The organism is Clostridium sp. DFI.5.61, assembly GCF_024462915.1.
GTDB lineage: Bacteria > Bacillota > Clostridia > Oscillospirales > Oscillospiraceae > Lawsonibacter > Lawsonibacter asaccharolyticus.
Map to the genome: position 1 here is coordinate 1 of NZ_JANGBZ010000013.1, position 53725 is coordinate 53725.

Genomic DNA, 53725 nt, shown 5'->3' on the forward strand with positions numbered 1-53725 from the left:
ACCCTCACCCAGGGCGCGCCGCGGGGGGCCGGGCGGGTCTTGTCTCTATTGGGGGCGGTCAGGACTGGGCGTTTCCGGCCTCCACAGGTTCGGGCTGCTGCTTTTTGCGGCGGCCCTTTTTGGTGCCGTCCAGGTTCTCCCGCCGGATCAGCAGATAGAAGGCGGGCATCAGGAACATGGCCAGGAGGGTGGAGGCGATAAGGCCGCCCACCATGACGTAGGCCATGTCCTTCATCATGCTCATGCCGCTGTCATTGGAAAAAATCATAGGCACCATGGAGATGATGGTGGTCAGGGTGGTCATCAGGATCGGGCGCAGGCGGGTGGTGCCCGCCTCCACCAGTGCATCCCCTAGAGGCATGGTCTGCCGCAGCTGGTTGGTGCCGTCCACCAGATAGATGCCGTTGTTCACCGCGATGCCCACCAGCATCAGGAAGCCCATCAGGCCCACGATGCTCATGGGCCGCCCGTTGAGGAACACCAGGCCGATGGAGCCAATAAGGCTCAGCGGAATACACATCATCACCATGATGGACAGCCGGGGGGAGTCGAACTGGATGGCCATGACCAGGAACACCAGGAAGATGCCCGCGGCGATGGCGGTCGCCATGCTCTCCAGGCCCTCTGCAGTGCTCTCATCCATCATGCCCACGCCGAAGGACACCCCCTGGGGCAGGTCGAGCTGGGCCGTCCGGGCGTCGATCTCTTTTGGGGCGCTGTACTTGGCGGAATCGGTGGTGGTGGCCGTAAGGGTGACGCTGTACTGCCCCTCCTGCCGGGTGATGGTGGGCAGAGTAGTGATGTACTCTACGGTGGAGATGTCCCGCAGGGCCACCTGCTGGCCAGTCTGGGTGGTGATGGGGTAGTCCAGCAGGGCGGAGATATCGTCGTACTTGCCCTCGGGGTACTCCAGGACCACATCATACTCCGTGTCGCCGTAGTCCACCGATGTGGCATTCATGCCCTCCAGCAAATAGTAGATCTGCATGGCCACCGCTGACTCAGAGGTGCCCAGGGCCATGGCCTTCTGGGAATTGATGACGATGCGGCCCTTGGACTGGCTGGAGCGGAAGGGGTTCTCGATGCGGATAACGCCGGGGACCTGTGTCATGGCCTCCTCCACCTGCTCCGCTGCGGTCTGAAGGGTATCCAGGTCGCTGCCCAGCAGGACCACATCCTTGCTGTTGCTGCTCATCAGGGCGCTCATGTCCATGGCGCCGCTGGGGGAGACAGACACATCCATATCCGGCACGCTGCCGAAGCGGGCGGTGTACTCCTCCACCGCCGCCTCGCTGGAGCGGTCACAGTTATCTACGGAGTAGGCGGTGAAGGAGGCGGTATTCCCGGACAGGTCCAGGGTCACGCTCTCGAAGTTCTCGTCGGAGAGGAGGGCGTCCTCCAGGGTCTGAATGCGCTGGTTCATCACCTCCACCTTGGTGCCCGAGCGGAAAGCTACGTCCACAGTGATGCTGCCGTCATAGTTGCTGGCCATCATCACAAATTCCATCTGGGTCATCAGCAGGATGGCGGCCAGGAAGCAGGCGCCGCCCACCAGCACCACCCGCCCGGGGTGGCGCAGCAGCCGGGGCAGGGTCCGGCGGTAGAAGCCCTTGAACCGGCCCAGGATGCGGTTGGTAATAAGCTGATCCTTGGTCCGGGGCTTGAGCCAGAGGAAGGCCAGTGGGACCACCACCACAGCGCACAGGAAGGAGCACAGCAGGGTCAGCAGGATGGTCCAGCTCAGGGGGCCGGTCATCATGCCCACCAGGCCGTCGGCCATGGCCATGGGGATGTACACCACCACGGTGGTGAGGGTGCCCGCCAGGATGGACATGAGCATGGTGGCCGTGCCGGTGGCGGCAGCCTCCCGGAAATCCATTCCCTCTTCCTTGCAGCGCATGCAGCTCTCCAGCACCACAATGGAGTTATCCACGATCATGCCGATGGCGATGATGAGGGCCGAGCCGGTCATCAGGTCGATGTTGAAGCCGGCAAAGTTCAGCAGGATCACTGCCAGCAGGATGGACAGAGGCATGCTGATGCCCACGATCAGGCTGGCCCGCAGGTCGCCGAAGAAGACGAACAGCACGATCATGGTTAGGATGACGCCGGTGATGAGGGTATTGAGCACCTCGCCCAGGGTCTCCAGGATACTGTCGCCCTCGCTGTAAATGGTCTCAAAGCCCACACCGTCCACGCTGTACTGGTCCAGCACGTCCTGGACCGCATTGCACACCTCCATAGTGGCGGCGGAATCCTGCTTGGTGACAGTGAGCATGACGCTCTCCTGGCCGTTGTAGCGGCTGACGGTGTCCGCATCCTCCTTATACAGGTTGAAGAAGGTACAGATATCCTCCAGCATTACCGTGTGGCCGGAAGGGGTCTGGATGGGCAGATCCCGGAAGTTGGGGTTGACCTCCACGTTGCCGTACACGCCCAGGGCGATGTCCTGGGAGCCCAGGGACACGCTGCCCACCGGCATGTCGAAGTCGGCCGCCGCGATGGCAGAGCCCACGGTGGAAATGGACAGTCCATACTGCCGCATGGCCGCCTCGTCCAGCACGATGCGCAGGTACTCATCCCGGGCGCCGGACAGCTCTACCCGGGCCACGCCGCCGATATTCTCCAGGGCGGGGACCACCTCGTTGTCCAGATAGTCCGCCACGTCGATGCCCGCGGGGGCAGTGGCGGAGATCATCATGGTTCCCAGGGCGTCGGCGCTGATCTCCATGATGATGGGGTCGCCGCACTCGTCAGGGAGGGAGGGCATCAGGTTATCGATGGCGCTCTTCAGATCAGAGTAGGCGTCGTCCATGTCCGTGCCGTATTGATAGGTCAGCTGGAGCATGGTGTAGTTTTCCGAGGAGTAGGAGTTGATGGAGTCCAGATCGGACAGGGACTCACACTCGTCCTCCATTGGCTGGGTTAGCAGCCGGTCCACGCTGTCCGCATCTGCCCCCGGCCAGGTGATCATCACCAGCTCCATGGGCATCTCCATGTCCGGCATATACTCCAGGGGCATCCCGGTGAGGGAAGCGGAGCCGAACACCACCACGCCCAGGATGAGGGTGATGATAGACATGGGGCGCCGCAGGACTAATTGAATGAACTTCATGCCGCGTTATCCCTCCGCCTCTGGGCCGGATGCCGCCGGATCGGCCTGGGCGCTCTCGCTGTCCTCCGCCTGGGCGGCGGTCTGCACGGAGACCCCGTCCCGCAGGCTGGAGGACCAAGTGGTGATGACCTCGTCCCCCAGGGTCAAGCCGCTGGTTACGGCGATGGTGTCAGCGGTGTACAGGCCGATGGTCACGTCGGAGCGCACCGCTTTGCCGTCCTGGACCACATACACATAGGAGACGCCGCTTTCAAAAAACATAGCGTCGCTGGGGATGAGCACTGCCCCGGTGACCTGGTGGGCGGTGGTGGTCAGCTCCACCGCCAGCCCGTCGGGCAGGTCCTGGGCTCCGTCGATAATAGCCTTTACCCTGAACTGGCCCACTTGGGCGTCCACCACGCCGCCGATCTCGGTGACCGCCCCCTCATAGGACTGGCCGTTATAGGTGACGGTGACCGCCTGGCCAGGAGTAAGGGTCTGGCGCACAGAGTCGGTGACATAGAAGGTGACCGTTTTGTTGTTCCCATTGGAGATGACGAAGGCCACCTGACCGGAAGCGGCGAAGTTGTTCTGGGTGACGTTCACCGCCTCCACCACGCCGTTGATGGGGGCGGTGAGGTTGTAGAGGGAGAGCTGGTACTGGGCGGAATCCACCCCCACCTGGGCGGACTGGATGCCCGCCCGGGCAGAGTTCAGGGATGCCTGGGCCGCCTCCAGGCCAGCCTGGGCAGACAGGAGGGTCTGGTGGGCCTGGTCCACTTCCACCTGGGAGGCAGCGCCGATCTCCAGCAGGGCCAGAGTGTCGTCATAGTTGTCCTGGGCCAGGCGCAGCTGCTCCTGCAGCAGGGGCAGGTCCGTGCCGCCGTAGTTGGACACCGCGCTGTTATAGCTCTCCTGGGCACTGTTGGCCGCGGCCTGGGCATTTTGCAGGCTCAGGCGGGCGCTCTCGTCATCAAAGCGGCACAGCAGGTCCCCGGCAGAGACGGTGTCCCCTACGGCAACGGCCACTTGCTCCACATTGCCGGAGATCATGGATACCACGCTGGCAGTACCCTCTGCGGAGATGGTGCCGATGTATGTGCTCTGGGTGCTCAGGTCCCCGGCCCGGACGGCGGTGGTCTCCACCGTTACGGTGGGGTCCAGCAGGGGCTCCTCCACCGGCGCCTGGCAGCCAGCCAAGGCGAGGGTCAGGGCACCGCACAATAAAACGGAAAGTTTGCGATCCATGGAGTCGTGTTCCATCCTTTCTTCCCTTCAAACTGCGGGCAGCCGGCAGGGGCCGCCCTGAGTGTCTCTGTTTATGCTCCCTGGGCCGGGAGCAGGCCGTACTCCACCGCCCAGCGATAGCTGTTGCAGGCGGAGAACAGGTCCCTCCAGGCGCTGTCCAGGGCAGATTGGGCAGATGCCACTTCGTCCTGGGCATCCAGCACCGCGGAGCAGGTGGTCAGCCCCAGGTCATAGCGGGTCTGAACGGTGTCCAGCTGGGACTGCTGCCAAACCAGAGCGGACTGGGCACTGGCATACAGCTGCTCATAGTTGGCCAGGGAGTCATACAGGCTTTTGAAGCTGGTCTCGAAGTTCTGGACTGTGGACTGGTAGGTGAGCTGAGCGGCGTTCCAGGTATGCTCCGCCTGCTGGAGCAGGTACTGCTTGCGGGAGGAGCGGTAGTCGGAGCGGGCGTCCTTCCAATCCTCTTCCGCATCCTCCAGCGCCTTCTGGGCACTGCGCAGGGTCCAGCTGGCCGCCTTGGCGGCCTCCAGGCCGGCCTCATAGTCGGGGACCTCCCACACTGTCTCCGACCGGGTAGGCAGAGCGCCCAGTTCCAGCTCTCCGGTGGGGGCCTCACCGATGAGATTCTGGAGCTGGACCTTCAGCTCCCGGATGGTGGCGTCCAGGCTGTTCAGCTGGCTGACGGTCTCCACCCGGGTCTGCTCCAGCTGAGCCACCGTCTGCTGGGACACCTGGCCCAGCGTCTGCCGCAGGCGCAGCTCCTCCAAGCTCCGGTCCAGGGCGGCCAGGCCCCGCTGTCCGTCGGCGGCCTGCTGCTCCAGGCCCAGAAGGGTGATGTACAGCGTCTCGCCCCCGGAGACCACCTGGTTCACCGTGTCCTCCAGCTGCCACACCACATCGGCGTTGTCCGCCTGCAGCTCTCCGTCCTTGATCGCGTCAAAGGTCTCCCGCAGAGCGTCATAGGTCTGGTCCAGGGCGTCAGCACCCATGCTGTTGCCCATCAGGACCATCATCCACTGCAGATCGGCGATGTCGTTGATCTGTCGGCGCAAATCATCATACATCAGGTCATAGTCGATGCCCTCGATGCCGCCGATGTTCTCCGCCAGGATCAGGGCGCTCAGGCTCCCCTCCCGGATGCGGCTGTCCAGGTTGGCCCAGGTCACTGTCCCCTCCGGGTCGGGCCGGGGATCCTGGGTCTCCTCCGGGTCAGCAGGGACCTGCTGGACTCCCCCATTCTGGGCCCCGGTCTCCCGTGCGTTGTCCTCCCCCGGCTCTGCGGCCAGGGTGGGAAGGCTCAGCGTACCGGCTAGAATCAATACAGCCAGCAGCAGAGAAATTCTTTGTCTCATGGTTGTGCCTCCATCGTCGCTGCGCGTTCGTGCAGATTTTCTAACGGCGGTAGCATAGCACGCTCAGGTAAACTCATTGTAAACTGGGCCGCCCGGGCGGCAGGAAGAAAACGCCGGAAATCCCCCTCTCTGCCCCACATTTTTTAGAAAAACCCACAAAGAGCGACAGGAAGTTTACGTCTAGTTTACCCGAAGGGGCTATGCTGGTCTTCCAAAGGCGGGCTCTCCCTTTGACGGACAGCCCCTGGGACGATATAATGTCTGTGACACCCTATATCCCATGGATGAGATACTAGGCTGTTGTTCTTTCGTTGATTTTTGTTGTGGAACTATCAAAAATAACTCCGGCGCGGGAGAACTGCCCAGAGGGGTCTTCCCAAACCAAGGCCGGGGAAGGGAGACGGCAATGGCGACCATTCTGCTGGTGGAAGACGATACCTCTATGCGCCTGCTCACCACCGCCAAGCTGAAGCACCGGTATGCCATCATCAGCGTCCAGGATGGGGTGGAGGCCCTGGACGTGCTGGAACGGCAGCCAGTGGACTTAACCATTGCTGATGTGATGATGCCTCGAATGGACGGCTATACGCTGGTAAAGACCCTGCGGGAGCGGGGGGACCAGATCCCGGTCCTCCTGCTCACCGCCAAACAGTCTTTCGAGGACAAGCGTGAGGGATTTTCCTCCGGCGTGGACGATTATATGACCAAGCCGGTGAACTACGAGGAGCTGATCTGGCGGCTGGATGCGTTGCTGCGCCGGGCGCACATCGCCAGCGAGCATCGGATCGTGGTGGGGCGGACAGTGCTGGACTCAGGGACATACACCGTCACCCGGGAGGGGGCGGCTATGGAGCTGCCCAAAAAGGAGTTCGAGCTGCTCTATAAGCTTCTGTCTTATCCGGGACAGATCTTCACCCGAAACCAGCTGCTGGACGGGGTCTGGGGCTATGACTCGGAGAGTGGGGAGGATACCGTGAAGACCCACATCAGCCGCCTGCGCAACAAGCTGCGGGACATTCCCGAGTTTCGCATCGTCACTATCAAGGGCCTGGGATATAAGGCGGAGATCACAAAGGAGGAGCAGCCATGAAAAAGCGACGTCCGTGGCGGAACCGCACGCTGGCCTTCTGGCTGTCCATCGAGTCCGTTGTGGTCACACTGGTGACAGTGGCCCCCTTTGCGATGCTCCACATTCTGGACCGGTTCCACTGGCTCTGGGCATCCACGGTCTCGGTGCTCGGAATTCTCGCGGTGATGGGGCTGGTGGTGGGGATCACCGCCACGCTGTTCAGCCGCCAATTCAACCGAATGGTGTCCGGCCTGACCCGGGGCTTAAAGGCAGTGGCAGACGGGGATTTTTCCCAGTATCTGGAGCCAGAGGAGGGCGGCCCCCTCCAGCCTGCCTATGAGGATTTCAACAAGATGTCCAAAGAGCTGCAGAGCATCCAGACCCTGCGCTCCGACTTCATCAACCACTTCTCCCACGAATTCAAGACCCCTATCACCGCTATCAAAGGCTTTGCGGAGCTCCTGCGGGAGCCGGACACCACCCCGGAGGAGCGTGAACAGTATCTCCAGATCATTCTGGATGAGTCCTCCCACCTGGCCGACCTGGCCAACAGCACCCTGCTCCTCACCCGGCTGGAGTCCCAGCAGTTTATTGCTGAGAAGCGCCCCTACCCCCTGGACGAACAGATCAAGCGGTGCGCCATCCTCCTCTCCCCCTCCTGGGAGAAAAAGCAGATCTCCTTTACCGCCAGCCTGGAGCCGGCGGAGTTCGTAGGCAACGAGGAGCTGATGCGCCATGTGTGGATCAACCTGCTCGATAACGCCGTAAAATACACCCCGGAAGGGGGCGAGATCACTGTGACACTCCAGGTCCGCCCGGAGGAGCTGGAGATCTCGGTCGCTGATACGGGCATCGGCATGCCGGAGGAGGTCCGCTCCCATGTCTTTGATAAATACTACCAAGGCAGCCGCTCCAGCGGCAGCGGGAGAGGCCTGGGGCTGGGGCTGTCTATTGTTTACCGGATCTTGGAGCTGTGCGGCGGCCAGGTCCGGGTGGATAGCGTGGTGGATCAGGGCAGCACCTTCACCGTCCGCCTCCCCTGTCCCCCAGCACTATAAGATTCTAGATGCCGTCCTCTTTTTCTCAAAAAATAAAAGACCCACACAGTTAAACTGTGTGGGTCTTTCTCTTTGGTGGACTTTGACCCCTCAAATCCGAACCCCTTCTCGCTGGAAGGGTCTATGCGGAAAGTCTTACTCTTGCAAGAGGTCAAGTTGTATGCTGTCGTAATGCGGAAACCGTCAGGTTCGTCCCATACAGTAACGGAGTTCACCATAAGGTCAATGATAATGCGCCGGTATCTCTCGTCTTCTATACGGCCTCCCTTAAACTCGGTCAGCCAGTAGACAATCTGGCTCCGCTCAATTTTACAGACATATTTCTCTTCTTCGGCCAAAAGTCGGAGAAGATTTTTCTTTTCTTTCTCCAACTCTACAAGCCGGTTCATAAGAGCGTCAGAGGCGATACCTTTTTCAATGGCATTTGTAATATTGGTAATACCGCTCTCTGTTTCCTTCATCCGCTCTGTAAGTTCAGGAATACGGGTATTTTCTCGCAAGTCCTTTTCAGTTTGAGAGATCGCCATATCTGCCAGCTCTTGAATTGTATCATCGGTCAGTAACTCCATAGCGTCTTGCGCTACGATATACTCTATCCATTCTTTCTTCAAGGGCTTCTTTTCACAAGCGTGTTTCCGCTTCCTGGTATAACAGGTGTAGTAATTGTGGACAGCTCCGGTTCTGCTGGTTCCGCTTTCCCCATTCATAGAGCCTCCACAATGGCCGCAGAAGAGCTTTCCGGCCAAGAGGTAATCCACCTTGGCTTTGCCCCTTGCCGGGGCTTCTGCGTTCTTAGAGAGCCTACGGCTCACCGTTTCAAACAGTTCCTTGTCAATGATGGCCGGAACGCCTCCTTCCATCTCAATATCTTTGTAGGTATAGACCCCGATATATCGTTTATTACGGAACATGGACTTGAAACTATTCCGGTTAAACTCTACTCCCTTGGCTGTGCGATAGCCTTTTGCGTTAAACATACGGCAAATATCGGCCACGGTTTCCCCATTGGCATAAAGTTCAAAAGCCTCTTGGACGATATGAGCGGTAGCCGGATTGATAACCAACTTGTGATCTTCAATCTTATAGCCGAGGGGGATATGGCCTCCGATACTATGACACTTCAAGGCGGACTCCCTCATGCCTCTGGTGATCTTCTGCGAGAGGTCGGCGGAGTAAAATTCGGCCATACCCTCCAACACAGCTTCAAGGATAATGCCCTCCGGTTTCTCAGAAATGTTCTCAGTAGCAGAGATGACCTTTACGCCGTTCTTTCTGAGGCGGAATTTGAAAAGTGCGCTATCTGTTCGGTTCCGAGCAAAGCGGTCAAGTTTCCAAACAACCACATACTCCCATGGCTTTTTCTCGCTGTCCCGTATCATCTCTTGGAAGTGAACCCGTTTCTCCACATCTTTCCGGGCGGTGGTGGCCCGGTCTACATAGATAGCGGTAATACGGTAGCCATTAAGTTTGCAGAAGGTTCGGCAATCACGGAGCTGCCCTTCAATGGACTGTTCCCGTTGCCGCTCAGAGCTGAACCGAAGGTACAACGATACATCGGTGTCCCCTTCAAAAAGTGTGGACGGGTCTTGTCTGAATTGGTCTATTTCCTCTTCGGTTAGCATGGAGAGGTCAATAGGAAATTTCATGGTTTTCATAGCGTCTTTCTCCATTCAGACAGGTCGATGACTTTAGCCAATAACAGAGCCTTGCGGCGGATTTGTTTTTTCTCTTTGCGTCCTATCATGTTCATTCATGGCGCATTGAATAATACGCAATTTACCCTCTGCGTCACAAAAAGAAAAGTATCTGAGTAGCCGTTCTTCTAACTCTGACGCGCCGGAAATACTGACCTTTCCTAAAAGATGATCGACTGAAATATCAAGAAATTCTGCAATTTTAGTAAGCCGTTTCAGATAAGAATTACTTGATTTGTTTTTCCAGTTTGTGAACATCTGAGAACTAAAACCAAGATATTCACATAAATCCTTTTGTTCAATTTTCTTGTAATTTAGACAGGCAACAATGTTATCGAGAATAGCTTGCTCTTCGGGAGTACGATTTACCGTTTTCATTGTGCGGGCACCTCCTGAAAATAAATCAACAGAAATTGTTGATACCCTATTGACAACAACGATAATCGTTGATATACTCATATCAACAACGAAAGTTATAAAACAGGCAACAACAATCCGAGGGGTCAAATCCCTTTCTTTGAAAGAAATTCGGCTCCTGTGTCAATGTGAAATCTCTAATGCTTATTGTTCTGTGACAAGTCCAGTATAGCATAAGCGATTTTAGTTGACAAGGATTATTTATAACTTTAGTTGTAAATCGAAGAAAGGAGGTCGCATGATGGTGGGAAACCCTACACCCCGTCCGTATTGGACACCCGATGCACCTGTTGTCCGGCTGACGGAGCAGGAGCGTACGAGCTACCGTGAGCAGATCAGGGAGCTTGTGGCCGGTGCAAGTCTGACCTTTACTTGGCTTATCCGGCAGCTCTCCGATGAAGGACTGATGACTGACAAGTACGAAATGTCCGCAACGCTCTCTGGTGTTCGCACCGGGGACAAAGCAGACGAAATCCTTCGCCGCTCCCTTGATATTCTACATCGGTATCAGATGCAGATGGGGTCATGCGGGGAGCCGTGAGTGCCTTTGTACCGGAAGTTCAAGCCCAGGCTAAAGCCGCAAGCCTGTTGTTGCTTCAAATTGTGCGGGAATATTTCACTGACCCCGTACACAGGGCCGAGTTTGAGGACTGGTACAGAAAGAAGACCGGAGAAGAGTATGTGTGGAAGAAGGTTATAGATGAATGAAACGGATATTTGGAACCCTGGCATTTCTCTCCTTTTTCTGGCTCCTTGGAACGGTTGCCGCTGTTGAGCAAGACATGATGGCTCTTGGCACCGGAACGCTTCACATGGCCTTTGCCTTATTCCTCTTCTATGTCTTTTGTAAACTGGCCGGAGCGTTTTATCCTACGCAGAAAAGGAAAAGCCGCAGACGGGAGTGCAGTCCCATCCACGGCAAGCGTAAAAGCTCAATCTGATTATACCAGACATTTTGAAAATTGAAAAGGAGATTTTCACATGGATAAGAATGTATTTTCTCAGCTTGCGGCTGAGTTTGACCGCTTGGAGCGGACGATCACCTACCAAAAGGAAGTCATTTCCACCATGCAGAAGACCCCTACTTGCCCCTGTTGCAAGGTTCCCGCAGATGGCCGGATTTACACCCTTCCCGAACTCCCGAAGATGAAGCTGGACGATTGCTCTTGGGCTGAAATCGCTATGTATGCTCAGTCTGGCATGGCTGATAAGGTGTTTGCTCAGGGCGATACCAAAAAATTCACCCTGTCTAATGGCACAGTTATGACGGCCCGTATCATCGACTTCAATCACGATACGGATAAAGAGAACAATATCCTGCCTATCACCTTTGAAACGGTGGAAACCCTCAATAACGATTTTCAGATGAACCCTGAGTACACCAACAAGGGCGGCTGGCAAAATTCCCAGCTTCGCAAGGTTCTGAACAATTCCGTCATCGAAATGCTTCCTGCTGATCTTCGGAAGGTCATCAAGCCCTGTTTGAAGAAGACGAGTTTGGGCGGAAACAGCGAGAAGTACGGCCTGACTTCTGACCCTCTGTTTGTTCTGTCCGAGCAGGAAATTTTTGGCCGAAAGATTTATTCCCACGGTGACGAGGGGCATTGGTATGGCTGGTATCGCCAGGAGAACACCGAGTACGGAAAGTGCAAGCAGAACGGTGAACGGGATTGGCGGTGGGAGCGTTCGCCTCGTAGCGGCGGCACCGACGGTTTTTGCAATGTGAGCAGTTCGGGATACGCCGGCAATGACAACGCCCACTACTCTTATGGCGTGTCCTTCGGCTTCTGCGTTTAATCCAATATCTGCGAAATCCCGCCCCGTAAGGGGCGGAGAAAGGAGAGTCATGAACTATATTGTGAAAATTTCATGGTATAGCGGAGGCTGCGAGTTACTTGCCGATGAATTTTTCCCAACCACGATAGAGAAAACCAGAAAGCTCTTCAAACTCTTGGTTGCTGACCCTGGCTGGGATGACGGAAAAGTAAGAGAGCTTTTGGATTATTTCAAGGAGCGTAAAGTCCGGGAAGTCAAAAAGGCGGAAGAGGCCCGAAGCATGGCTCAGGGACTTATGCGGGAGGCAGAGGTCATTAAGGCAAGATGTTCTCGTAACTCCGAAGAATACCAGGAATATATGCGGCTCCGTGATAAGGCTTTAGACTTGGGCCGAAGTTCTACTACTCACTTGAACGCCGCTCGTTATTGCGTTAAGGCATACGCACTATTGAGAGATATGTGGGGAGGGAATGTGGTTTGACAAACATGAACCGTAAGACCGGAACCTCTTTTGAGCGGCAGCTTTGTACCAACCTCGCAGGGCATGGCTTTTGGGCGCACCAGATGGCGCAAAACAGCCAAGGACAGCCATTTGATGTGATTGCCGCTAAGAATGGCCGCACCTATCCCATTGACTGTAAGGTATGTGAGAAAGACATTTTCCGGCTGGAACGAGTGGAAGAAAATCAGTATTCCGCAATGATACTCTGGCGGCAGACGGGAAACGGTGAAGGTTGGTTCGCTCTCAGAATGACCAACGGAGAGGTATGGTTTATCTCTCTCGAAGCCATGGAGAGAGCTATGCTTACCCGGAGATCGTTGTACTGGTCAGAAATTAAGCAGTTCGGAATTACACTGGAAGAGTGGGTGTCGAAATGCGGATGACCGTTTCTAATCAGCTCAGGATTGAGAACCCCACCGCTGACCTGTTGGAGTGGTGCAAGAAAAATCTGGTGTTGGCAAATCCCGATTATACCAAAAAGGCCCGTATGAACCTGTGGCTTGGTAATACACCGCAGAAGTTGTACCTCATGCAATGGGATGGCGACACGCTGGTGCTTCCCTACGGTTGTTTCAATGATGTTCTTCGGCTGGCTCCATTCACCGATGTGTCCATGACCTTTGCTCCGCAGTCCAAGGTTGACTTCCAATGCAATATTCCCCTTTACGATTATCAGGAGAAAGCAAAAGACGCTCTGGTAGAAAGTGGTCGTGGGATTTTGCAGAGTGCGGCTGGCTCCGGCAAAACGCAGATTGGGATTGCGCTGGCTTGCGAGATTGGAGAAAAGACACTCTGGCTCACCCATACAAGGGACTTGCTTTTGCAGAGCAAGAGCCGAGCGGAGCAGTATATGAGTTCGGCCCTGACCGGAACAATCACAGAAGGAAGAGTCCAGATTGGTAAGGGTATCACCTTTGCAACGGTACAGACCATGTGCAATCTTGATCTAAACCGATACAGGGACACTTGGGGCTGTGTCATTGTGGACGAGTGCCACCGGGTAGCCGGTACACCTACCGCAGTCACACAATTTTCCAAGGTACTAAGCTCACTGGCCGCTCGGCATAAGTACGGCCTCTCTGCCACGGTTCATCGGGCAGACGGCATGATTGCTGCTACTTATGCTCTTTTGGGAAAAATCGCTTATCAGGTGCCAGACGAGGCGGTAGCCGATAAAATCATGACCGTCAGTGTCCTTCCCCGGCCTACTCAAATTGGTCTAAGTAAAGAGTTCCTTGATACGGACGGCACGATCATCTATGCCAAGTTGATAAATTATCTGGCTGAGGACTTCCGTAGAAACGGTCAGATTGTTGGTGATCTCATGCTGAACGCCGAGCATTACAACCTTGTTTTGTCTGACCGGTTGGCCCACCTGGAATATTTGATGGCCCATCTCCCGAAGCATTTGAGAGATCAAGCGGTAATGGTAGACGGGAAAATGACTTCCAAAAAGGGCAAGGCGAAACGGGAACAGGCCATAGAGGACATGAGAGCTGGGAAGAAGCACTATTTGTTCGCAACCTATGCCCTGGCAAAAGAGGGGTTGGATATTCCCAGGCTTGACCGGTTGTACCTCACCACTCCGCAAAAGGATTACGCCATTATTACACAGAGCGTAGGTCGTATTGCCAGAACCTTTGAGGGCAAGGGAGAACCGATTGCCTATGATTATGTGGATAACGGTATTCAATACCTTGTCCGCAGTTATAAAAAACGATGCACTTCGTACCGCAAATGCGGCTGCAAAATTTTAGAATGAGGGGGGGGGCAAATGAAAACCCGTGAGTGTGATGTGGGTGGAGCAGTCAGGCTCCCGAAACAGTTTTATGAACGGCCTCTCACACTTGAAGAAAGCCGGTTTGCTTCGGAACACATTAGTATTGTGTACCGCTATTTAAGACAACAGGGCTTAAACTCTGATGAATGGTTTGATGTGGTTATCTTCCGGTATCTGTTAAGTGTGAAGCGATATTTTGCACTTCCTGAGTTGCAGAAATTGAAGTTTATCACGGTAGCCTGTTCCGCAATGCGCTCTGCCGTAGGACATGAGAGGCGAAAACAAGCCTCTGAGCCAGTTACGGTCAGTCTGTTTGATGTTATACCGGGTACAGAAGACCTCTGTTATATCGACACGATAGCTGCCCCGGAAACCAATTAAGAAGAGGGTGAATAGATTGAAAATTACCTACAATGTTCAGGCTCCCGACAGAAGGGGATTTGCCAAGAGCGAAGAAGTCAAGGCCATTGAAGATTTTCTAACCAGCGGTAACGCAAAGAATATGTGCTTTGAGTATGACACCAAGGAAGAGGCGAAGAACAAACTGGCAACCATTTCGGGTCATAAGCGCAAGTACAATGAGCAGCACCCGAAGGGGTATGATGCTTACCGAGTTGATAAGTGTATCTATATCATCCGGGGAGCCAAGGTAAAATGAAAGTCCTTGTAGCCTGTGAAGAGAGTCAAGCGGTATGTATCGCCTTTCGGAAATTAGGGCATGAAGCCTATTCTTGCGATACACAAGAGTGTTCTGGTGGGCACCCGGAATGGCACATCAAAGGAGATGTTCTTCCTCTTATCAATGGCAATAAGCCGTTTATTACGATGGACGGTGATCTTCACGCCATTGTTGGAACATGGGATTTGCTGATTGCTTTTCCTCCATGCACCTACCTGACCAATGCAGGTTCTGTCCGATTGCGAATAAAAGGGGAAATCAATAAAGAACGAATGGCGAAAGCCGTTGAAGCCAAAGCGTTTTTCATGAAGTTTCTGGAAGCAGATTGCCAGAAAATTTGTGTTGAGAACCCCACACCCGGAAAAATTCACCAGTTGCCGCAATATACCCAAGCGATACAGCCGTGGTGGTTCGGACACCCTTACACGAAGCGGACTTGCCTGTGGCTTAAAAACCTCCCCCCCCCTTACCCCTACCGATATTATTCGGGAAGGAGTTACCCCGTATGTTAATGGAGGTTGTAAAGACGCTCATGGGAATTACCGGAGATTTCAGGGGAGAAATGAGCGTGACCCAAAAACTCGTTCAAAAACATTTCCGGGTGTTGCACAAGCAATGGCCCAACAGTGGGGAGGCGATATGAGTGGATAATCTTTTTATCTTTGACTGTGAGGTGTTTGCCTTTGATTGGCTTTTCGTGTTCAAACACAAGGCCACCGGAGAGTACACCGTAATTCACAACGACAACGAAGCAGTCAAACAATTCATGGAACAGGAGCCACTTTTGGCCGGGTTCAATAACAAGCACTATGACCAATTCATTCTGAAAGCTGTTTTGGCAGACTATACGCCGGAAGAGGTGAAAGTGGTCAATGATTTCATTATCGTCCAGGGCCATGAGGGATGGGAATACCCTGATCTTCGAGAGAGCCGGATATACTTTGACCAATACGACCTCATGGACGATTGCCAGATGGGATTGTCCCTGAAAGCAATAGAAGCTCACCTGGGTATGGATATTCGGGAAACCACTGTGTCTTTCAATCTTGATAGACCATTGACTCCCGAAGAGCTGGAAGAGGTCATCTTCTACTGCAAGCATGATGTAGACGCAACCGATAAGCTGGATGACCTTCGACAAGGCTACCTGTCCAGCAAATTGACCCTGGGCAAAGAGAAAGGTATTTACCCGGCAAAGGCCCTCTATATGACCAATGCCAAGCTGACTGCTGCCTACCTTGACGCAGAGCCTAAACCTCATTATGACGAGCGGGAATATCAGTACCCGGCTACTCTGTTACGCCAGTACATTCCGCAGGAGGTATTTGCATTTTTTGACCGGCTGAAAGACATGACCATCCCTAATGAGGTGGTGTTCAAAGAGAAGTTGGAAATCATGGTTGGTGACTGCCCTTGCACGATTGCCTACGGAGGTATTCATGGGGCCATTCCCTGTTACCAGGAGGAAGCTACGAAAACCCGTTCCATTCGCAATAAAGATGTCGCCAGCTACTACCCTCACCAGATGATCTTAAACGGCTATTGCAGTCGGAATATTCCCTCTCCCGATGTGTATGCAGCTACCATTGAGCGGCGGGTCAAAGCAAAAAAGGCCGGTGACAAGGCTACGGCCAATGCTCTAAAGCTGGTGCTGAACACCACCTATGGAGCCATGTTGAACAAGTATAACGACCTCTATGACCCCCTCATGGGCCGCTCGGTCTGTATCTCAGGACAGTTACAGCTTCTTGAAATGGCTATCCATCTCATTCAGGATTGCCCTACGCTGAAAATCATTCAGCTTAACACCGATGGCATCATGGTCAGCCTTGATGACTCCGATGTTCCCAAGTATCAAGAGATTACCGGAGAATGGGAGCAACGCACCGGCTTTGAGTTGGAAGAAGACCTGATAAAGATGATCTGCCAGAAAGATGTAAACAATTATGTGGAAGTCCCGTTTGAGGGCGACCCCAAAATCAAAGGCGGGGTTCTGGTTCGAGGGATTGCACCAGCAGGAGCGTTCAATGTCAATAACAACGCCTGTGTAGTTGCCAGAGCGGTCAAAGACTGTTTGGCCTACGGAGTTCCTGTGGAGCAGACTATCATGGAGTGTAACAAGCTGCTGGACTTCCAACTGATCGCCAAGGCTGGGAGTAAGTATGGTGACGCTCTTCATGAGGTGGATGGAGAATTACAAGTGGTACAGAAAGTCAACCGGGTATATGCCACGGACAATCACCGTATGGGAACGCTCTACAAAATGCACCTCTCGACTGGAAACCCCGTGAAGATTGCCGGATTACCGTCAAGGTGCGTGGTAGACAATGACAATCATCTCTCTATTGAGGTGATTGACCGTGACTGGTATATCCGGCTGGCAAAACGGTATGTCCGGGATTTCCTTGGTATCAAGCCTCCTAAGCGGAATACCCGGAGAGTAAATAAGGTCAAACGAGAGCTGACGGCTTTGTTGGAGGGATAGTCTTGGAAAGAGAACCGAACACAGAGTATGTCCTTTCACTCTCCTATGGTAAGGACAGTTTAGCTTGCTTGGGAGCCATTGAAGAGCTTGGTTGGCCGCTTGACCGTATCATTCATGCGGAAGTGTGGGCAACGGATGATATTCCGGCTGATCTGCCGCCAATGGTTTCCTTCAAGGTTCATGCAGATAAAATCATTCGAGAGCGGTATGGGGTTGAAGTAGAACATCAATGTGCAGTTCGGAATGGTGAGAAGTTGACTTATGAAAAACTGTTCTACCATGTTCCTATCAGAAAAGAAACAACGATAAATCGTTTCGGTGAGGGGGGGTATCTCCGATTGCCGGGTTCCCACCTCGCCTCGCTCCATGGTGCAACAGCCGACTCAAACTCCGAAATCTGCAACGGGTTCCCGTTTACAATCAGCGCATGGTGCAAAAAGCTCAAAGACGGGTCTTATCCTCGGCTTCCCTATCATCAAGGGGAATTGGTGTACGAGCGATCTCAAACGCCGGGTTTTCTACTGGCCCCATTGCACAAGGGGCAAAAACAAATATTGTGCAGTACCTCGGAATAGCTGCGGATGAACCGGAACGCATTGAGCGTCACACTAAACCCGGCTTCAAAATGCCCCTGGTGGAAGTCGGGTGGGATGAAGCCTACTGCCGGAAGTGGTGTGAAGAGCGGGACTTGCTCTCTCCGATTTACACAACCGCAACAAGGGGGGGTGTTGGTTCTGTCACAATCAAGGAATAGACCAGCTCCGATTATTGCGAAAAACCTACCCTGACCTCTGGAAATTGCTTTTGAAATGGGATAGGGATAGTCCGGTCACATTCAAGGCAGACGGCCATACGGTGCGTGACTATGATCTTCGGTTTCAAGCAGAAGACCTTGGGCTTGTGCCGACAGACCGCAAATTCCGATGGAAGATGTTGACCGGCGATAATCTTATCGCTGTCACGAAAAGAAATCTGTTGAAATTATTGGAGGGTTCAATATGAAGAAAAATCCTGGTAGAGCAGAGCGCAGACGGTTGTTTTTCAACCGCCGTAGGGCTGCGGGTAAGCAGAGAGCGAAGATCAATGAGTATATCAGTTCTCACAAGTTTTTGAAGAAGTTTCAGGAGGTATAAGAAAAATGGCTACCGAGAGTAAAAAGACCCCCGCACCCGCCGTTGATTACAGCGGCATGAATATCTGCCGGAAGTTGCAGATTGCCCGATTGAAGTTCCTGCAAGCCGGTGTGAAGAAAACCGGAAAAAACATTCACTTGGAGTTCATGTACTTCGAGCTGAATGACATTGTTCCTGTGGCCGAGTCCATCTTCACGGAAGTGGGTCTGCTGATGGCTCCCACCTTCGGCAAGGAGTACGCCATTGCCAAAGTTTTCAACTGTGATGATCGGGATGAAGAGCCTATTACCTTTGAGGCTCCCTTCACGCAGATCGCCCCTATCATCTCCAACAGCGGCAAGGTTGTGACGAACGAAATGCAAGCCCTGGGCAGTTCTATCACCTATATGCGCCGGTATTTGTGGCAGCTCGTTCTTGACATTATCGAGGCTGACAGCATCGACAATACCTCCGGTGCAGATGAAGATACTCAGACACCTCCCTCTCCCCCTAAGAGCGCAAAAAAGGCTCCTGTGACCGCTGAGAAGCGTCAGGAAATCAAGTCCGAGCTGACTTCCGCCCCGGAGGGTGCCGCCAGTGAAGAACAGGTTGCCACGCTGAAAGCGGAACTGAAAAAGCTCATGGAGCTGGACGCAGAGCAGGAAAGCTTTGTGCAGAATGTGGCCGTAAAGACTGAGGGCTTCACCAAGATCACCGCTGATGTGTGCGACCAGCTCATTACCGGTGTACGGGATATGCTCTCGGCGTATGACACTCAGGGGGTTAATCATGGAATGGCTTGACAACAAAATTCAGATTGTGCCGCCCAAGCGTCCTAAGAAGCTGACCGCTACCCGGTTCGCTACCATTCTCGGCCTCAATCCTTGGTCTACTCCCTTTGAGGTCTGGTGTGAGATCACCCGTACCTACCAGAAGCCCTTCGAGGACACGATTTATACCATTGCCGGTAAGACCATCGAGCCGAAACAGGCGGAATACATGAAGAACACCTACTTCATGAGCAATCTGGTCACTCCAACCGATATTTACGGCGAGAATTATTTCCAGAAGACCTTCGGTGATTTCTTCTCTGATACGCCGGTACTCGGTGGTATGTGGGACTACCTGCTGCATGGCAAAGATGGCAAGCCTACAACCGTTCTGGAAATGAAAACCTCCAAGCGTGTAGAGGATTGGGCGGAAGATATTCCTGAATATTATGCCCTCCAAGCCGCCCTTTATGCGTATCTCTTGGGCGTAGACAGCGTAATAATGGTGGCCTCCTTCCTGGAACCCGGTGATTATGAACACCCTGAGAACTTCGTATGCAGTTCCGTCAACACAATCACTCGGCCTTTCAAAGTGTCAGAGCGTTACCCGGACTTCGAGAAGCGGTATGTGAAACCGGCTTTGAAGTGGTGGAAAGACCATGTGGAAAGCGGCCTCTCTCCGGCCTATGACGAGAAAAAGGACGCTGAAATACTGGCCGCTCTCCGTACCAACAATCTCTCTCCTGAAACCGACTTAGAGGCTCTGGTGAAAGAAGCCGAAGAGCTGAAAGGTAAGCTGGACGCTCATGCCGCCGAGGTTTCCGATGACGAGAAGCGGTACAAAACCCTGACCGATATGATTAAAAAGGCGGCTATTCAGCAGTTCCGTGAGGGGGACAAAAAGGTGTCTATCGCCGGTACTGCCTATACCTGGGAAGTCAGCAAGAGTACCACTACCAAAATCAATAAGGACGCTATGAAAGCGGACGGGGTTTTGGATAAGTACAGTACCACCGAGGACAGCTACCGGTTGCTGCCGAAAGCAATTAAGGAGGGATGACCGATGAAGTTTAAGAATTTTGTGAAATCTCTGGCTTCCAGCGGAGTGATCTATAAGAGAGGGATTGAAGACCTACCCTTTGTTGACCACTGGCTGGCCTCCCCCACGGCTATGATGCTCATTCCCACTACGGTGAAAAGCGTGACCGCTGCGGCTATTCAGGATATGCCCCAGGCCATTGACAAGATGATTGACCAGATTGGTCATACAGACTATGCGGTTCTGTCTGAGGCAATCATGCCCTATCCCGATGGCGGCATCAAGGATTGTATTCGGGTCTATAAGACCCAGGCTGGTGACATTTCTATCAAGATCAGCAACGATGACTGGAAGTTGATTGAGCGGAAAGACACCTGTGAAATCCTTTATGCCTACGACATTGACACCAATTCCAATGTCGCAAAAGCCCTGCTGGTAAAGAGTTTCCCGGAATTACCCGGAGATGACGAGGAACTTGTGGGCATCATCTTTCCCGTCAATGATGAAGTCTAAGGAGGACAAACAAGATGGCTAAAATTGGTTTGAGTGATGGGTTTTCCCTTATCCCGGAAGGAACCCATATCTTCAAAATTACCGGGGTCAGCTATAAGGAAGCCTTTGGCAAGCTGGAAATTACCATGCAGACGCAAAGCGGAGCCAAGCACATCGAACGATTTTCCCTGCTGAAAACTGACGGCTCTCCGAACGAAGGTGCGCTTAATGCGTTCAGCTATTTTGCGAAAACCGCCTTGCAGGATTTCGAGCTTACCGAAATCGACCATGAAGACCTTGTGGGTCACTTCATCGAGTGTGATATTGAGCATGATGTTCAACCGAACAAGAACAAGCCGGACAAGACCATTACCTTCGCTCGGTTGGCCGATAAGCGGCCCTCTGACGGGTGGGATGAACAGGCGGCACCCTCACCCACCCAGGCTCCCAAAACCGCTCCTGCGTCCGCTCAGGCGGCTACTGCGGCCCCTAAATCTAAGAGTGACCTGATGGCCCTTCTTGGCTGATTATGGACGAGGGAGGGCGGCTAAATTTCCGCTCTCCCTCGCCAATGGTTTGTTGAAAAATATGTGGAAAGTGAGGATAAGATACTTTGACCACAACAAAGACAAAGGTTCAAATGCACCGGGAAATCTGTGAGGAAATCAACGGCCTCTATGCCCGGAAGAACCATGATTACGGTGATAGCTTCCACCAGACCTTTGTTGAAGAGGGTATGGCAATGGCTCGTATCAGGTTGGGCGATAAGTTTAACCGGTTTAAGACTCTTTCCCGAAGTGGGGAACAGAAGGTAAATGACGAGTCCATTCGGGACACCCTGATTGACCTTGCCAATTATGCCATTATGACGGTGCTGGAAATGGAGGTTTCCGACCATGACGCTGAGTGAGTATTCAGTTATCAGCAGAGCCGTTGAACATTACGGCGTAAATAGTCAAATCAATATGCTTTTCGAGGAAATGTCTGAATTGCAAAAGGAACTCTGCAAACACCTTAGAGGGCAAACCGATGTGAAGCATATCGCAGAAGAAATCGCTGATGTGGAAATTATGCTGGCCCAAATTAAGTGTATTTTCAAATGTTCCTGTGAAGTGAGAAACTGGCAAAAACAGAAAGTTAATCGGCTTTCCGACAGATTAGATCAGGAAGAAGGTGCTGGGTCATGACCGAAAGAGATCGCCGGTCTGAGTTCCTAAACTTCATGCGTCTGCCGGACGGAACCCCTCTGGCTACGGTTGAGGTTTTGGACTATCTCACTATCAATGGCTTTTTCACCGCTCCCGCTTCGACCAAGTACCACGGTAACTATGAGGGCGGCTTGTTTGACCACTCTCTATCCGTAGCAAAACACTTGGCCGGCCTGACTGAGAGATTGGAATTGAAATGGAAGGACTGCCGTTCTCCCTATCTGGTGGGTATCTTCCATGACCTCTGCAAAATCGACCTGTACCGTCATCCTGTCAAAGACACAATTTATATTGGCGGGGAGAAGCAGTTCATTTTCGATAAACTCTCTTGGGAGCATAATCCTAACACGCTTCTCAAAGGCCACGGTGATAAGTCGGTCATGCTTCTAAGCCAGTTCTACAAGCTGACTGAGGAAGAGGTTCTGTGTATCAGGTATCACATGGGAGCCTTTACCGACAAGTCCGAGTGGAACGATTACACCAGAGCCGTCAACCTCTATCCTAATGTGCTGTGGACGCACCAAGCGGATATGCTGGCAAGCCATGTGGAAGGAGTCTGAGCATGAAGATCATTGAACCTAAAGTGGAGCTTATCAATCCTCCCGCCTATTCTGACCTTCTCTCTCTGATTGAGCTGGCCGGACGCACTTGCTATAAGTCCGAGAGCAAGATTACCGGGGACAGCGCAGAAAAGTTTGTCAAGAACATCTTGAAGCGAGGTCATGAGGCTGTCATTGAGCATGGCAGCGTGAGTGTTCGCTTTACCTGTGATAGAGGTGTGAGCCATGAGATTGTTCGGCACAGACTGGCCTCCTACTGCCAGGAAAGTACCCGCTATTGCAATTACGGCAAAGAGAACTTTGGTTCTGAAATTACGGTAATCAAGCCTTGCTCCCTTGATAAAGACGGTACGGCTTACCGACACTGGTTTTGGGCTTGTTCCCAAGCAGAAGAAGCCTATTTCAATATGCTTGACTTCGGCTGTACTCCGCAGGAGGCCCGGTCTGTTCTTCCCAACAGCACGAAGACCGAGGTGGTCATGACGGCCAATATGCGGGAATGGAGGCACTTCCTTCGGCTCCGTACCGCTCCTGCCGCACACCCGGATATGCGAGAGGTCGCAAAGATGCTCCTGGTTGAGATGCAGGCCCGATACCCGGCTTTCTTTGAAGACTTCGAGGTATGAACCATGATTGTGAAAAAGGCCGGAGGAAAGGTTTACGGAGCAGTCTTCACCGCCGCAGAGAAAAAGGCCATGGAAATGGAGATCAACCGGCAAATCATCGAAGCGGACAAACGCTATACCGATGACATTGACGCAATGGTTCTCTATACCCTTGCGGTTCATCTGGGCTTTGGCCCTAAGCGGCTCAGACGCTTTTATGAAGCCTTTGCCGCGGAACATGACCGGCTTATTCAACATTACGAAATGCCGGACGATTACACATGGCTCTGCAAAGAAGAACTGAAAAAGATTGGTGTCGATGTGGAGGCATGGAACAGAGAAAGGGGAAGTATTCATGACATTCGTGAACAATAACGGGAAAGTTCCGTATATCATGGTCGCCGGTGCAGATCATGTCACCGGCGAAATGCCGCTTGAAACTGCGGAAAAGATTTACAACGAGGGAACCAAGAGAGCCAGCAATAGGTTTCCCGGCTATCCGGTTTGCGTGGATAACAAGTATTTCTTCGCCACCAAGACCTCTCCGAAGAAAAGGAAAACCACCAATGAGTAAGCTGCTTCCGGTACTGCTGCTGTCATTGGTTCTCCTATCTTCCTGTTCTGCCAAGCCGGAAACAGAAATCATTGAACTTCCTGAGCTTCCTGTGCTTGAAGTCACTACACCGGAACCCACACCCACTGTTCCTCTTTGGAGCGAGGAAGAGGTTGATGTGCTGGCAAAGATGGTATGGGGAGAGGCCAGGGGTGTACCGTCTGATACGGAAAAGGCCGCTTGTGTGTGGTGTGCGCTCAACCGTGTCGATCAGGGATATGGTTCAATCACTACGGTAATTACCGCTCCTTATCAATTCATCGGGTATGATGCAGATAACCCGATTGATGATGAAATTAAAGCCCTGTGCGAAGATGTTCTTACCCGATGGTATGCGGAAAAAGATGGGGAAACTAATACGGGGCGGGTTTTACCTTCTGACTATCTCTGGTTCAGCGGAGATGGCAAACACAATTATTTCAGAAATGCCTACAAAGGCGGAGAAACATGGGATTGGTCGCTCCCTTCCCCTTATGAAACCTGAATGACCGAGAGGTGCCGTCATGTATGAAAAAATACCCTCTGAATTGAAAGAAAAGACCCAATGGGTCAATGTCTGGAATAGCAGCAAGGTTCCCATGCAGACCGGCCAAAAAAAAGCTGCCTCTTCTGTGCTGCCTGATACTTGGGGAACTTTTGATTGTGCTGTGCTGAATGTGGCGAACGGCATCTATGACGGCATCGGATATGTGTTCAATGACGATGGACTAATCGGGATTGACATTGATGACGGTTTTTCAGAAGGACTATTGAACCCGTTGGCCTCTGACATTATCAGCCATTGCGGTTCTTATACGGAGAAGAGCCGCAGCGGAAGAGGGGTACACATTCTGCTGAAAGGCTCTCTCCCCTTCAAAGGTCGTAACAACCGAGCCGGGGTGGAGATTTATCGGAGTGGCCGGTACTTCATTATGACCGGAAAAGTCATTATTTATTCGGAGATCATTGAAAATCAAGAAGCGATTGATTATATCGTTTCCAAGTATTTTCCTGATGTTCCGAAAGAAGGTGCCGGTTCCTCCGCTCCACAACGCATTTATTCCCCAATCTACCGAAAGCCAGAGCCGGGGAAAATCGCTCTAAAACCAGAATATCCCGCAATCACTACCGGGAGCCGGAACCTGAGTTTGACTTCTCTGGCCGGTCAGATGCACAATCAGGGATATTCCAAAGCGGAGATTTACAAAGAGCTGCTGTATGCCAACACTCAGGCTTGCAAGCCGCCTCTTCCCCGTTCGGAGATTGAAACCATTGTAAATTCAGTTACCAGATATAGGAGGTAATTCATGAAACCTTATCAGCGTGGAGATGTTGTCATTATAGATGTACCTATCCCGGCCTCCGGCCATGTGCAGGGAGGCAAGCGGCCCTGGGTCATCGTTCAAAATAACATGGGGAACCAGTTCTCTCCCACCAGTATTGTAGTCCCTCTGACCACAAAAATGAAGCGGCTGGAAATGCCCACCCATGTTGCTTTTGTATGGGAGAACTTGGAGCAAAGTATGGTCGAGTGTGAACAGGTACGGGTTATCGACATTACCGAAGACTGGAAATATGTCTGTACCTTACCGCCTCAGATCATGTCCCATATCGACACGGCCCTGAGAAACGCTTTCTTCTATGGGGGGGGGTGTAACAGATGGAGAATAAGCAATATTGCCCTCTCAATGCTTCCACGGACGAAGTCCTGCATTGTTGTCAAGAGAAGTGTGCGTGGTGGGATGAAGACGCTCAGGCTTGTTCGGTGCTGGTAATAGCAAAGGCAATGAGGAAGGTGACGAGAAATGGCCGATGAAATTATGACCACGGAAGAGCAGGAACTTTTTCAGCTCTCCAATGGCCGGTACATCATGGATAAAGACCTGTCCCGAAAGATGTTTTACATCAAAGAGGCCAAGCCGGAGCGGAGCCACCAGATCAGCGGCACCGGCTATTCCTGGGACGAGTCTGGTATGGCAGAGCTGTTTTCCGAGTGCTACCAGAATGATACCCGCTTTTGCCCGGAAGCAAAGTGCTGGTACACCTATTCTAAGGGAGCATGGAGGAAGGATATTGGCTCCCTGTTGGTAGCTGAGAAAATCAAGGAATTTTGCCGCCTTATGGCTCTCTACTGCGGAGAGATTGACAACGAAGATCGCCGCAGGGAGTATATGAAGTTTATCGTAAAAATGGGCGACCGGCGTTTCCGTGACCGGCTTATGAAGGATGCTGCCAGCGTCATGCCGATTACGGCAGAAGAGTTTGACGCAAATCCTTTTCTCATTAACTGCCTGAATGGAACCTACGACATGGAGAAGATGGAGTTCCGTGAGCATGATTGGCGGGACTTCCTGACGATGCAGACCAATTTCGACTATACTTTGCAAGACTCCCGCTGTGAGCGGTGGGAGAGGTTTATTACAGAGGTCACTTGCAATGACCCGGACAAGGCTGAATATCTGCAAAAGGCCTTGGGCTATTCAATGCTCGGTATGGCGAATGAAGAGTGTATGTTCATCCTTCACGGTAAGACCACTCGCAACGGAAAATCTACCATGTTGAGTGCCATTCATCATCTCTTGGGCGACTACGCTTCTGTGTCCCCCGTGTCCATTATCTGCAAGTCTGACCGGTCAAAGAACGCAGAGGCAGCGAACCCCATGCTGGCTTCCCTTAAAGGTAAGCGATTTGTGACCATGGCGGAGAGCAACCAGTATGGCAAGCTGGACGAAGAAACAATCAAACAGCTCACCGGTGGAGAAGAGATCAAGGCCCGGAACCTCTACGAAGCTACTACGACTTTCCTCCCCCAATTCACTCTCTGGCTGTCCTGTAACGACCTTCCCTCTGTCAATGACAAGAGCCTGTTTGCCTCTGACCGTGTGCGGGTGGTGGAGTTCAACCGTCACTTCACCGAAGACGAGCAGGATAAAAACCTCAAAAGTGAATTTCAGACCCAGGCGGCCATGCGTGGCATTTTCACTTGGCTCTTGGAGGGCTACTTCAAATATAAGCGGTTCGGACTGAAAATGTCCCCGGCTATGCGTCAGGTAGTCAAGCAGTATGAGAAAGACAATGACTTGGTATTGCAGTTCTTAGAAGAAAGGTGTGAAAAGGCCGGAGGTGCCTACACCAGAGCTAAGACGCTCTATGACGCTTACAAGATTTGGTGTAAGTCCAACGGCTATTTTGTGTGTAGCGCAAAGCGGTTTAATGCCGACATGGAAGCTCACCCGGAATGGCATGGAGGTAAGACCGTCTACTCTGGCTATCCCACCTACCGGGACATTCGTATGAAGGGAACAGTGTAATTTTATGGCCTATTACAAGAGAAATGAGTTTGAACTTTCTATTCCTATCAATGATCTTAAACCCGGTATGCAAGTGTGTATTCCGAGAAATATCACCTATGGGTGGAATGTTTATACGGGATTGACCTTGTATAAACCCTATACCATCAAGCGTGTTACACCCAAGAAAACCAAAGTGATATGCGAAGACGGTACGGAGTTTTACACAAAAGAAACGGCTTTTCTCTTTCCGGTTCCTGAAATGAACACTGAAAATGAGAGAGTTCTCCTTTTCCAGAAAATAGGTAAAATTATTGCGGCTCTTGATAGAACATCGTGCGAGACCTACATTGCCTCCTATGAGGAAATGAAAGAGGCCGCTGACCATTTAGCTGCTTTCTACGACTTTTGCTTGAAAAACTCCCAGGAAGGATGATTTTCATGAACAAGAAAAATATGCGCCGTATGTCCATCTTGGTCACAGCACAGACCGCAAAAAATCTGGAACGACTGGCGGCTATGTCCGGTTACTTTGAGATTGGGAGAGTAGTAGATAAGCTGACCAGAGAGAAAATGATTTCTCTCCGGTGCGAGAAAGGAGATAGCCGTAATGAGTAATAATGACAAGTTCAAGGAACTGTATAAGGCAATCGGTGTTCTGGCTGAAACCGGCATCCTCTTCTACCGAGCCACCATTCAGGCCGGTGCAACTCCCGGAGAAGCCATGATCTTGACCCAGGCTTTTATACGAGCTTCTATGCAGGGTGACGATACCCCTCCTGAGCATGAGAGTGAGGAAGAAGCATGACCGTGAAAGAACTGAAAGCAAAGTTAGCCAATATCCCCGAAGATGCTTCTGTGGAAATGGTCATTTGCAATACTGATAACCCGTTTGAAGAAGGGTGCCGGGTAGACAAAATCGCCTATTTTGAGTGGCTTCAAAAGGATGGAGCGAAAACCGTGGTTTTGTTCCCGGCATGAGAGGAATATATTTAGTGGCCTACTGAATATATTTGCGACTTTTGGCCTTTGGTGCGTTTTAGTGACTTTTTTGGTGAATAATCGGCCACTACCGGAAACCCTTGTGGCGCAAGGCTTTAAGGGCATTTTTTGACCGCTATTTCTATATTTTTCTGTATAAACCCTCCATAGAGAGTGATATATAGAGAGATTTATAGCAAAAATCGAAAATGGGTCACTAAACTCACTAAAGTCTAACTGAAAATAATTAGTGAAGGAGTGCTGAATATGAGTGAAGAATTGACTCCGAAGAGAGGGCGTGGCCGTCCGAAGGGGACTGGTGGGAACAAGCGACCTGATCGGACGGAAGCTATGAGTGTCCATGCTGAACCGGGCGATAATCGTAGATATATTGAACATTCCATGAAGATGTGGGATTGGCCCAATGTGGATATGAAGGAACCTGCCCAGGTCAAAGAGCGTATTGGAATGTATCTAAGCATTTGTGCTGAGGATGATATGAAGCCGAGCGTTGCGGGACTGGCTTTGGCTTTTGGTAGGGATAGAAGAACTCTTTGGAAATGGGCTAATGGTATTGAGAGCGACTTTATTCCGCCTGAAAGTCGGGACTTTATAAAAAAGGCGTATCAATTTTTGAACGCCCAAATGGAAGATTACGCTCAGAACGGGAAGATCAATCCAGTCGCAGCTATCTTCCTGATGAAGAACCATTTCGGCTATCAGGACAAGCAGGAAGTGGTTTTGACCCCGAATAACCAGCTTGGCGAGGTGACTCCCCCGGAAGAGCTTCAACAGAAGTATTTGGAAGCTACTGCCAGCGACTATGATACAGACGAGTGACTTGGTTCACGACTATGGCTCACAACTTTGCGACTATCCCGCTCGAAGGTCTGCGACTATCCAGGCCACCTCTGCGACTATGTGGAAGCCGCCGACCTCTCTTCTTGGGAGATCGGCGGCTCTTTTGCGCCCTGGCCTCTGGCTCCTGGCTGATCTGGCGCAGCCTGGGCCGATTGTCTGGAAAAGTGTACTTTTCTTTACTCTTTTATAATGTATAGAAAACACTGAAAATATTTTGTATTTTCCTATTGACAACTGAATTTATTCAGTGTATATTAAAGACACAAAAGATATTCAGTGATGCAGAAAGAAGGGCGGTATAAATGGCGTATGTTAGAAAAACCGTTGACCGGTGGGACATTGAAACAAATTACGGTTACGGGTGGGAGATTGAAGATTGTGAATATACCAGGGCCGAAGCAATGAAGCGGTTAAAAGAATATCGGGAAAATATTTTCGGTTTGGTTCGACTGGTAAAGAGAAGGGAGAAAAGACAATGAAGACAACAAATAAAAAAGCTCGCCAGAATGTAAGGCAGTATATTTTAGACCATTTCGAGCCGTGCGGGTATGATTTTACCGGCCCTTGCACTTTTCAAAATGTGGCCCGATTTATTCTTGAAGTTCACGCCAGTGAAAAATACTATTCGCCGGAATATCAGGCGGCAAAAGGTTTTACTAATGAAGCGGTATTTATAGACTGGTGCCAGGGCTTGCCCAGTGTGTTAGATACTTGTTATTACTATAACCGTTCCGCCGTGGTTGACCTGGGAAACATTTTGGAGCAGTCGGAGCGGGAAAGAGCGCAATACACGGAAGAACAGGCGGAACGGCTTTTAACTCATTTAATCTATCAAGAATTAGTAAAGGGGGCGGCGGGACGATGAAGCAATACACAAGAAAACAGTTAAAAGAGTATGTCCGTTTAGGGCTGGCCCGTGATCTAACAGAGGTTGACCCGGACACACTGCCAAAATGGTATGAGAAAATAGGAGTTAGCCGGGGAATTTATGGCATGAACGGCGGTTTGATTTGGGATAAAGTGACAGGGGAATATGGAGTTATTTTAGCTCGCTCTTCTAATTTATTCCGGTTGTTTTAAGGGGTGGTATATCATGCGAAATATTGAAATAGGCGGCTATATTCGTATTAGCAAGAAAGAAGCGGAAAAGCGATATAATGCCGGGGAAATTATTCGCTTGTGCGCTTGCAAGGTGTCACCGGTCAATGTGTGGGGCGTTTATGTTGATTGTCAGAAAGAAGAATTTCCCCATATTGGGAATGATGGTTTTAATACCATTGTTCCCCGTAATAGAGAATTTGAAACGGTAGTAAATGCGTTTCGTAGGTATAACTGCAATTATGAAATTGGATATTACCCGGCCTATTATGTAAAGGCGGTGCAGCTATGAAAATTTACGCTAAACAGATAAACCCGGAATTTCAAGAAAGTTTACTTTTTGAAGATGGGTTGTTTCCTGAAAATATGGTTGTTTGTGGCAATCGGGATTTTAAGGAACGAAAAACGGCGGTTTTTACATTAGTGGAAAACGCCCTTGATAATGGCGATTTACAAGAGGCCATAGAGGAATTTTTACCGCCCTCCGAGGGTGAATATAGCCAGGACGATATAACCGCCTTGCAAGGGCTTGTAAAGGCTTATACACAATGTAGTAGAGCTGAAACAAACAATATTTTTTGCCGGGTTCTTTCTATCGTGGACGGGAAAAAATGGGGCTGGAAAATTATCCGGGGTTGCTGTCAGAGTGATTGGAACGAGATTTTTTATCCCGTGGATGATTGGAACCGGGAAGCGTTGGCCGCTTTTGAAATAGAATATTTTAACATGGGTTCAGAGTGGATTATAGACGATGGAGAATTTAACCCCGATACAGATAGCCCCCTTAATATTAACGGGTATAGTGTATATATCACGGCTCAAGATGAAGAGGGCATTAGAAAAGAGCTTGCAGCCGTTGAGGGGTGTTCCCCTTCTGATCTGGTTCTTTATGTGTTTGAAGGTTATACCCGTATTCCTCAATATAAGGCGGTGTAAATGTGTATATAGTTTTGCTGATCTTGCTTTTACCGGTTCAAATAATTCTTGAATTGATGAAATTAAATAAATAAGTTTGCCGCCCTGGTTCATTCCGGGGCGGTTCTTTTATGCTTTTCAGGGTGCAGCCGGGGCGGGTTGCTTGATACCGGGGCCGGGGGATATATCTACCGCCACCGGGCCGGGGTGAGTGGCGAAAATTCCCACAAAAATAAAAAGGCTTTATTCCTAACAAACTTCATTCAGTTACAAATCTTATTCAGTAACAAAATATTTTCACCCCCCCTATTGACAACAAAATAAATTCAGTGTATAGTGTCATCAAGAGGTGATTACCATGTATATCAACAAGGCTATCCGAGATTTGATGAAAGCGAAAAATGTTTCTCTTCTGACCATGGCAAAGGCTCTTGGTAAAGAGCGTGGCAATGAAATCAGCTCTCGGCTGAGAAGCACTAACCTATCCTTCAACAGCGCAGTCGAAATGCTGTCCGCCCTGGGTTATGAAGTGGTCATTCAGGAGAGAAAACCCGGAGTCCGCAGAGCTGACCAAATTCTGATTGACCAGAAGGAAGACCCGAAGTATGACCTGGACGCTCTATTGGGGTCAGGCGGTGATAGCAAGTGAAATATGGCACTGAAATAAGCTGTTGCCCTCTTTGTGGCGGCAATATCATAGTATCTGACCATTGGCAGTTCAGTTATGACCGAGTTGTTCTTAAAAGCGGTAAGCTGTCGAAGAGAACCAAAAGGTCAAATTCTGGCCCTATGGAGGTAATGACTGCCGCTTGTGAAAATGTATTCGATGGTACTTGTTCTGCAAATTGGGACGCTGATGATTTTAATTTGTCTGAGGAAGAGAAATTTATAGATTACAAATACTCAGAACAGGGTGAGTCTAAATGAAATATGGCTATGGCCGGGTGTCAGCCAAAGACCAGAGCCTTGCTCGTCAGCTTGCCGCTCTGAAAGCCTATGCTCCTGATCTGGACGATGACCATATCTTCACCGATAAGCAAAGCGGAAAGAATTTCAACCGGGAACATTACTTAAAGCTAAAATCCATCTTGGTTCCCGGTGATGAAATTTTGGTTGAAGAATTAGACCGGTTTGGACGGAATAAAGCGGAAATCAAAGCTGAGTTGGAGTGGTTCAAGGAGCATGGTATTATTGTCAGGGTGTTTGATGTTCCTACCACGCTGATGGACTTCCATGGGCAGGATTGGATTGGCGAGATGGTCAATAACATTCTGATTGAAGTTATGGGAGCAATGGCAGAACAGGAGAGGAAGAAGATACGGAAGCGTCAAGCTGAGGGGATAGCCGCTATGCCAGTAGTTGGAGGGAGAAAAGTATCTGCCAAAACAGGAAGGGGGTTTGGTCGCCCTGCTTATGAGATTGACCCGGATGAATTTAAGGCCCTGGTGCAAAAACAGAAAGAAGGGCTGGTTACGGTGAATGACGCTTGCCGTCAACTTGGTATCAGCAGACCTACATGGTATGAGAAAGTGCGAAAGGTGGTGTAATCTCATGGGACAATACGACAATTACAGTAATGAGAAAAATATTGCCAAAGCGCAAAAGAGGCTGGATAAGTTGATGGCAAAATGTAATCCTGATCTGTACGAAGTGGAGTTGGCCCGAAAGGAGTTGGAAACGGCAAGGCTGTTTGAGCGGTGTCAAATCTTTGGGACAGAGGGTTGGAGAAAGAACATTTATAATCCTAATGCCAACATCATGTTCAGTGATGATAACGAGGTTATGATGTTTTTCGACAAGCTGATTTCCTATCGGGATATAAGTTCCTATACCATTGTTGAAAATATCGTCAAAGAAACGCATACTAAGACCAAGAAGACCGGGGCAATAGCAAGGGCTATTGTAGGCGGTGCGATTGCCGGAGGGGTTGGAGTCGTGACCGGAGCGATTACAGCGGGGTCAAAGTCCAGCACCATCGTACATGAAATACCAGACGGGTTCTTTCTGCAAATCCTCCTGAAAGACGGCTCCGGGTATCAGTGTCCGGTTCCGAGCAACGGAACAATCTCCAATAAAGTTCCGAAGATGTGGCTCCATTTGGCGAGTAAATTACAGGCCATCGTGGAGAGGAACAAAGAATAAATAGGCTCACGCAAAGGCGGGAGTAACAGCCAATACGGGCTATCGGAGAAATCCGGTAGCCCCTTTCTTTTTTTTTTGAGGGAGGTCATTATGAAAATTGATGTACTGGGTACGAAATATAATCTGCGCCGAGTCAATTATAACCAGGACGAGTTCATGCGGAAGATGAACTATGGTGGCTACTGTGACAACAACACCAAAGAGATCGTTATTCTCAATCTCAGAAGCACCCCGGATTGGGCTGAGGCTCAGGAAGAAATCATTCAGCGTATGGAGAAATGTACTATCAGACATGAGTTGGTTCACGCTTTCCTTAATGAGTCCGGGTTACAGTGGAATAGCTTTGCCCCGGATAAAGCGTGGGCCAAAAACGAGGAAATGGTTGACTGGTTTGCCATCCAGTTTCCGAAAATGTATGAAGCGTTCCGGCTTGCCGGAGGAATTTGAGGTGATTTTTATGGATTATCGGAAGCTGGCAGACAGTATTAAACGGCACATTGGGAATAAGCCGGAAGATCATGCCGCCTACATTGACCTGTTATCCCTTTGCCGCCAGTGGGAAGCGGAAGATTTTCAAGCGGCGCACGAGGTCAGTAAAGAGTTGCGGGTTCTCTCGGCCAAGCAGTTACGCAGAACTTCTCCGAAAGAGGCGGAGCATTTCTATGAAGCATGGAGGAAGAGCCTCCTGTTTGACGCTCCCCATAATTTTGACGCTTTTATGACCTATATTGAGCTTGACCGGAAGCCGGAAAAGCGGTTCTATGCTCCCCGGAGGCATTATCTGAAACCCATGGTACAGGGCTTCCAAGATATTCTTGATAAAAAGCTGCGTCTTTTAACAATATCCATGCCGAAACGAGCGGGAAAGTCACAAACAGGTATCAATTTTGTTAATATGCTCTCTGGCAAATTCCCTGACCGCTCTACACTGATGGAGGGAACCGGTGATGACCTTGTAAAGAGCTTCTATAATGGGTGCTTAGAATATCTGATAGTTCCGAATGAGTATCTATTCTATGATGTATTCCCGGATGCCCGTCTGGTGCAGACCGGAGCGGACACGAAGATCATCAACCTCAAATCCAAGTCCCGGTTCCCTACTATCATGTGCCGTTCCATTGATGCTCGTCAGGTAGGTTTGTCCGAGGCTACGAATGTGCTTTATCTGGATGACTGTGTGGAGGGTCGTGAAGAGGCAAAGAACCGCCAGCGGCTTGATGATAAATGGGAAGTGATTTCCGGCGATATTATGGGCCGAGCCATTGAGGGTACGCCCATGGTATTCACTGGTACTCGATACTCCATCTATGACCCTATTGGGCGTGTCCAGGAATATGCGGCGCAGGAGAATTGGCCTTGGAAAGCCATTGAAATTCCGGCTCTCGATCTAATCACGGACGAGAGTAATTATGAGTATGAGCGAGAGGGCCAGAAGATTTTTACCACGGCATATTTCCGGGAGCAGAGGGAACTTTTATCCGCCGAGCAGTTTGAGAGTGAGTTCCAGCAACAGCCTTTTGAGGCCAAGGGTCTTCTGTTCAACAAGGATGAACTGAATTATTTCTTTGAGCTGCCTCCTGACCGGGAGCCGGACACCATCATTGCCGTAGGCGATACTGCTGAGAGTGGTTCGGACTCCACCTCCCTCCCGGTGGCCGTCATCTACGGCACCGAGGTTTATATTGTCGATGTGGTCTTTGATGACGCTCCCGCAGAGGTAACAAAACCGGAGTGTGCCAAGTGCCTGATCTCCAACAGGGTCGCTTCTGCTACTTTTGAGGCCAACAATGCAGGTCAATATTATGCCCGTGATGTGGCAGAAATCATTCGGCAGCAAGGGTACTCCATCGGTATCAGAACGAAGCGGACGATTTCAAATAAACAGACTCGAATTGAATTTGCCTCCGACAACATCAAGAAGAACTTCTATTTTAAGCACCCGGCCACTTATAAACGAGGCAGTCAGTATTGGAATTTCATGAAGGAGCTGACCACCTATACCCGAAGCGGCAAGGTTCCACACGATGACGCACCTGACTCCCTGGCTCTTCTGGAAAACGAAATTCGTATGCTGGCCGGAGGGAAAATCGAAATCTTCAAGCGGCCATGTTGAAAAATAGAATATCCAATGGTATTATAAAGAGTTATTCATTGACAAGCATTGGATATTATGCTATCATGAAAGATGATAAAATGGCTCTTTGATAGGAGGTGACATGAATGGGAGGCAGAGCGTTATTTGGTCGCAGGGTGATTTATACCGATGTGGCCGCAATCAACGATAATAACATCATTGATGTTCTGCAAAAGGCCCTGTTCATTCACCTCATGAACCAGGCAGATATTAGTTATCTGTACCGATACTACAAGGGAGATCAGCCGGTTCTTTACCGAAAGAAAGAAGTTCGGCCTGAAATCAATAACAAAGTCGTTGAGAACCGAGCCAATGAAATCGTATCTTTCAAGGTTGGCTATCTGATGGGTGAGCCTGTCCAGTATGTCAGTCGTGGGGATGACGAGAAAATTGCCAAGAAAATCACGCAGCTCAATGATTATGCTTTGTCTGAGGATAAGGCCGCAAAGGATAAGGAGCTGGCTGATTGGTCGCACATTTGTGGAACTTCCTACCGCATGGTTCTTCCCGATGGTGCGGCTGATGTGGAAGAGGACGAAGCTCCGTTTGAGATTTTCACGCTTGACCCTCGCTATTCCTTTGTGGTCTATTCCACGGCCTTGGGCAATCCCGCCATGATGGGTGTTCAATATATCCTGAAAGACGATGGAGTGTTGGTCTTTAGCTGTTACACCGCCGACCACTATTATGAGGTGGAAAACACTTGGGCAATCAGGCGGAGCGAGGAACAGTATTTGGGTATTCCCATCATTGAGTACCCGGCAAACAAAGCCCGTTTGGGTGCTTTTGAAATCGTCCTCCCTCTTCTGGACGCAATCAATAATGTGGAGTCTAATCGACTGGACGGCGTAGAGCAGTTTGTTCAGGCTCTTATGCTTTTCCACAATGTCGATATTTCTTCTTCGGATTATCGTGATCTGCGGGAAGAGGGCGCAATCAAGTACAAAGACATTGACCCTCAGTTTAAGGCTGAGATTGAGTACCTGACTGCTGAACTGAACCAGACGCAAACGCAGACCCTTGTGGACAGTATGTATAATACAGTTCTCACGATCTGCGGTATGCCGAACCGAAATGGCGGTTCTTCCACCAGCGACACCGGTTCTGCCGTCATCATGCGAGATGGTTGGTCTGCGGCAGAGGCAAGAGCTAAGGACAGCGAATTGATGTTTAAGAAGTCAGAGAAGGAGTTTTTGAAAATCCTTCTTCGCATCTGCGACAACTTGAGCGATCTGAGCTTGAAGCTCTCTGCTATTGAAATTCGTTTCACTCGCCGCAATTATGAGAATATCTCGGAAAAGGCTAATGTGCTGATTACCATGCTGAACAATCCTAAAATTGCTCCGGTTCTGGCCTTTATCCATTGCGGAATGTTCTCTGACCCCCAGGTTGCTTACAAAATGAGCATGGAGTATGCGGAAGAGCAGGAGAAAAAAGGCGGCGGAGTTTGCCGCCAAGCAACAGAATAATAGGGAGAGTGAAGGGGATGAATCCGGTAGTGAACCTGACAGCAAAGGCAGTTCAGGAGATCAATGAAATCCTCTCTCGTGGCAAGGGAGTAGAGATTGCCGTGAGAAACGGCAAAGTGGTGGTTTGGGAAACCGCCAGTAAAAAGAAATATGAGGCCGTCATAGAGAGATGACGGTAACAGCCACTACGGGCTATCGGTAAGAGCGGAAACGCTTTTGCCGGTAGCTCTTTTTCTTTTGGTTTTAAGGCCGCAAGGCTTTGAATGGTCAGGGAAGACCTTAATCGCAAGGGGAGAAAACCCTACCAAAAACGGAAAATAGTGCTGAGTGAACAGCCTTGTTAAACGCAGGAGGTATTTGTTATGGCAAAGATTGACACCAGCAAGATTGAGGGGTATGCGAACATGACCCCTGAGCAGAAGCTGGCCGCTCTGGAAGGGTTTGAGTACGAGGACAACTCCGCAGAGCTGGAAAAGCAGAAGAACGCTCTTTCCAAGGCCAATTCTGAGGCCGCTGAGTGGAAGCGGAAGCACAATGCTCTTTTGTCCGAAGAGGAAAAGAAGAAGCAGGAAGACGCTGACAAGCTGGCTCAGATGGAACAGGAGCTTGCCGATCTCCGTAAGGGCAAGACCGTTTCTGAGTACAAAGCCAAGTTTGTAGCCCAAGGCTACGACGAGGCCCTGGCTGAGGAAACCGCTAAGGCCCTGGCTGACGGCGATAGTGCTAAGGTCTTTGCCAACCAGAGCAAGTTCCTCGAAGAGTATGCGAAGAAGGTCAAAGCTGACGCAATCAAAAAGACCCCTAAGCCCGGTGCGGGTGCCGGTTCCGGCTCTGGCACCGAGGATGCCGTAGATTACGGTAAGAAGATCGAAGAGGCGCAGAAGAACGGTGATATTACCGCTGTCGCCTACTATACACGCCTGAAAGCCCAGGCTGAGGCCGAAGCCAAGGGTGAATAACCAGTAAAGGAGAGATTGATTTATGTCCGACACTCTGGCTACCAGTTTCGGGGTACTGAATTACTCCGGTATGCTCTTCAATAAGGGTAATACCCGCTGTCCCCTGTCCTCCATCATCGGCGGCAGGGCCAAGACTACTAATCATGTCGAGTTTGTGACCGGCCAGGAGTACACCACTGGCGGCGGCGAGCAGCCTGCTATCAGTGAAACCGCTTCTCTGACGGCACCGCAGGCAAGTGTGATTACCCGCACTCAGAAGACCAATGTGACTCAGATTTTCATGGAGGCCGTAGGCATTTCCTATGCCAAGCAGTCCAACATGGGCACCCTGTCTGGCCTGAATGTTGCCAACCAGCAGGCTAATCCCATCAATGAGCTGGACTTCCAGGTGGCGGCGAAGATGCAGAAGGTCAACCGAGATATTGAGTTTACCTTTATTCAGGGCACCTTCAACAAGGCCACTTCTGATGCCACCATCAACAAGACCCGTGGACTGGTGGAGGCGATTACCACCAACACCAAGGCCATGTCCAGCAAGCCTCTCGGCCTGTGGGACATTGCTGACATGGTGAAGAAGATTTACGGTGCTAATGCTCCCACCGATGGCCTGTGCCTGTGGTGTGATGCTACCACGCTGTTCCAGATCAATGCTGATGCTGTTCAGAACGGCTTGACTGTGGTTCCCGCTGCCCGTGAGATCAACGGTATCGCCCTGTCCAGTGTAGTCACTCCCATCGGCGTGGTGTATCTGTACCTGGGCGAGTGTCTTCCCGCTGGTACGGCTCTGCTGCTGAACCTGAATGTGATCGCTCCCGTGTACCAGCCTGTCCCCGGAAAGGGCAACTTCTTCCTGGAGCCTCTGGCGAAGATCGGTGCCGGTGAGAAGTATCAGCTCTTCGGCCAGATTGGTCTTGACCATGGCCCTGAGTGGTATCACGGCAAGTTTACCGGCATTGCTCAGAGCTTTACCGCTCCCAAGTACAGCCGGAGCGTGTTCATTGCCAATGACGAGTCCAATCCCGTGAATACCAAGGAAGTCGGAGCTGGCGGCTAATTGGAGGAAAGGTAGGTGAAAAGTCATGACCGATACTGAAAAGCTGACCATGCTGAAAGCTATGACCGGCGAGAAGGACGAGAGTGTACTTTCCACCTACCTTTCTATCGCTGGAAACAAAGTCCTGAAACGGGCTTATCCCTTCGACAATACCGTGACCGTGGTTCCAGACCGATATGCCTACAATCAAGTGGAAATCGCCGCTTATCTGGTGAACAAGCGTGGGGCTGAGGGAGAAACGGCACACAGCGAGAACGGTATTTCTCGTTCCTATGAGGACGGAGATGTTCCGCCTACGCTACTGCGTGAGATTGTCCCCTGTGCCAGCCTTATCGGGAAGGAGCCGGTGGTATGAGAGTCATGGAGCGTAACAAATCTGTTTACTGGTATCTGCTGTATGACAGAAAAGAGCCGGTAAAGGATGAAGAGGGTCATGAAACGGGCGATACCCGTGTGGTCTACAAAGAAGCCGTGAAACGGCGGGACAATGTTTCCGCCGCAACCGGTTCAGCTCAGGTGGAACAGTTTGGCAATTTCATCTCCTATGACAAGGTGATTGTCACGGACGATCTTACTTGCCCGATTGACGAAAATACCGTCCTGTTCATCGACAAATCACCTGAATATGACGATGACGGAAATCCTCTTTATGACTACATCGTGAAGCGTGTTGCAAGGAGCCTCAATTCCATCTCTTACGCTGTGAGCAAGGTGACGGTATCGTGAAGACCATCAAAATTCCTTTGTCCGTAGCCGGTATTGACAACGCCATTCGAGAGATTAACCGGTATCAAAGCTGGTTGAAAGCGAAGACAAGTGTTCTATTGGACAGATTGGCGCAAGAAGGTCTATCGGTAGCCTCCGCCAACTTCGCAAAGGCAGCGTATGACGGCACCAATGATGTGTCTGTGTCTGTGGAGCAGAAAGGGGCCGGAGTTCGAGCCGTGGTTGCTGTGGGGGCATCGGTACTCTTCATCGAGTTCGGCACCGGCGTGACTTACCCGGATAATCACCCGGAAGCCGCAGAACATGGTATGCGCCGTGGAGAATATGGGGTAGGTCACGGTAAGCAGCCGTCTTGGGGTTACTACGGAGAACCCGGTACTAATGGTGTTATTCACACTAAAAAGGACGGAAAGGAAGTAGTCATCACCCAAGGTAATCCGGCCAATATGTCCATGTATGAAACCGTAAAACACTTGGAGGGTATCTTGCCCGGACTGGCAAAGGAGGTATTTCGATGATTGATGTGGAGAGTCAAATCTACACACCGATTGCGGTAGCCCTCCGGGAAACTTTTCCTGGTATTGATGTGAGCGGCGAGTATGTGAAAGCTCCATCCGCTTTTCCTCATGTGAGCATCGTGGAACAAGACAATTACCCTACTCTGGAACACCTGAGTACCAGCGACAAAGAGCAGTTCGCAACGCTGATGTATGAGGTAAATGTCTATTCCAATAAATCGACCAGCAAGAAAAGCCAATGCCGGAACATCATGAAGGTCATTGATGATCTTATGTACCAGCGTAATTTCACCCGCATTTCCCTGTCCCCCATCCCCAACTTAGAGAACGCAAGTATCTACCGCCTTGTAGCTCGGTATCGGGCCGAAACAGACGGTACAAATCTTTACAGGAGGTAAGTTGAAATGGCGATTAGCACCTATAAGGTCTTTCTGATGAAGAAAGGCGATAGTGATGAAACCTATTCCAAGTTGTGTGACATTAAGGAGTTTCCCGACCTTGGCGGCGAACCCGAAATGTTAGAAACCACTACACTATCCGACAATATGCAGACCTATATTGCCGGTATTCAGTCCCTTGATGGCCTGTCCTTCACGGCAAACTACGACATGGCTACCTTTAAGAAGCTGAAAGAGCTGGAAGGTAAGGAAGACAGCTATGCCGTCTGGTTTGGTGGAACCGGGACTGGTAATGCTGTCACCCCTGATGGTTCCAATGGCAAGTTCGCCTTTAAGGGCCAACTGTCCGTATTCCCCGTGGGCGGCGGTGTAAACGAGGTTGTGGACATGAACATTTCCATTGCCCCGTCTACCCCCATCACTTTCTCTGATACCTAATCACAACGGCCTGACGATAAGGAGGATTTATCATGGCTAAGACGCTGACAATCAAAGACCCTGTTTCCGGCGAGAGCTATACGCTGGAATATACCCGCAAGACCGTAGAGATCATGGAGAAGCAGGGCTTCATTGCGGACGATGTTGACCGCAAGCCCATGACCATGCTCCCGGCTCTGTTTGCCGGTGCATTTATCGCTCGGCACCGCTTCGTAAAGAGAGAGGTCATTGACCGCATTTATGCCCGTCTGCCCCGGAAAGACGAGCTTCTGCCGAAGCTGGTAGAAATGTATAACGAACCCATTCTCTCTCTGATGGAAGAGCCTACTCCTGACGAGGGCGGCGAGGGAAACATGGACTGGACTGCCAACTGGTAAGCGGGTTGCAGTCCGATGAACGAGGGGGCGGTGGCGTAGTTCGCCCCGCTCCCCGTTTCGCTTACACGGAAAAGTTTTATGAAGTATTCCCCTTCTACTTGGCAATCGGTATGACTGCCGAACAATATTGGGACGGAGATTGTGAGCTTGTCAGATACTACCGCAAGGCCGCAAAAATCCGGCAAGATTTGAAAAATCAAGATGCGTGGTTGCAAGGAATGTATATCTATCAGGCGATTGGCAATCTGGCCCCCATCCTCCGAGCTTTTGCGAAAAAAGGCACTAAGGCTGTGCCTTATCCCGATCAGCCGTTTGCGCTGAACACCATGCAGAAGGAGGAAAAGAAACAGGCCAAACGGGAGAAGCAGGACGAAAAGGCGAAAGCCTATTTTCAAGCATTGGCTATGTCGTTCAATAAGAAATTTCAGGAGAAAGGTGGTGGCGTAAATGGCTGATAATGTGGAAATTCAGGGTTTGGAATTTCAAATCCAAGAGAACAGTGCAGGAGCCGTAACCGGACTTGAAAATCTGAAAAAGGCCCTGAGCGGATTGAAGTCTGTGACCGGCAGCAGCGTCAAAGGGCTTGACAGCACCAGCAAGAGTATTCGGGAATTGAAGAACGCTCTCTCCGGCCTGAACAGTGGTGATATGTCCCGGAAGTTGACGCAGATTGCCTCCGGCCTGAGAGCATTGGAACAGGTCAGAGGGGTCAAGATTTCCAGTTCTATCCCCAATCAGCTTAACGCTCTCAATGCCGCCCTGAAAAATGTCAGGTGGACGGACGGGGACAAGATCAGAACCCTTGTAGATGGTCTGCGTCCTCTGTCTGAGCTTGGAAGAGCCAACATGACTTCCTTCATCAATCAGCTCGGAAAACTCCCGGCACTGATTGACGAGTTGGAAAAAGCAGATGTTGACAAGTTCACTCGCCAGATGAAGGAGCTTGCCGCCGCTATGAAGCCTTTTGCAGATGAAATGCAGAAGGTGTCCAATGGATTTTCCGCTTTTCCGTCCAGAATACAGAGGTTGATTGCCAGCACAGACCGGTACAACAATTCTGTAAACCGGGCCACTACTGGTACTAAAGCGTGGTCTAATGCTCTCACAGGCATCAAACTTTCCACGGTACTCTACGCCTCTAATCGAATTGGTGCCGCACTTGCCGGATATATGTATCAGGCTTCCGAATGGGAAGGTATCATGTACCGCTTTGGTCGAGCTTTTGGCGAAGAGGCAGAAGAAAATTACAAGTGGATTAACCGTCTAAACTCTGAGCTGAAAATCAATGTTCAACAGTTCATGCAGTATGCTTCCATCTACGGCACTATGCTGAAAGGCTTCGGTGTCGCACAGAAGGACGCTGCGGCTATGGCTATGAACTATACCGAGCTGACTTATGATATTTGGGCCGGTTACAACGACATTTACAAGAGTTTTGAAGACGCTGCCGTTGCTGTGCGCTCTGCTATTGCCGGTGAGGTTGAACCCATCCGTAGAGCTGGTTTCACCATCGTGGACTCTCAGTTGAAGATCACGGCGGCAAATTACGGTATTGCGTACAGCACTCAAAGCGCAAGCGAGGAATTGAAGTCCTATCTGCGGTATCTGACCTTGATCGACCAAGCCAAGGCACAGAATTTGATTGGCACTTATGCCCGTGAGATGACTACCGCAGAAGGTCTTATGAGAACCCTGCGTCAACAGCTCACCTCTCTATCCCAGGCTTTTGGCTCTTTCCTTCTTCCTGCTTTGGTGAAGGTTTTACCCTATGTGCAAGCCTTTGTGGAGCTGATTGGGGAAGCGATTGCGGCTCTGGCACAGCTCTTTGGCATTGACTTGAAGCCGGTGGATTTCGGAGTCAGTTCTGGTGCCTCCGCTGCCGGGGATATGGCTGATAATCTTGGTGACGCTGCGGGTGCCGCAAAGAAGCTGAAACAGTACACCGCTGGTTTTGACGAGCTGAATGTTTTTGATCCTAATCAGGGAGCCGGGGGAGCTGGTGCCGGTGTTTCCGGTGGAGGCTACGAGGGTGAGTTTGACATCGGTAAACTGTGGGACGAGAGCATTTTTGAGAACATCAATTCCCAGGTTGACGAACTGAAAGAAAACCTGAAAGGTGTTCTTTCCACTGTGACCAGTATTGCGGCGGGTATTTTGGCGTGGAAGGTCGCCAAAGATTTCTTAGCGGCCTTGAAACTTCTGAAAGAACTGAACTCCAAGAATTTTGCCTTCAAACTGGACTTCAAAGTTCTCGGCTTGTCCATGTTCCTCGCTGATTTGAAGGAATTTGAAAGGTATCTGAAAGATTTCCTGGACAACGGCCCTACCTTCCAGAATGTTGCCGGTATGATTAGTTCCTTTGCCGGTATGGTGGGGGACGCTCTGATTATGCTCGGCGGTTTGAAGGTCGGCGGTGCGCTGAAAGTTATCCAGGGTATCGGTGAGATCGTCATTGGTATCAGCGACATTGCGGAGAATGGTGTCAATGCGGAAAATGCCCTAACTGTCATCCGAGGATTGACCAATATCGCCATTGGTATCGGCGTGTTCACTGGAAATATCAAGTTGGCGGCATGGAGCGTAGCCATTCAAGGCTTCACCACCATCATCCGTGAGATTGCTACAAATTGGGACGCTATCAAGCAAGGCGATTGGAGCGGTGTGGACAAGGTAGCTCTGATTATTGGCGGTTTGGAAATCCTGGGTGGTTTGGTAGTCGCTCTTGATGTATTTTCCAAGTTGAAGGGTATCTCTAACCTGGGCAATGCCACTACCGCTATGAACACACTCTCCAATGCTACGGGAACGATTGATACTACCGTTAGTACCCAGCTCTCCCCCAAATTGAAATCTCTGGCGAAAAACCTCGGCCTTGGTGTGGTAGTCATTGCCGAAGTTGCTGCGGCGGCAATTATCTTTACCGGAGCAATAGCCATTATGGGCTTTGAATTGGAAAAGGTAGGAGAAGCATGGGAACCGGTACTTGAAAATGGGGAAACCGTAGTTTCGGGTATTGCGCTTGGAACCGCTTTATTGGCCGGTGTAGGTCTGGCGGCGTATGCCCTGGGAACTGGCGGCAAAACGATTGCTTTGAATATTGGTATCGGAACCGCCATTTTGTTAGAACTCGGCGTAGCCGCTGGCCTGTTCATCATTGAGGTATGGGCTATCGGCAAAGGGCTTGACGAGATCGGTCAAGCATGGCAACCGGTTCTTGACAACGGAGAAACGATTGCGGCTGGTATTGGTCTTGGCACCGCTCTACTGGTAGGTATCGGTGTTGTGACAGCGGCTCTCGGAGCGGCTACGGTGGCCTCTGTGGGGCTTTTACCCATTGCGGTAGGCTTGGGTACTGCTATTCTGGTCGAACTTGCTGCGGCCTTTGTACTGTTCACGGAAAGCCTTGTAGCTGTGGCTGACGAACTGAATTTCAATCTTGCACCATCCCTTCGCAGCTTAAACGGCACTCTCCCTCAGCTTACCGAGGATATGTCCGACTTCGTAGATTTCATGTCTGCCTTTGCCGGAGAAATCGGTTCCTACACCGACTCTATGGGCGGTATCACCTGGGACAGCATTGTGAGCGGCTTCCAGAAGCTCTTTGCCGGTAATCCTATCGGTGACTTTGCTGATGATGTGAACACCATCTACACGGACACTAAGAGCTTGAATGACGAACTGCGGCTTGCAAACCCGGAACTGCAAACCGCTGTAACCCTGCTGACACAGTATGCCGCTCTCATGGAGCAGCTTGGTATTCTGACGCAGGAAAACGGCACGGCAAATCTGGCAACTGGCATCTTTACCAATCTGCAAGTCTGCGGCGAGCAGCTTGTGACTGGCTTCTCCACCGGCATGACCAATAAAATGCCTCTCATTCAAGCCAATGTGGAGCAGATGAAGACCACCCTTGACACCAACTTCAATACGCTGGTAGACGGGGTTGTGCAGAAGTGGCAGACCGGTTTGGACACCATGAACACGGATTTTACTACTTTCCGCACAAATACGCTTCTCGGCTTCACGGACTTCCAAACGCAGATGACCACTGGCATGGACGATTTTACGACCACCTTCCCGAAGGGATGGAGTTCCATGTGGAGAGGCATGACCAATACCGCTATCATCCAGTGGAACTCTACTCTGAACGCAATGGAAAGAGGCATGAACAATGCCATCCGCTCACTCAACAATGTTATCCGTCAAATCAACAAGGTATCGAAATTCACCGGTATTAGTCTGAGCTATTTCAGTGAAATTTGCGTAGACCGTATTCAGTATATGGCTGAGGGCGGTTTTGTGGATGAAGGGCAACTCTTCATTGCGAGAGAGGCTGGGGCCGAGATGGTGGGTGCCATGGGACGGCGTACCGCTGTTGCCAATAACGACCAGATAGTTGAAGGTATTTCCGCTGGCGTGTCCGTTGCCAATGATGGTGTGATCGCCGCTATCTATGCACTCATGAATATCATCGAGGACAAGGATTTGTCTGTGTCCATCGGTGATGATGTAATTGGCCGGTCTTATGACCGGTACAACCGGAGCAGAGGTGTCCGAGTGAACAGTGGTGCCTTTGCCAACGCCTACTAAGGGGGTAAGGATATGGCAGCATTTATCAAGATCAATGGTCGTGAATATCCTTGCCCCCGCAGGGGGCTTAACCTCATGACCGCTACCATCGTGGACTCCGCCAGAAACGCAAATGCTGTGGTGGTAGGTCAGGTGGTAGGCCGTGAACAGCAAAAAATCGACAATCTGGAATGGGCTTATCTGACTGCGGAACAGTGGTCGAGCCTGTTGCAAGAATTTAGAAATTTCTATGTGATGGTCACTTACCCGGACATGGTGAACAACACATGGACTACCCGGAAGATGTACCCCGGTGACAGAACGGCAGAGCCATTCCATCTTGACCCGGAAACGCAACTTCCCATTGATTACATTAACTGCAAAGTTAATCTCATTGACTGCGGAGAGCCGTTGTAAAGGAGGGCCGATATGAAATCTGTAAGTAACGCTTACAAGTTGAGTATGCGTGGCCTCCTTCGCAACCGCTCCTATGTCCGTATTACCTTCGGAAATGTGGACACAACAGCCGCAACGGACGGTGAGTGGGTAAGCAATGGGGAGCTACCTTTTTCTGAATTTGAAACGGTGGATTATCCTTATCAGTATGGGAGTCCCTATGCCGTTTTGGAATTAAATAGGTGGGCATTGGATGGTAAAGCTCTCATTCTTCCCACCAGTGGAACGGTGCAGGACGGTTTTGCGTCCAACCACATGAGTGACGCTGAGGGAGCGTTCAGCACCCCAGCAGTTATTACCCGGCAGTTCTCTACTCCCCACACCTTCCCCGGTCTGACGCTGACTTTTGATACCCGGTATCAGGAATGGCCCTTGCAGATCACCGCAAGGTTTTATCTGAGCAATGCCCTGGTTGATACCCAAGTAGTACCTGTGACCGGCGTAGAGGTTGTGATAAACACGAGAGCGGCCCAGGTAGACAAGGTGACGATCACCTTCGACATGGCTCTGCCATATCGGAGGCCCAGGCTGGAAGAGGTTCTGTACGGCCTGAATAAGCAATTTGTGAACAAGGATATTATTTCCACCCAACAAAAGCATGATGTTGACCCTCTGAGCCGCAGACTGCCAACTGAAACGATGGAGTTCACCATCATTGACTACGAACACAATTATGACCCCGATAATCCGGCTGGCATCTACGCTTATGTGGATAAGAACTCTCCCATTGAAATCCAATTCGGCTATGAGCTGCCGGACGGCTCTGTGGAGTGGATTAAATCTGACAGGTATGTGCTGAACGGCAAGCCCACTACCAAGGATAACCAAACAACCTTTACCGGAACCGGTCTGATTGGAAGTCTGACGAAAACCTTCTACAAAAGCAAACTTGGTTCTAAAAGCCTATTTGCCATGGCAGAAGAAGTTCTGTTGGACGCTGATTTGACCATGACGGAACAGGGAACACACCCATGGGAGATTGACGAGAGCTTGAAGCAGATGTTCACTACGGCGGCTCTTCCCATCGACACACACATGAATTGCTTGCAGTTAATCGCTCATGCGGCCCGTTGCCGCCTGTTTACGGACGATGACAACATCATCCATATCAAACCCTTCGGTGTGACTGTGACTGGCATTTACAGCGGCCAGTGGGCTGACAACGGCCATCTCTGGTACAGCGAGTGGGGAACGGTGGACAAGGGCAATACCAGTGAGAACACTTATGCCGTATTTGAGTTGAACCGGTGGACGCTGGACGGCGGTAATCAGGTGATTATCCCTGATGATGACCCCAATGGGAGAGGATATATCAGCGAAGCCATGACCAATGCGGAAGGGACATTTACAATGGCCCCGGTCTTTACCAAAACCTTTGATGTGTCACATGACCTTCCTGTGGTCGCTATCCGCTTTGATACGCCTATGGAAGAATATCCCACTTCTATTCAGGTGAAGTATTACAAGGACACTATTCTGCTGGACACACAGACGGTTCCGGTCAATTCAGTGGAGGTGTTTGTGTCTTCCTCCTTGGCGATTGACTGTACCAAAATTGAGGTGTCTTTTCTGAGCGGACTCCCTTATCGGAGAATGAGGGTTAGTAAGGTCTATTACCGGGAAACTGACTTCACTCTGGATTTCTCTTCTATCGCAGAGAATAGTCAGGCGATCTCCAAAATTGACGAGTTAAGAGCTGTCACCGTGGCCCGGTACTCCTACGCTGCCAGTGATAGTACCACCAATCTCTACGAGGAAACGACCACCGAAACTGAGCTTCATGTTGAGTTCTCTGGTCTTGCACAAGATATTCAGATCAATGTATCTGGCGGAACGCTGGTATCTTCCAACATTTACGCCAGAGCTGCGGATTTGGTGTTATCCTCCGGCACCAAAACCGTAACTATTACCGGACGGACTTTGCAGGAGAACTCGGTGGTCGTTTCCTACCCCGTAGCTCTCACCGGAGAGGTAGACAAGGAGGAAAATCCCTTAATCACCAATGACAGTATGTGCCTTGCTCTGGCAAACCATGTAAAGAATTATCTACAAATGCGAAACACCTATGATGCAGATTATCGTGGAAACCCGGAGATGGAGGTAGGCGACATTATTGGTCTGCAAACCCGATACACCAATGAAATGGACGCTCTGATCTTGGTGGATGAAATCTCCTTTAACGGCTCTCTGAGCGGAAAGATGAAGGTGAAAGGCTTGATATGAGTATTATCAATGAGCTTGTCTACAACCGCACACAGGCCGATGTAGACCGGGTTTATACCCTAAAGAATAAAATCCTCACGGGAGGGCTTGCCGCCCTCACCGCTGAGGAAAAAGCTGAATATCTGGCCGGAATGAAAGGTGCCTATAACTACACGGACTTCAACCGGCTTGGAGAGGCAATCGCCTATCTGGTAGAGCAAATGAAAAAGCTGGACATTCATGATAGCTCCATTGTCCCGAAGGTAGATTGGGCCATGGGAGATACCCCAACACAGAGCCAGGTAAGAAATCTCCTAAGCTGTCTGACAAAATTGAGGGCAAAGCTCTCTCTGCCGGACAATACTCCGTCTGTGCCGAACTCTCTGGACAAATTGACCTATCAGACGGCAAATGACATGGAGTTTTTGCTTTGGATAATTGACCAGCGAATTACACAGACAACCGCAGCGTTCCGCTATTCCGGGACGATGTATTGTGGACAATAAGGAGGAACTTATAGCATGAAAGACACCAGCATCAAGGGCAATGGAAAGTCCAGCATTATCAAAGCCCCTTCTGATATGCCCGAAACCTTTGAAGCATGGCGGGAACAGCTTCTCGCCGGACAAGGCTACCTTGATGTGCAGTTGAATACCGATACAACCGGGGAAAACGCCGGGTGCAATGAAATCGGCACCGCTTTGAATAAAGCTAATTTGCTGAATGATACCACGAAAGCGGCCTTGGAACTGACCCAGGCAGACCCTACGGTAAATGACGCTCTGTATGCCCTAAGTCAGAAGGGTTCTCCCGCTGAGGTTCATGTGATCGCAGACAACGGAACCCAGGTCACAATGAGTAAGAGGAGTAAAGTCCTGACCGCTCAGGTGTCCAGTGGTGAAGCGGTTCTCTACCCTGCCGAATTGGGCGATTGGAGTATTAAGTACACCTTTGGCGGCTCTCAGAAAACTCGGACTTGGACTCTGGAAGTCATTGGTATCGTCTATGTCTATCCCTTCGAGATCGGAGCTACCCTGAACGATACCGATTGGGAAGATATTGAGATTTGTGGTCGCCTGGGTATGGCGGAAAAATTCTTCAAGGTGGGAGATACAAAGACTGTAAACATCGGCGGAACTAACTACGAGGTACAGATTATTGATTTTAACCATGACGATAAAGTATCTGGTGGTAAGGCTCCCATGACATTCCAGCTTGTGGACTGCCTCAATCAGACGGAACAGATGAATAGCAGTAACACCAATACCGGAGGTTGGAACGGCTCTGCCATGAGAACCAAAATGGCTACCTATAAGGGCCAACTTCCGGCAGCTCTTCGGAATGTCATCAAGACCGTCAAGAAAAAATCCGGCACTGGTGGCGGAAGTTCCAGCGGTACGCAGACCACCAATGATGACCTGTTTCTGTTGTCCGAAATTGAGATTTTTGGCACGACCTCTTACTCGGTAGCCGGTGAGGGTGCACAGTACGCTTGGTACAAGGCCGGGAACACCAGAATTAAGAAGGTCAACGGTTCTGCGAACACCTGGTGGGAGCGTTCGCCTCGTAGCGGCGGCACCAACGGTTTTTGCTATGTGGACAGTTCGGGAAGCGCCGGCAATTACAGCGCCAGCTACTCTCGTGGCGTGTCCTTCGGCTTCTGCGTTTAATCCAATATCTGCGAAATCCCGCCCCGTAAGGGGCGGTATAGGAGGGTAATTATGTCAGTCATCAAATCTAAACGGGGAGAAAGCCCAATGCAGTTCATCGAAACCGCAAGAAAACTGGAAGCTCACACTTTTTCCGTTGTCACCAAGGCTCCTAAGCGGTACGGCCCTTATCTCCTTTACAAGCTCATGGCTCTTGCTACCACGGTTCATGACGAGGTTCGGGCGGCAAACAATATCTATCCGAGAAACCAGCATGAAGCGCAAATGCGCCGGGACTGCCTGACAAAAGCCAATATTGCCCTCCAAAATCTCAGTCCAAAGCTGACCTTACTCTATGACGCTATTCTTCAAAACCCGGAAAAATGCCCGTGGATTGACCACGCCATGCAGGAGTTCGGAGAGTACATCAAAGAGGAAGCGAAGCTGATCGCAAAAGTGAAGAAAGCTGACAGCGAGAGGTATAAAGACCTCCCGGTGTAAGTTTTCAGATATGGGTCAAGTCCTGTCATCCGTTTATTGTTCTGCGAACAACTGGTGGGAGCGTTCGCCTAATAGCGGCAACACCAACAATTTTTGCAATGTGAACAGTTCGGGAAACGCCAACAATAACAACGCCAACAACTCTAATGGCGTGTCCTTCGGCTTCTGCAACTTCGTATGGGTCAGTCGTAGTAACCCCGTTGGGTGAAATCAGTACCCTTTGCAGAAGGAGGGCTTGTACCCTGCCGAAAGGCTAAAACTTCCGGGTATATCGTTTGAAATATACCCTTTCCGGCAACGGGAACTTCCGATGTAGTCAGCCGGACGCTGCTTGCATGGTGAGCGATTGTACGGTAGCTCATTTCATGGCTGGTACTACTATGCAGTTAGAACCCGTACCCCACAATAATACTGTACGGAGGGAACCCCTTTTTATGACGAGTGAGGAACGAAGGGAAATCCGTTATCAACGCAGGAAAGCAAAGAGGGACGAGGCCCGTCTAAAGCGAAGTATGGCCTGTGGAGATTTTGATGAAGTCTTTTCGTTCCGGCATCTATATCTCTCTGCGAAAAAGTGCTGTAAAGGAGTGTACTGGAAAAGTTCTACACAAAGGTATATCAGCAATCTTATCCCAAATATCTCTGAAACCCTATTATCCCTGAGAAATGGCACCTTTATTCACCGAGGCTTCCATGAGTTCTACATCATGGAGCGTGGCAAGAAACGGCATATTCGCTCTGTTCATATCTCGGAGCGGACAGTCCAGAAATGCCTATGTGATTACTGCATTGTGCCAATCTACTCCGCCTCTTTCATCTACGACAACTCCGCCAGTTTGAAGCACCGAGGAATGGACTTTGCCTTACGGCGGATGGTCTATCACTTGGAACGGCATTTTCGCAAGCATGGTCTGGCTGGTGGTATCTTGATCTATGACTTCAAGAGCTTCTTCGATGACGCTCCCCATGAACCCCTGCTGGCGGAAGCGGAAAGGCGGCTCCACGATGACCGTATTCGGGCTTTACACAACAGCTTCATTGCGGATTTTGGCCCGGTAGGGCTTGGCCTGGGCAGTCAGATCAGTCAGACAAATGCTCTGTTGTTGCCGAGTCCGCTTGACCATTATTTCAAAGAAGTCCTGGGGATTGAGGGATATGCCCGGTATATGGATGACGGCTACGCCATTCACGAAAACCTGGATTATCTAAAGGGCGAATGTATGTTGGGATTGGAAGAGGTCACTCGGCACCTTGGACTCCGGCTCAACTGGAAGAAAACCAAGGTTGTTCCTCTGGTGGACTTCTACCGATGGTTGAAGACCAAGTTCATCGTCACACCGCAGGGGAAGGTGATCTTGAAGATGAACCCGGCTTCTACCAAAATCATCCGGCGCAAACTCCGTTCTTTTTACCGAAAATGGCAGATGGGTGAAATGACCCTGGCTGATATTCGCAATTCAGTGGACAGCTATAACGGCCACATGATGCGAGGCAACAGTTATAAGGTAAAAGAGCGAACCAATCAGTATTTCAAATCTATGTTTGGGTTCTATCCGAACAAGAAAGGTTGGGAAAGAAATGTATCGAATGTTCAAAGGAGAAATTGTACTGGCAACAGTTACGAACCCTGTTTGGGTCAAAAAGCAGGATAACGGCAGCTATGGCCTGTGTAGTGAGCAGGAGGCTCAGGGTGTCGTGATTGAGGGCACCGTGTACCATGTAGAAGGTAGGGACGAGTTGGACGGTACAGAGAGTGTTGTAGTGACCGAAATCAGCGAGATTGCCTACCAGAAAGAGCAGGAGGCAATCATACAGAGAAAAGCGGAGCAGGAGGAAGTAGACGCTATTGCGGCGGCGATTGAGAGAGGGCTTGCGTTATGAATAAGAAGATGTTGGACGCATTGGCGAGTGCAATCTATGTGTCAAAGTTAAGTCTGGCTGGGGAAACCGTAACGAAGGATGACCAGAAAATCAGGGCCGCAGGATTGTACCCTGATTGGGAGGCTGGAAACCACGCCAAGGGCGAAATCTATAATACCCATGCCGGGGACAGCTTGGGCAATGAGTGGGAGCAGACTTGGGAGTGCTATCAGGCTTACGACAATGCCTCCTATCCAAGCCTTATTCCCGGCGACCCCTCCTGGTACACCTTCAATCGGCCTCTGCATGGTAAGACAAAGGAAACCGCTCGGCCTTTTGTCCCCGTTCAGGGCGCACATGATATGTACCGTACTGGTGAGTACATGATCTTCACGGACGGGAAAGTGTACCTCTGTAAGCAAGATACCAACTTCTCCCCCACTGATTATTCTCAGGCTTGGGAGGTAGTGGAATGACGGAGGCAATCATTGTAGCTATTATCACGGGTGGGCTGGCTCTGCTTGGCACCATCTATTCCAGCAACAAGACCACTCAGGCCATGAACGCCAAACTGGACAGGCAGCAAGCGGTTACGGAAACGAAGCTGGAAGACCTCACCCGTGAAGTCCGGGAACACAACAATTTTGCCAAGCGTATGCCCGTGGTTGAAGAGCAAATCAAGGTCATTAACCACCGCATTTCCGACCTGGAAGAGTTTCACAAGCCTGTTTGACTGAACATTTTCAGTGTATCTACTAATTATTTTCAGTGACCAATAGTGAGTTTAGTGAATGATTTTAAGTTTTTGCTATAAAGTCCCCTTAGAGAGCGTCCCTATAAGAGAGTTTATGGTAAAAATCGAAAATGGGTCACTAAACTCACCAAAATAGAAAGGAGAAGTACCATGGAAACTATCATCAAGCGTCTGTCTAATCTGCTGTCCGTCAAGTCCCTTGTGACCCTTGTACTGACCGGCGTGTTCGCTTTTATGGCTTGCACCAACCAGATCAGTCAGGACTTCATGACCATTTATGCCGTCATCATTGCATTTTACTTCGGCACTCAGAGCCAGAAGACGCAGGAGCTTTTGGATGATAACAAGGGAGGCAAGTAAGCCATGATGAAAGCAAGTGAGCTGGTCGGTAAGGCCATAGACATTGCGAAGAACGATAAGACGCTGTATGTCATGGGGTGTTTTGGCGCACCCCTGACTACGGCCAACAAGAAACGGTACACCACCAATCATTCCTACAACAAAGCTACGGCCCGTTTGAAGATGATTAACGCCGCTTCCGAGGACACCTTTGGGTTTGACTGCGTGTGTCTTATCAAGGGTATTCTGTGGGGCTGGTGCGGCGACAAGAGTAAGACCTACGGAGGGGCGAAGTACGCTTCCAACGGTGTACCAGACATTGGGGCCGACCAGATGATTACCAAGTGTCCTGACGCTTCTGCCACTGGTTGGGCCGACATGGAACCCGGTGAGGTGGTATGGACTACCGGCCACATCGGTATCTACATCGGTGACGGTCTGGCTGTCGAGTGTACGCCTAAGTGGAAGAACTGTGTGCAGATCACGGCGGTGGGCAACAT

The 53725-nt window shown here is 50.6% G+C and carries 74 protein-coding genes (1 of these 74 cut by a window edge); 69 read left to right on the forward strand and 5 right to left on the reverse strand.

The window, feature by feature from the left end; translation table 11 throughout:
* Nucleotides 1–58: 58 nt before the first annotated feature.
* The 3 genes from NE584_RS08350 to NE584_RS08360 all read right to left on the reverse strand — a co-directional run bounded on the left by NE584_RS08350 (nt 59) and on the right by NE584_RS08360 (nt 5697).
* On the reverse strand, nt 59–3115 hold the full coding sequence (locus NE584_RS08350; protein WP_256182597.1) for an efflux RND transporter permease subunit: 3057 nt from the start codon (nt 3113–3115) through the stop codon (nt 59–61).
* Between the two features lie 6 nt (nt 3116–3121).
* Nucleotides 3122–4342, reverse strand: coding sequence for an efflux RND transporter periplasmic adaptor subunit (locus NE584_RS08355; RefSeq protein ID WP_256182598.1), 1221 nt, complete (start codon nt 4340–4342; stop codon nt 3122–3124).
* Between the two features lie 71 nt (nt 4343–4413).
* Nucleotides 4414–5697, reverse strand: coding sequence for a TolC family protein (locus NE584_RS08360; RefSeq protein WP_256182599.1), 1284 nt, complete (start codon nt 5695–5697; stop codon nt 4414–4416).
* 406 nt (nt 5698–6103) lie between these two features.
* Between NE584_RS08360 and NE584_RS08365 the strand changes: the two genes are divergently transcribed.
* Both NE584_RS08365 and NE584_RS08370 read left to right on the forward strand, forming a co-directional pair.
* Nucleotides 6104–6787, forward strand: a complete 684-nt coding sequence (locus NE584_RS08365) for a response regulator transcription factor (RefSeq protein WP_256182600.1) — start codon at nt 6104–6106, stop codon at nt 6785–6787.
* On the forward strand, nt 6784–7824 hold the full coding sequence (locus NE584_RS08370) for a cell wall metabolism sensor histidine kinase WalK (RefSeq protein WP_256182601.1): 1041 nt from the start codon (nt 6784–6786) through the stop codon (nt 7822–7824). The genes NE584_RS08365 and NE584_RS08370 overlap by 4 nt, the downstream gene beginning before the upstream one ends.
* Here NE584_RS08370 and NE584_RS08375 read toward each other — a convergent pair.
* The gene (locus NE584_RS08375) at nt 7776–9479 is read right to left on the reverse strand and encodes a recombinase family protein (protein ID WP_256182602.1); all 1704 of its coding nucleotides are present in this window, start codon (nt 9477–9479) and stop codon (nt 7776–7778) included. The genes NE584_RS08370 and NE584_RS08375 overlap by 49 nt on opposite strands.
* 33 nt (nt 9480–9512) lie before the next feature.
* Nucleotides 9513–9896 (reverse strand): helix-turn-helix domain-containing protein, encoded by a 384-nt coding sequence (locus tag NE584_RS08380; RefSeq protein ID WP_256182603.1) that lies wholly within the window; start codon nt 9894–9896, stop codon nt 9513–9515.
* Between the two features lie 277 nt (nt 9897–10173).
* On the opposite strand from NE584_RS08380, the gene NE584_RS08385 reads away from it, so the two are divergent.
* The 67 genes from NE584_RS08385 to NE584_RS08710 form a co-directional block, all read left to right on the forward strand.
* Nucleotides 10174–10476 carry a hypothetical protein gene (locus NE584_RS08385; protein ID WP_256182604.1) on the forward strand — a complete coding sequence of 101 codons (303 nt, stop codon included), beginning with the start codon at nt 10174–10176 and terminating at the stop codon, nt 10474–10476.
* Complete coding sequence (locus NE584_RS08390) at nt 10473–10643, forward strand: hypothetical protein (RefSeq protein WP_256182605.1); 171 nt, start codon at nt 10473–10475, stop codon at nt 10641–10643. The genes NE584_RS08385 and NE584_RS08390 overlap by 4 nt, the downstream gene beginning before the upstream one ends.
* Complete coding sequence (locus NE584_RS08395; RefSeq protein WP_256182606.1) at nt 10640–10876, forward strand: hypothetical protein; 237 nt, start codon at nt 10640–10642, stop codon at nt 10874–10876. The genes NE584_RS08390 and NE584_RS08395 overlap by 4 nt, the downstream gene beginning before the upstream one ends.
* Nucleotides 10877–10916: 40 nt before the next feature.
* Complete coding sequence (locus NE584_RS08400) at nt 10917–11732, forward strand: DUF6273 domain-containing protein (protein WP_256182607.1); 816 nt, start codon at nt 10917–10919, stop codon at nt 11730–11732.
* Nucleotides 11733–11781: 49 nt separating this feature from the next.
* A complete protein-coding gene (locus NE584_RS08405) occupies nt 11782–12192 on the forward strand; it encodes a hypothetical protein (protein ID WP_009259143.1) in 411 nt (136 codons plus the stop codon).
* Nucleotides 12193–12197: 5 nt separating this feature from the next.
* The gene (locus NE584_RS08410; protein ID WP_226907593.1) at nt 12198–12596 is read left to right on the forward strand and encodes a hypothetical protein; all 399 of its coding nucleotides are present in this window, start codon (nt 12198–12200) and stop codon (nt 12594–12596) included.
* Nucleotides 12587–13975: a DEAD/DEAH box helicase gene (locus tag NE584_RS08415; RefSeq protein ID WP_172697319.1), complete on the forward strand. Its 1389-nt coding sequence runs from the start codon at nt 12587–12589 to the stop codon at nt 13973–13975. Before NE584_RS08410 ends, NE584_RS08415 begins: the two co-directional genes overlap by 10 nt.
* Before the next feature lie 12 nt (nt 13976–13987).
* On the forward strand, nt 13988–14374 hold the full coding sequence (locus tag NE584_RS08420) for a hypothetical protein (RefSeq protein ID WP_009259140.1): 387 nt from the start codon (nt 13988–13990) through the stop codon (nt 14372–14374).
* 16 nt (nt 14375–14390) lie between these two features.
* A complete protein-coding gene (locus NE584_RS08425; RefSeq protein ID WP_172697318.1) occupies nt 14391–14651 on the forward strand; it encodes a hypothetical protein in 261 nt (86 codons plus the stop codon).
* Entirely contained in the window at nt 14648–15184 is a 537-nt protein-coding gene (locus NE584_RS08430; RefSeq protein WP_226907559.1) for a DNA cytosine methyltransferase, read from the forward strand. The genes NE584_RS08425 and NE584_RS08430 overlap by 4 nt, the downstream gene beginning before the upstream one ends.
* Nucleotides 15178–15315: a hypothetical protein gene (locus NE584_RS08435; protein ID WP_226907560.1), complete on the forward strand. Its 138-nt coding sequence runs from the start codon at nt 15178–15180 to the stop codon at nt 15313–15315. Before NE584_RS08430 ends, NE584_RS08435 begins: the two co-directional genes overlap by 7 nt.
* Nucleotides 15316–17157: a DNA polymerase elongation subunit (family B) gene (locus NE584_RS08440; protein WP_226907561.1), complete on the forward strand. Its 1842-nt coding sequence runs from the start codon at nt 15316–15318 to the stop codon at nt 17155–17157. It abuts the gene before it with no gap.
* 2 nt (nt 17158–17159) lie between these two features.
* On the forward strand, nt 17160–17732 hold the full coding sequence (locus NE584_RS08445) for a hypothetical protein (RefSeq protein WP_256182608.1): 573 nt from the start codon (nt 17160–17162) through the stop codon (nt 17730–17732).
* 563 nt (nt 17733–18295) lie between these two features.
* Nucleotides 18296–19072 carry an ERF family protein gene (locus NE584_RS08450; RefSeq protein ID WP_256182609.1) on the forward strand — a complete coding sequence of 259 codons (777 nt, stop codon included), beginning with the start codon at nt 18296–18298 and terminating at the stop codon, nt 19070–19072.
* The gene (locus NE584_RS08455; RefSeq protein ID WP_172697314.1) at nt 19059–20099 is read left to right on the forward strand and encodes a YqaJ viral recombinase family protein; all 1041 of its coding nucleotides are present in this window, start codon (nt 19059–19061) and stop codon (nt 20097–20099) included. Before NE584_RS08450 ends, NE584_RS08455 begins: the two co-directional genes overlap by 14 nt.
* A gap of 3 nt (nt 20100–20102) precedes the next feature.
* On the forward strand, nt 20103–20591 hold the full coding sequence (locus NE584_RS08460) for a hypothetical protein (RefSeq protein WP_256182610.1): 489 nt from the start codon (nt 20103–20105) through the stop codon (nt 20589–20591).
* A 14-nt stretch (nt 20592–20605) separates the two neighbouring features.
* Entirely contained in the window at nt 20606–21097 is a 492-nt protein-coding gene (locus NE584_RS08465; RefSeq protein ID WP_172697312.1) for a hypothetical protein, read from the forward strand.
* A gap of 113 nt (nt 21098–21210) precedes the next feature.
* Nucleotides 21211–21480: a DUF1599 domain-containing protein gene (locus tag NE584_RS08470; RefSeq protein ID WP_192935662.1), complete on the forward strand. Its 270-nt coding sequence runs from the start codon at nt 21211–21213 to the stop codon at nt 21478–21480.
* Complete coding sequence (locus tag NE584_RS08475; RefSeq protein ID WP_172697310.1) at nt 21467–21757, forward strand: hypothetical protein; 291 nt, start codon at nt 21467–21469, stop codon at nt 21755–21757. Before NE584_RS08470 ends, NE584_RS08475 begins: the two co-directional genes overlap by 14 nt.
* Nucleotides 21754–22338 (forward strand): HD domain-containing protein, encoded by a 585-nt coding sequence (locus NE584_RS08480; RefSeq protein WP_172697309.1) that lies wholly within the window; start codon nt 21754–21756, stop codon nt 22336–22338. Before NE584_RS08475 ends, NE584_RS08480 begins: the two co-directional genes overlap by 4 nt.
* A gap of 2 nt (nt 22339–22340) precedes the next feature.
* Nucleotides 22341–22964: an FAD-dependent thymidylate synthase gene (thyX, locus tag NE584_RS08485; protein WP_172697308.1), complete on the forward strand. Its 624-nt coding sequence runs from the start codon at nt 22341–22343 to the stop codon at nt 22962–22964.
* A gap of 3 nt (nt 22965–22967) precedes the next feature.
* Nucleotides 22968–23318: a hypothetical protein gene (locus NE584_RS08490; RefSeq protein ID WP_009259126.1), complete on the forward strand. Its 351-nt coding sequence runs from the start codon at nt 22968–22970 to the stop codon at nt 23316–23318.
* Complete coding sequence (locus tag NE584_RS08495) at nt 23299–23517, forward strand: hypothetical protein (RefSeq protein WP_172697307.1); 219 nt, start codon at nt 23299–23301, stop codon at nt 23515–23517. Before NE584_RS08490 ends, NE584_RS08495 begins: the two co-directional genes overlap by 20 nt.
* Nucleotides 23510–24040 (forward strand): hypothetical protein, encoded by a 531-nt coding sequence (locus NE584_RS08500; protein WP_172697306.1) that lies wholly within the window; start codon nt 23510–23512, stop codon nt 24038–24040. The genes NE584_RS08495 and NE584_RS08500 overlap by 8 nt, the downstream gene beginning before the upstream one ends.
* 19 nt (nt 24041–24059) lie before the next feature.
* Nucleotides 24060–24839 (forward strand): primase C-terminal domain-containing protein, encoded by a 780-nt coding sequence (locus NE584_RS08505; RefSeq protein WP_172697305.1) that lies wholly within the window; start codon nt 24060–24062, stop codon nt 24837–24839.
* A 3-nt stretch (nt 24840–24842) separates the two neighbouring features.
* Nucleotides 24843–25310 (forward strand): type II toxin-antitoxin system PemK/MazF family toxin, encoded by a 468-nt coding sequence (locus NE584_RS08510; protein ID WP_226907566.1) that lies wholly within the window; start codon nt 24843–24845, stop codon nt 25308–25310.
* 30 nt (nt 25311–25340) lie between these two features.
* Nucleotides 25341–26846: a phage/plasmid primase, P4 family gene (locus NE584_RS08515; RefSeq protein WP_172697304.1), complete on the forward strand. Its 1506-nt coding sequence runs from the start codon at nt 25341–25343 to the stop codon at nt 26844–26846.
* Between the two features lie 4 nt (nt 26847–26850).
* Nucleotides 26851–27261 carry a hypothetical protein gene (locus NE584_RS08520; RefSeq protein WP_256182611.1) on the forward strand — a complete coding sequence of 137 codons (411 nt, stop codon included), beginning with the start codon at nt 26851–26853 and terminating at the stop codon, nt 27259–27261.
* Nucleotides 27262–27266: 5 nt separating this feature from the next.
* Nucleotides 27267–27443: a hypothetical protein gene (locus NE584_RS08525; protein WP_238073822.1), complete on the forward strand. Its 177-nt coding sequence runs from the start codon at nt 27267–27269 to the stop codon at nt 27441–27443.
* Nucleotides 27436–27633: a hypothetical protein gene (locus NE584_RS08530; protein ID WP_256182612.1), complete on the forward strand. Its 198-nt coding sequence runs from the start codon at nt 27436–27438 to the stop codon at nt 27631–27633. The genes NE584_RS08525 and NE584_RS08530 overlap by 8 nt, the downstream gene beginning before the upstream one ends.
* Nucleotides 27634–27635: 2 nt before the next feature.
* Nucleotides 27636–27806, forward strand: coding sequence for a hypothetical protein (locus NE584_RS08535; protein ID WP_256182613.1), 171 nt, complete (start codon nt 27636–27638; stop codon nt 27804–27806).
* A gap of 267 nt (nt 27807–28073) precedes the next feature.
* The gene (locus NE584_RS08540; RefSeq protein WP_172697300.1) at nt 28074–28646 is read left to right on the forward strand and encodes a terminase small subunit; all 573 of its coding nucleotides are present in this window, start codon (nt 28074–28076) and stop codon (nt 28644–28646) included.
* Between the two features lie 323 nt (nt 28647–28969).
* The gene (locus NE584_RS08545) at nt 28970–29146 is read left to right on the forward strand and encodes a hypothetical protein (protein WP_192935660.1); all 177 of its coding nucleotides are present in this window, start codon (nt 28970–28972) and stop codon (nt 29144–29146) included.
* The gene (locus NE584_RS08550; RefSeq protein ID WP_172697299.1) at nt 29143–29532 is read left to right on the forward strand and encodes a hypothetical protein; all 390 of its coding nucleotides are present in this window, start codon (nt 29143–29145) and stop codon (nt 29530–29532) included. The genes NE584_RS08545 and NE584_RS08550 overlap by 4 nt, the downstream gene beginning before the upstream one ends.
* Nucleotides 29529–29747: a hypothetical protein gene (locus NE584_RS08555; RefSeq protein WP_196058234.1), complete on the forward strand. Its 219-nt coding sequence runs from the start codon at nt 29529–29531 to the stop codon at nt 29745–29747. Before NE584_RS08550 ends, NE584_RS08555 begins: the two co-directional genes overlap by 4 nt.
* Before the next feature lie 13 nt (nt 29748–29760).
* The gene (locus tag NE584_RS08560; protein WP_238073819.1) at nt 29761–30057 is read left to right on the forward strand and encodes a hypothetical protein; all 297 of its coding nucleotides are present in this window, start codon (nt 29761–29763) and stop codon (nt 30055–30057) included.
* Nucleotides 30054–30701 carry a hypothetical protein gene (locus NE584_RS08565; RefSeq protein ID WP_256182614.1) on the forward strand — a complete coding sequence of 216 codons (648 nt, stop codon included), beginning with the start codon at nt 30054–30056 and terminating at the stop codon, nt 30699–30701. The genes NE584_RS08560 and NE584_RS08565 overlap by 4 nt, the downstream gene beginning before the upstream one ends.
* A gap of 337 nt (nt 30702–31038) precedes the next feature.
* The gene (locus tag NE584_RS08570) at nt 31039–31329 is read left to right on the forward strand and encodes a hypothetical protein (protein ID WP_172697295.1); all 291 of its coding nucleotides are present in this window, start codon (nt 31039–31041) and stop codon (nt 31327–31329) included.
* The gene (locus tag NE584_RS08575; RefSeq protein ID WP_196057823.1) at nt 31326–31607 is read left to right on the forward strand and encodes a hypothetical protein; all 282 of its coding nucleotides are present in this window, start codon (nt 31326–31328) and stop codon (nt 31605–31607) included. The genes NE584_RS08570 and NE584_RS08575 overlap by 4 nt, the downstream gene beginning before the upstream one ends.
* The gene (locus NE584_RS08580; protein WP_172697293.1) at nt 31604–32227 is read left to right on the forward strand and encodes a recombinase family protein; all 624 of its coding nucleotides are present in this window, start codon (nt 31604–31606) and stop codon (nt 32225–32227) included. The genes NE584_RS08575 and NE584_RS08580 overlap by 4 nt, the downstream gene beginning before the upstream one ends.
* Nucleotides 32228–32231: 4 nt before the next feature.
* Nucleotides 32232–32822 carry a hypothetical protein gene (locus tag NE584_RS08585; RefSeq protein WP_172697292.1) on the forward strand — a complete coding sequence of 197 codons (591 nt, stop codon included), beginning with the start codon at nt 32232–32234 and terminating at the stop codon, nt 32820–32822.
* Nucleotides 32823–32912: 90 nt separating this feature from the next.
* The gene (locus NE584_RS08590) at nt 32913–33269 is read left to right on the forward strand and encodes a hypothetical protein (RefSeq protein WP_172697291.1); all 357 of its coding nucleotides are present in this window, start codon (nt 32913–32915) and stop codon (nt 33267–33269) included.
* 10 nt (nt 33270–33279) lie between these two features.
* Nucleotides 33280–34935 carry a phage terminase large subunit gene (gene terL / locus NE584_RS08595; protein WP_172697290.1) on the forward strand — a complete coding sequence of 552 codons (1656 nt, stop codon included), beginning with the start codon at nt 33280–33282 and terminating at the stop codon, nt 34933–34935.
* Between the two features lie 107 nt (nt 34936–35042).
* Nucleotides 35043–36425: a phage portal protein gene (locus NE584_RS08600; protein ID WP_256182615.1), complete on the forward strand. Its 1383-nt coding sequence runs from the start codon at nt 35043–35045 to the stop codon at nt 36423–36425.
* A gap of 17 nt (nt 36426–36442) precedes the next feature.
* Nucleotides 36443–36598, forward strand: coding sequence for a hypothetical protein (locus NE584_RS08605; protein ID WP_172697288.1), 156 nt, complete (start codon nt 36443–36445; stop codon nt 36596–36598).
* Between the two features lie 189 nt (nt 36599–36787).
* Nucleotides 36788–37384: a hypothetical protein gene (locus NE584_RS08610; protein WP_009259105.1), complete on the forward strand. Its 597-nt coding sequence runs from the start codon at nt 36788–36790 to the stop codon at nt 37382–37384.
* A 22-nt stretch (nt 37385–37406) separates the two neighbouring features.
* Nucleotides 37407–38438 (forward strand): DUF5309 family protein, encoded by a 1032-nt coding sequence (locus tag NE584_RS08615; RefSeq protein ID WP_256182616.1) that lies wholly within the window; start codon nt 37407–37409, stop codon nt 38436–38438.
* A gap of 25 nt (nt 38439–38463) precedes the next feature.
* Nucleotides 38464–38793: a phage head-tail connector protein gene (locus NE584_RS08620; protein ID WP_256182617.1), complete on the forward strand. Its 330-nt coding sequence runs from the start codon at nt 38464–38466 to the stop codon at nt 38791–38793.
* Nucleotides 38790–39164, forward strand: a complete 375-nt coding sequence (locus tag NE584_RS08625; protein WP_227123411.1) for a hypothetical protein — start codon at nt 38790–38792, stop codon at nt 39162–39164. The genes NE584_RS08620 and NE584_RS08625 overlap by 4 nt, the downstream gene beginning before the upstream one ends.
* A complete protein-coding gene (locus NE584_RS08630; protein WP_256182618.1) occupies nt 39161–39682 on the forward strand; it encodes a hypothetical protein in 522 nt (173 codons plus the stop codon). The genes NE584_RS08625 and NE584_RS08630 overlap by 4 nt, the downstream gene beginning before the upstream one ends.
* Nucleotides 39679–40080 (forward strand): hypothetical protein, encoded by a 402-nt coding sequence (locus NE584_RS08635; RefSeq protein ID WP_009259100.1) that lies wholly within the window; start codon nt 39679–39681, stop codon nt 40078–40080. The genes NE584_RS08630 and NE584_RS08635 overlap by 4 nt, the downstream gene beginning before the upstream one ends.
* A gap of 6 nt (nt 40081–40086) precedes the next feature.
* Complete coding sequence (locus NE584_RS08640) at nt 40087–40518, forward strand: phage tail protein (RefSeq protein ID WP_256182619.1); 432 nt, start codon at nt 40087–40089, stop codon at nt 40516–40518.
* A 32-nt stretch (nt 40519–40550) separates the two neighbouring features.
* Entirely contained in the window at nt 40551–40895 is a 345-nt protein-coding gene (locus NE584_RS08645) for a DUF5055 domain-containing protein (protein WP_256182620.1), read from the forward strand.
* Nucleotides 40896–40900: 5 nt separating this feature from the next.
* Nucleotides 40901–41350: a hypothetical protein gene (locus tag NE584_RS08650; RefSeq protein ID WP_256182621.1), complete on the forward strand. Its 450-nt coding sequence runs from the start codon at nt 40901–40903 to the stop codon at nt 41348–41350.
* Complete coding sequence (locus NE584_RS08655) at nt 41343–45485, forward strand: hypothetical protein (RefSeq protein ID WP_256182622.1); 4143 nt, start codon at nt 41343–41345, stop codon at nt 45483–45485. The genes NE584_RS08650 and NE584_RS08655 overlap by 8 nt, the downstream gene beginning before the upstream one ends.
* A gap of 12 nt (nt 45486–45497) precedes the next feature.
* A complete protein-coding gene (locus tag NE584_RS08660) occupies nt 45498–45881 on the forward strand; it encodes a DUF6711 family protein (protein WP_009259095.1) in 384 nt (127 codons plus the stop codon).
* A 12-nt stretch (nt 45882–45893) separates the two neighbouring features.
* Nucleotides 45894–48143: a hypothetical protein gene (locus tag NE584_RS08665; RefSeq protein WP_256182623.1), complete on the forward strand. Its 2250-nt coding sequence runs from the start codon at nt 45894–45896 to the stop codon at nt 48141–48143.
* Nucleotides 48140–48628 carry a hypothetical protein gene (locus NE584_RS08670; protein ID WP_256182624.1) on the forward strand — a complete coding sequence of 163 codons (489 nt, stop codon included), beginning with the start codon at nt 48140–48142 and terminating at the stop codon, nt 48626–48628. The genes NE584_RS08665 and NE584_RS08670 overlap by 4 nt, the downstream gene beginning before the upstream one ends.
* A 15-nt stretch (nt 48629–48643) precedes the next feature.
* The gene (locus tag NE584_RS08675) at nt 48644–49792 is read left to right on the forward strand and encodes a DUF6273 domain-containing protein (protein WP_256182625.1); all 1149 of its coding nucleotides are present in this window, start codon (nt 48644–48646) and stop codon (nt 49790–49792) included.
* Nucleotides 49793–49843: 51 nt separating this feature from the next.
* Nucleotides 49844–50272, forward strand: coding sequence for a hypothetical protein (locus NE584_RS08680; RefSeq protein WP_256182626.1), 429 nt, complete (start codon nt 49844–49846; stop codon nt 50270–50272).
* Nucleotides 50273–50282: 10 nt separating this feature from the next.
* Nucleotides 50283–50480, forward strand: coding sequence for a DUF6273 domain-containing protein (locus tag NE584_RS19865; RefSeq protein WP_226907575.1), 198 nt, complete (start codon nt 50283–50285; stop codon nt 50478–50480).
* 499 nt (nt 50481–50979) lie between these two features.
* The gene (locus NE584_RS08685) at nt 50980–51924 is read left to right on the forward strand and encodes a reverse transcriptase domain-containing protein (RefSeq protein WP_256182627.1); all 945 of its coding nucleotides are present in this window, start codon (nt 50980–50982) and stop codon (nt 51922–51924) included.
* A gap of 43 nt (nt 51925–51967) precedes the next feature.
* Entirely contained in the window at nt 51968–52153 is a 186-nt protein-coding gene (locus NE584_RS08690; RefSeq protein ID WP_172697274.1) for a hypothetical protein, read from the forward strand.
* Nucleotides 52150–52608 (forward strand): hypothetical protein, encoded by a 459-nt coding sequence (locus NE584_RS08695; protein WP_172697273.1) that lies wholly within the window; start codon nt 52150–52152, stop codon nt 52606–52608. Before NE584_RS08690 ends, NE584_RS08695 begins: the two co-directional genes overlap by 4 nt.
* On the forward strand, nt 52605–52865 hold the full coding sequence (locus NE584_RS08700) for a hypothetical protein (RefSeq protein WP_172697272.1): 261 nt from the start codon (nt 52605–52607) through the stop codon (nt 52863–52865). The genes NE584_RS08695 and NE584_RS08700 overlap by 4 nt, the downstream gene beginning before the upstream one ends.
* Nucleotides 52866–53036: 171 nt before the next feature.
* Entirely contained in the window at nt 53037–53246 is a 210-nt protein-coding gene (locus NE584_RS08705) for a hypothetical protein (protein ID WP_172697271.1), read from the forward strand.
* A 3-nt stretch (nt 53247–53249) separates the two neighbouring features.
* Nucleotides 53250–53725, forward strand: the 5' portion of a protein-coding gene (locus tag NE584_RS08710) for an SH3 domain-containing protein (protein ID WP_256182628.1). The gene runs 385 nt beyond the window's last position; only the first 476 of its 861 coding nucleotides appear in the window; the start codon lies at nt 53250–53252; the stop codon falls past the right edge of the window.

Excerpts from the sequence above, each read along its gene's own strand:
- NE584_RS08370 (WP_256182601.1), top strand. The coding sequence starts at position 6,784 with ATGAAAAAGCGACGTCCGTGGCGGAACCGCACGCTGGCCTTCTGGCTG.
- NE584_RS08500 (WP_172697306.1), top strand. The coding sequence starts at position 23,510 with ATGAGTAAGCTGCTTCCGGTACTGCTGCTGTCATTGGTTCTCCTATCT.
- NE584_RS08625 (WP_227123411.1), top strand. The coding sequence starts at position 38,790 with ATGAGAGTCATGGAGCGTAACAAATCTGTTTACTGGTATCTGCTGTAT.
- NE584_RS08470 (WP_192935662.1), top strand. The coding sequence starts at position 21,211 with ATGCACCGGGAAATCTGTGAGGAAATCAACGGCCTCTATGCCCGGAAG.
- NE584_RS08675 (WP_256182625.1), top strand. The coding sequence starts at position 48,644 with ATGAAAGACACCAGCATCAAGGGCAATGGAAAGTCCAGCATTATCAAA.
- NE584_RS08475 (WP_172697310.1), top strand. The coding sequence starts at position 21,467 with ATGACGCTGAGTGAGTATTCAGTTATCAGCAGAGCCGTTGAACATTAC.
- NE584_RS08490 (WP_009259126.1), top strand. The coding sequence starts at position 22,968 with ATGATTGTGAAAAAGGCCGGAGGAAAGGTTTACGGAGCAGTCTTCACC.
- NE584_RS08610 (WP_009259105.1), top strand. The coding sequence starts at position 36,788 with ATGGCAAAGATTGACACCAGCAAGATTGAGGGGTATGCGAACATGACC.
- NE584_RS08580 (WP_172697293.1), top strand. The coding sequence starts at position 31,604 with ATGAAATATGGCTATGGCCGGGTGTCAGCCAAAGACCAGAGCCTTGCT.
- NE584_RS08450 (WP_256182609.1), top strand. The coding sequence starts at position 18,296 with ATGGCTACCGAGAGTAAAAAGACCCCCGCACCCGCCGTTGATTACAGC.
- NE584_RS08515 (WP_172697304.1), top strand. The coding sequence starts at position 25,341 with ATGGCCGATGAAATTATGACCACGGAAGAGCAGGAACTTTTTCAGCTC.
- NE584_RS08465 (WP_172697312.1), top strand. The coding sequence starts at position 20,606 with ATGGCTAAAATTGGTTTGAGTGATGGGTTTTCCCTTATCCCGGAAGGA.
- NE584_RS08505 (WP_172697305.1), top strand. The coding sequence starts at position 24,060 with ATGTATGAAAAAATACCCTCTGAATTGAAAGAAAAGACCCAATGGGTC.
- NE584_RS08530 (WP_256182612.1), top strand. The coding sequence starts at position 27,436 with ATGAGTAATAATGACAAGTTCAAGGAACTGTATAAGGCAATCGGTGTT.
- NE584_RS08560 (WP_238073819.1), top strand. The coding sequence starts at position 29,761 with ATGCGAAATATTGAAATAGGCGGCTATATTCGTATTAGCAAGAAAGAA.
- NE584_RS08640 (WP_256182619.1), top strand. The coding sequence starts at position 40,087 with ATGGCGATTAGCACCTATAAGGTCTTTCTGATGAAGAAAGGCGATAGT.
- NE584_RS19865 (WP_226907575.1), top strand. The coding sequence starts at position 50,283 with ATGGGTCAAGTCCTGTCATCCGTTTATTGTTCTGCGAACAACTGGTGG.
- NE584_RS08620 (WP_256182617.1), top strand. The coding sequence starts at position 38,464 with ATGACCGATACTGAAAAGCTGACCATGCTGAAAGCTATGACCGGCGAG.
- NE584_RS08655 (WP_256182622.1), top strand. The coding sequence starts at position 41,343 with ATGGCTGATAATGTGGAAATTCAGGGTTTGGAATTTCAAATCCAAGAG.
- NE584_RS08590 (WP_172697291.1), top strand. The coding sequence starts at position 32,913 with ATGAAAATTGATGTACTGGGTACGAAATATAATCTGCGCCGAGTCAAT.
- NE584_RS08545 (WP_192935660.1), top strand. The coding sequence starts at position 28,970 with ATGGCGTATGTTAGAAAAACCGTTGACCGGTGGGACATTGAAACAAAT.
- NE584_RS08510 (WP_226907566.1), top strand. The coding sequence starts at position 24,843 with ATGAAACCTTATCAGCGTGGAGATGTTGTCATTATAGATGTACCTATC.
- NE584_RS08570 (WP_172697295.1), top strand. The coding sequence starts at position 31,039 with ATGTATATCAACAAGGCTATCCGAGATTTGATGAAAGCGAAAAATGTT.
- NE584_RS08355 (WP_256182598.1), bottom strand. The coding sequence starts at position 4,342 with ATGGATCGCAAACTTTCCGTTTTATTGTGCGGTGCCCTGACCCTCGCC.
- NE584_RS08695 (WP_172697273.1), top strand. The coding sequence starts at position 52,150 with ATGAATAAGAAGATGTTGGACGCATTGGCGAGTGCAATCTATGTGTCA.
- NE584_RS08585 (WP_172697292.1), top strand. The coding sequence starts at position 32,232 with ATGGGACAATACGACAATTACAGTAATGAGAAAAATATTGCCAAAGCG.
- NE584_RS08670 (WP_256182624.1), top strand. The coding sequence starts at position 48,140 with ATGAGTATTATCAATGAGCTTGTCTACAACCGCACACAGGCCGATGTA.
- NE584_RS08395 (WP_256182606.1), top strand. The coding sequence starts at position 10,640 with ATGAAACGGATATTTGGAACCCTGGCATTTCTCTCCTTTTTCTGGCTC.
- NE584_RS08645 (WP_256182620.1), top strand. The coding sequence starts at position 40,551 with ATGGCTAAGACGCTGACAATCAAAGACCCTGTTTCCGGCGAGAGCTAT.
- NE584_RS08665 (WP_256182623.1), top strand. The coding sequence starts at position 45,894 with ATGAAATCTGTAAGTAACGCTTACAAGTTGAGTATGCGTGGCCTCCTT.
- NE584_RS08685 (WP_256182627.1), top strand. The coding sequence starts at position 50,980 with ATGGAGCGTGGCAAGAAACGGCATATTCGCTCTGTTCATATCTCGGAG.
- NE584_RS08380 (WP_256182603.1), bottom strand. The coding sequence starts at position 9,896 with ATGAAAACGGTAAATCGTACTCCCGAAGAGCAAGCTATTCTCGATAAC.
- NE584_RS08600 (WP_256182615.1), top strand. The coding sequence starts at position 35,043 with ATGGGAGGCAGAGCGTTATTTGGTCGCAGGGTGATTTATACCGATGTG.
- NE584_RS08400 (WP_256182607.1), top strand. The coding sequence starts at position 10,917 with ATGGATAAGAATGTATTTTCTCAGCTTGCGGCTGAGTTTGACCGCTTG.
- NE584_RS08680 (WP_256182626.1), top strand. The coding sequence starts at position 49,844 with ATGTCAGTCATCAAATCTAAACGGGGAGAAAGCCCAATGCAGTTCATC.
- NE584_RS08605 (WP_172697288.1), top strand. The coding sequence starts at position 36,443 with ATGAATCCGGTAGTGAACCTGACAGCAAAGGCAGTTCAGGAGATCAAT.
- NE584_RS08615 (WP_256182616.1), top strand. The coding sequence starts at position 37,407 with ATGTCCGACACTCTGGCTACCAGTTTCGGGGTACTGAATTACTCCGGT.
- NE584_RS08555 (WP_196058234.1), top strand. The coding sequence starts at position 29,529 with ATGAAGCAATACACAAGAAAACAGTTAAAAGAGTATGTCCGTTTAGGG.
- NE584_RS08460 (WP_256182610.1), top strand. The coding sequence starts at position 20,103 with ATGAAGTTTAAGAATTTTGTGAAATCTCTGGCTTCCAGCGGAGTGATC.
- NE584_RS08385 (WP_256182604.1), top strand. The coding sequence starts at position 10,174 with ATGATGGTGGGAAACCCTACACCCCGTCCGTATTGGACACCCGATGCA.
- NE584_RS08700 (WP_172697272.1), top strand. The coding sequence starts at position 52,605 with ATGACGGAGGCAATCATTGTAGCTATTATCACGGGTGGGCTGGCTCTG.
- NE584_RS08495 (WP_172697307.1), top strand. The coding sequence starts at position 23,299 with ATGACATTCGTGAACAATAACGGGAAAGTTCCGTATATCATGGTCGCC.
- thyX (WP_172697308.1), top strand. The coding sequence starts at position 22,341 with ATGAAGATCATTGAACCTAAAGTGGAGCTTATCAATCCTCCCGCCTAT.
- NE584_RS08430 (WP_226907559.1), top strand. The coding sequence starts at position 14,648 with ATGAAAGTCCTTGTAGCCTGTGAAGAGAGTCAAGCGGTATGTATCGCC.
- NE584_RS08365 (WP_256182600.1), top strand. The coding sequence starts at position 6,104 with ATGGCGACCATTCTGCTGGTGGAAGACGATACCTCTATGCGCCTGCTC.
- NE584_RS08420 (WP_009259140.1), top strand. The coding sequence starts at position 13,988 with ATGAAAACCCGTGAGTGTGATGTGGGTGGAGCAGTCAGGCTCCCGAAA.
- NE584_RS08435 (WP_226907560.1), top strand. The coding sequence starts at position 15,178 with ATGTTAATGGAGGTTGTAAAGACGCTCATGGGAATTACCGGAGATTTC.
- NE584_RS08520 (WP_256182611.1), top strand. The coding sequence starts at position 26,851 with ATGGCCTATTACAAGAGAAATGAGTTTGAACTTTCTATTCCTATCAAT.
- NE584_RS08350 (WP_256182597.1), bottom strand. The coding sequence starts at position 3,115 with ATGAAGTTCATTCAATTAGTCCTGCGGCGCCCCATGTCTATCATCACC.
- NE584_RS08375 (WP_256182602.1), bottom strand. The coding sequence starts at position 9,479 with ATGAAAACCATGAAATTTCCTATTGACCTCTCCATGCTAACCGAAGAG.
- NE584_RS08540 (WP_172697300.1), top strand. The coding sequence starts at position 28,074 with ATGAGTGAAGAATTGACTCCGAAGAGAGGGCGTGGCCGTCCGAAGGGG.
- NE584_RS08410 (WP_226907593.1), top strand. The coding sequence starts at position 12,198 with ATGAACCGTAAGACCGGAACCTCTTTTGAGCGGCAGCTTTGTACCAAC.
- terL (WP_172697290.1), top strand. The coding sequence starts at position 33,280 with ATGGATTATCGGAAGCTGGCAGACAGTATTAAACGGCACATTGGGAAT.
- NE584_RS08415 (WP_172697319.1), top strand. The coding sequence starts at position 12,587 with ATGCGGATGACCGTTTCTAATCAGCTCAGGATTGAGAACCCCACCGCT.
- NE584_RS08525 (WP_238073822.1), top strand. The coding sequence starts at position 27,267 with ATGAACAAGAAAAATATGCGCCGTATGTCCATCTTGGTCACAGCACAG.
- NE584_RS08455 (WP_172697314.1), top strand. The coding sequence starts at position 19,059 with ATGGAATGGCTTGACAACAAAATTCAGATTGTGCCGCCCAAGCGTCCT.
- NE584_RS08705 (WP_172697271.1), top strand. The coding sequence starts at position 53,037 with ATGGAAACTATCATCAAGCGTCTGTCTAATCTGCTGTCCGTCAAGTCC.
- NE584_RS08660 (WP_009259095.1), top strand. The coding sequence starts at position 45,498 with ATGGCAGCATTTATCAAGATCAATGGTCGTGAATATCCTTGCCCCCGC.
- NE584_RS08550 (WP_172697299.1), top strand. The coding sequence starts at position 29,143 with ATGAAGACAACAAATAAAAAAGCTCGCCAGAATGTAAGGCAGTATATT.
- NE584_RS08565 (WP_256182614.1), top strand. The coding sequence starts at position 30,054 with ATGAAAATTTACGCTAAACAGATAAACCCGGAATTTCAAGAAAGTTTA.
- NE584_RS08405 (WP_009259143.1), top strand. The coding sequence starts at position 11,782 with ATGAACTATATTGTGAAAATTTCATGGTATAGCGGAGGCTGCGAGTTA.
- NE584_RS08360 (WP_256182599.1), bottom strand. The coding sequence starts at position 5,697 with ATGAGACAAAGAATTTCTCTGCTGCTGGCTGTATTGATTCTAGCCGGT.
- NE584_RS08635 (WP_009259100.1), top strand. The coding sequence starts at position 39,679 with ATGATTGATGTGGAGAGTCAAATCTACACACCGATTGCGGTAGCCCTC.
- NE584_RS08480 (WP_172697309.1), top strand. The coding sequence starts at position 21,754 with ATGACCGAAAGAGATCGCCGGTCTGAGTTCCTAAACTTCATGCGTCTG.